General features: G+C 70.9%; 51 protein-coding genes (1 of these 51 only partly in view). 33 read left to right on the top strand and 18 right to left on the bottom strand.

From position 1 onward, the window contains the following. The first annotated feature begins 63 nt into the window (after positions 1–63). Positions 64–3,336, top strand: coding sequence for an efflux RND transporter permease subunit (locus tag ACIGEP_RS11400; protein WP_396661730.1), 3,273 nt, complete (start codon positions 64–66; stop codon positions 3,334–3,336). Positions 3,337–3,339: 3 nt separating this feature from the next. On the opposite strand, the gene ACIGEP_RS11405 is transcribed toward ACIGEP_RS11400, so the two are convergent. Beyond that, positions 3,340–4,242: an aldose 1-epimerase family protein gene (locus tag ACIGEP_RS11405; protein ID WP_396661731.1), complete on the bottom strand. Its 903-nt coding sequence runs from the start codon at positions 4,240–4,242 to the stop codon at positions 3,340–3,342. Between the two features lie 237 nt (positions 4,243–4,479). On the opposite strand from ACIGEP_RS11405, the gene ACIGEP_RS11410 reads away from it, so the two are divergent. Next, entirely contained in the window at positions 4,480–6,555 is a 2,076-nt protein-coding gene (locus ACIGEP_RS11410; RefSeq protein WP_396661732.1) for a DEAD/DEAH box helicase, read from the top strand. Between the two features lie 21 nt (positions 6,556–6,576). Continuing rightward, the gene (locus ACIGEP_RS11415) at positions 6,577–7,002 is read left to right on the top strand and encodes a GNAT family acetyltransferase (RefSeq protein WP_396661733.1); all 426 of its coding nucleotides are present in this window, start codon (positions 6,577–6,579) and stop codon (positions 7,000–7,002) included. Position 7,003: 1 nt separating this feature from the next. Here the strand turns inward: ACIGEP_RS11415 and ACIGEP_RS11420 are convergent, their stop codons facing one another. Continuing rightward, positions 7,004–8,065 carry an Rv2578c family radical SAM protein gene (locus ACIGEP_RS11420; protein WP_396661734.1) on the bottom strand — a complete coding sequence of 354 codons (1,062 nt, stop codon included), beginning with the start codon at positions 8,063–8,065 and terminating at the stop codon, positions 7,004–7,006. Positions 8,066–8,160: 95 nt separating this feature from the next. Here ACIGEP_RS11420 and ACIGEP_RS11425 point away from each other — a divergent pair, with 95 nt between their 5' ends. Next, complete coding sequence (locus tag ACIGEP_RS11425; protein WP_396661735.1) at positions 8,161–9,117, top strand: M15 family metallopeptidase; 957 nt, start codon at positions 8,161–8,163, stop codon at positions 9,115–9,117. A 192-nt stretch (positions 9,118–9,309) separates the two neighbouring features. Then, on the top strand, positions 9,310–10,473 hold the full coding sequence (locus ACIGEP_RS11430) for an acyl-CoA dehydrogenase family protein (RefSeq protein ID WP_396661736.1): 1,164 nt from the start codon (positions 9,310–9,312) through the stop codon (positions 10,471–10,473). A gap of 82 nt (positions 10,474–10,555) precedes the next feature. Here ACIGEP_RS11430 and ACIGEP_RS11435 read toward each other — a convergent pair whose 3' ends face one another. Further along, positions 10,556–11,317 carry a GntR family transcriptional regulator gene (locus ACIGEP_RS11435; RefSeq protein ID WP_396661737.1) on the bottom strand — a complete coding sequence of 254 codons (762 nt, stop codon included), beginning with the start codon at positions 11,315–11,317 and terminating at the stop codon, positions 10,556–10,558. A 151-nt stretch (positions 11,318–11,468) separates the two neighbouring features. On the opposite strand from ACIGEP_RS11435, the gene iolC reads away from it, so the two are divergent. From iolC to ACIGEP_RS11475, 8 genes are all read left to right on the top strand, one after another. Next, a complete protein-coding gene (gene iolC / locus ACIGEP_RS11440) occupies positions 11,469–12,431 on the top strand; it encodes a 5-dehydro-2-deoxygluconokinase (protein ID WP_396661738.1) in 963 nt (320 codons plus the stop codon). Then, positions 12,428–13,345 (top strand): class I fructose-bisphosphate aldolase, encoded by a 918-nt coding sequence (locus tag ACIGEP_RS11445; protein WP_396661739.1) that lies wholly within the window; start codon positions 12,428–12,430, stop codon positions 13,343–13,345. Before iolC ends, ACIGEP_RS11445 begins: the two co-directional genes overlap by 4 nt. Next, positions 13,342–14,868, top strand: coding sequence for a CoA-acylating methylmalonate-semialdehyde dehydrogenase (locus tag ACIGEP_RS11450; protein WP_396661740.1), 1,527 nt, complete (start codon positions 13,342–13,344; stop codon positions 14,866–14,868). The genes ACIGEP_RS11445 and ACIGEP_RS11450 overlap by 4 nt, the downstream gene beginning before the upstream one ends. A 39-nt stretch (positions 14,869–14,907) precedes the next feature. Next, positions 14,908–15,816 (top strand): 5-deoxy-glucuronate isomerase, encoded by a 909-nt coding sequence (iolB, locus tag ACIGEP_RS11455; RefSeq protein WP_396661741.1) that lies wholly within the window; start codon positions 14,908–14,910, stop codon positions 15,814–15,816. Then, complete coding sequence (gene iolD, locus ACIGEP_RS11460; RefSeq protein ID WP_396661742.1) at positions 15,816–17,741, top strand: 3D-(3,5/4)-trihydroxycyclohexane-1,2-dione acylhydrolase (decyclizing); 1,926 nt, start codon at positions 15,816–15,818, stop codon at positions 17,739–17,741. Before iolB ends, iolD begins: the two co-directional genes overlap by 1 nt. Further along, on the top strand, positions 17,738–18,655 hold the full coding sequence (locus ACIGEP_RS11465; RefSeq protein ID WP_396661743.1) for a sugar phosphate isomerase/epimerase family protein: 918 nt from the start codon (positions 17,738–17,740) through the stop codon (positions 18,653–18,655). The genes iolD and ACIGEP_RS11465 overlap by 4 nt, the downstream gene beginning before the upstream one ends. Positions 18,656–18,689: 34 nt before the next feature. Beyond that, on the top strand, positions 18,690–19,700 hold the full coding sequence (gene iolG, locus ACIGEP_RS11470) for an inositol 2-dehydrogenase (protein WP_396661744.1): 1,011 nt from the start codon (positions 18,690–18,692) through the stop codon (positions 19,698–19,700). A 107-nt stretch (positions 19,701–19,807) separates the two neighbouring features. Then, entirely contained in the window at positions 19,808–22,675 is a 2,868-nt protein-coding gene (locus tag ACIGEP_RS11475) for an aminotransferase (RefSeq protein ID WP_396661745.1), read from the top strand. Here ACIGEP_RS11475 and ACIGEP_RS11480 read toward each other — a convergent pair. From ACIGEP_RS11480 to ACIGEP_RS11520, 9 genes are all read right to left on the bottom strand, one after another. Continuing rightward, complete coding sequence (locus ACIGEP_RS11480; protein WP_396661746.1) at positions 22,672–23,916, bottom strand: saccharopine dehydrogenase family protein; 1,245 nt, start codon at positions 23,914–23,916, stop codon at positions 22,672–22,674. The genes ACIGEP_RS11475 and ACIGEP_RS11480 overlap by 4 nt on opposite strands. A 20-nt stretch (positions 23,917–23,936) precedes the next feature. After that, positions 23,937–25,481 carry an APC family permease gene (locus ACIGEP_RS11485; protein ID WP_396661747.1) on the bottom strand — a complete coding sequence of 515 codons (1,545 nt, stop codon included), beginning with the start codon at positions 25,479–25,481 and terminating at the stop codon, positions 23,937–23,939. 125 nt (positions 25,482–25,606) lie between these two features. Then, a complete protein-coding gene (locus ACIGEP_RS11490; protein WP_396661748.1) occupies positions 25,607–26,158 on the bottom strand; it encodes an ECF transporter S component in 552 nt (183 codons plus the stop codon). Between the two features lies 1 nt (position 26,159). Continuing rightward, a complete protein-coding gene (locus ACIGEP_RS11495; protein ID WP_396661749.1) occupies positions 26,160–26,996 on the bottom strand; it encodes a siderophore-interacting protein in 837 nt (278 codons plus the stop codon). Between the two features lie 22 nt (positions 26,997–27,018). After that, positions 27,019–27,822 carry an energy-coupling factor transporter transmembrane component T family protein gene (locus ACIGEP_RS11500; protein ID WP_396661750.1) on the bottom strand — a complete coding sequence of 268 codons (804 nt, stop codon included), beginning with the start codon at positions 27,820–27,822 and terminating at the stop codon, positions 27,019–27,021. After that, complete coding sequence (locus tag ACIGEP_RS11505; RefSeq protein WP_396661751.1) at positions 27,819–29,663, bottom strand: ABC transporter ATP-binding protein; 1,845 nt, start codon at positions 29,661–29,663, stop codon at positions 27,819–27,821. Before ACIGEP_RS11505 ends, ACIGEP_RS11500 begins: the two co-directional genes overlap by 4 nt. 35 nt (positions 29,664–29,698) lie before the next feature. Beyond that, the gene (locus tag ACIGEP_RS11510) at positions 29,699–30,250 is read right to left on the bottom strand and encodes an ECF transporter S component (RefSeq protein WP_396661752.1); all 552 of its coding nucleotides are present in this window, start codon (positions 30,248–30,250) and stop codon (positions 29,699–29,701) included. Between the two features lie 46 nt (positions 30,251–30,296). After that, the gene (locus ACIGEP_RS11515; protein ID WP_396661753.1) at positions 30,297–31,268 is read right to left on the bottom strand and encodes a pirin family protein; all 972 of its coding nucleotides are present in this window, start codon (positions 31,266–31,268) and stop codon (positions 30,297–30,299) included. A gap of 4 nt (positions 31,269–31,272) precedes the next feature. Continuing rightward, positions 31,273–31,581: a GNAT family N-acetyltransferase gene (locus ACIGEP_RS11520; protein ID WP_396661754.1), complete on the bottom strand. Its 309-nt coding sequence runs from the start codon at positions 31,579–31,581 to the stop codon at positions 31,273–31,275. 195 nt (positions 31,582–31,776) lie between these two features. On the opposite strand from ACIGEP_RS11520, the gene ACIGEP_RS11525 reads away from it, so the two are divergent. The 8 genes from ACIGEP_RS11525 to ACIGEP_RS11560 all read left to right on the top strand — a co-directional run bounded on the left by ACIGEP_RS11525 (position 31,777) and on the right by ACIGEP_RS11560 (position 42,058). Then, positions 31,777–34,038, top strand: coding sequence for a carbon starvation CstA family protein (locus ACIGEP_RS11525; RefSeq protein WP_396661755.1), 2,262 nt, complete (start codon positions 31,777–31,779; stop codon positions 34,036–34,038). Between the two features lies 1 nt (position 34,039). Then, entirely contained in the window at positions 34,040–34,276 is a 237-nt protein-coding gene (locus ACIGEP_RS11530) for a YbdD/YjiX family protein (RefSeq protein WP_311286512.1), read from the top strand. 23 nt (positions 34,277–34,299) lie between these two features. Further along, on the top strand, positions 34,300–35,487 hold the full coding sequence (locus ACIGEP_RS11535; RefSeq protein WP_396661756.1) for a sensor histidine kinase: 1,188 nt from the start codon (positions 34,300–34,302) through the stop codon (positions 35,485–35,487). Beyond that, a complete protein-coding gene (locus ACIGEP_RS11540) occupies positions 35,484–36,203 on the top strand; it encodes a LytR/AlgR family response regulator transcription factor (RefSeq protein WP_396661757.1) in 720 nt (239 codons plus the stop codon). The genes ACIGEP_RS11535 and ACIGEP_RS11540 overlap by 4 nt, the downstream gene beginning before the upstream one ends. Further along, a complete protein-coding gene (locus tag ACIGEP_RS11545; protein WP_396661758.1) occupies positions 36,200–36,565 on the top strand; it encodes a heavy metal transporter in 366 nt (121 codons plus the stop codon). Before ACIGEP_RS11540 ends, ACIGEP_RS11545 begins: the two co-directional genes overlap by 4 nt. Then, positions 36,562–38,019, top strand: a complete 1,458-nt coding sequence (locus ACIGEP_RS11550; RefSeq protein ID WP_396661759.1) for a cation acetate symporter — start codon at positions 36,562–36,564, stop codon at positions 38,017–38,019. Before ACIGEP_RS11545 ends, ACIGEP_RS11550 begins: the two co-directional genes overlap by 4 nt. Positions 38,020–38,213: 194 nt before the next feature. Further along, the gene (locus tag ACIGEP_RS11555; RefSeq protein ID WP_396661760.1) at positions 38,214–39,431 is read left to right on the top strand and encodes a glycoside hydrolase family 3 N-terminal domain-containing protein; all 1,218 of its coding nucleotides are present in this window, start codon (positions 38,214–38,216) and stop codon (positions 39,429–39,431) included. 122 nt (positions 39,432–39,553) lie between these two features. Next, on the top strand, positions 39,554–42,058 hold the full coding sequence (locus ACIGEP_RS11560) for a DEAD/DEAH box helicase (protein WP_396661761.1): 2,505 nt from the start codon (positions 39,554–39,556) through the stop codon (positions 42,056–42,058). Here ACIGEP_RS11560 and ACIGEP_RS11565 read toward each other — a convergent pair. Further along, entirely contained in the window at positions 42,055–42,597 is a 543-nt protein-coding gene (locus tag ACIGEP_RS11565; protein ID WP_396661762.1) for a pyridoxal 5'-phosphate synthase, read from the bottom strand. The two genes, ACIGEP_RS11560 and ACIGEP_RS11565, sit on opposite strands and share 4 nt — an antisense overlap. A gap of 56 nt (positions 42,598–42,653) precedes the next feature. On the opposite strand from ACIGEP_RS11565, the gene ACIGEP_RS11570 reads away from it, so the two are divergent. The 3 genes from ACIGEP_RS11570 to ACIGEP_RS11580 are packed head-to-tail and all read left to right on the top strand — an operon-like array spanning position 42,654 to position 43,935. Next, positions 42,654–43,196, top strand: a complete 543-nt coding sequence (locus tag ACIGEP_RS11570) for a DUF1697 domain-containing protein (protein ID WP_396661763.1) — start codon at positions 42,654–42,656, stop codon at positions 43,194–43,196. Then, positions 43,193–43,666 (top strand): GNAT family N-acetyltransferase, encoded by a 474-nt coding sequence (locus ACIGEP_RS11575; protein WP_396661764.1) that lies wholly within the window; start codon positions 43,193–43,195, stop codon positions 43,664–43,666. The genes ACIGEP_RS11570 and ACIGEP_RS11575 overlap by 4 nt, the downstream gene beginning before the upstream one ends. Then, positions 43,663–43,935 carry a hypothetical protein gene (locus ACIGEP_RS11580; RefSeq protein WP_396661765.1) on the top strand — a complete coding sequence of 91 codons (273 nt, stop codon included), beginning with the start codon at positions 43,663–43,665 and terminating at the stop codon, positions 43,933–43,935. Before ACIGEP_RS11575 ends, ACIGEP_RS11580 begins: the two co-directional genes overlap by 4 nt. Here the strand turns inward: ACIGEP_RS11580 and ACIGEP_RS11585 are convergent. Both ACIGEP_RS11585 and ACIGEP_RS11590 read right to left on the bottom strand, forming a co-directional pair. Continuing rightward, positions 43,932–44,360, bottom strand: coding sequence for a hypothetical protein (locus tag ACIGEP_RS11585; RefSeq protein ID WP_396661766.1), 429 nt, complete (start codon positions 44,358–44,360; stop codon positions 43,932–43,934). The genes ACIGEP_RS11580 and ACIGEP_RS11585 overlap by 4 nt on opposite strands. A gap of 168 nt (positions 44,361–44,528) precedes the next feature. Beyond that, positions 44,529–44,987 (bottom strand): GNAT family N-acetyltransferase, encoded by a 459-nt coding sequence (locus tag ACIGEP_RS11590; RefSeq protein ID WP_396661767.1) that lies wholly within the window; start codon positions 44,985–44,987, stop codon positions 44,529–44,531. Positions 44,988–45,183: 196 nt separating this feature from the next. On the opposite strand from ACIGEP_RS11590, the gene recQ reads away from it, so the two are divergent. Continuing rightward, positions 45,184–47,256, top strand: a complete 2,073-nt coding sequence (gene recQ, locus ACIGEP_RS11595) for a DNA helicase RecQ (RefSeq protein ID WP_396661768.1) — start codon at positions 45,184–45,186, stop codon at positions 47,254–47,256. A gap of 6 nt (positions 47,257–47,262) precedes the next feature. Here recQ and ACIGEP_RS11600 read toward each other — a convergent pair whose 3' ends face one another. Beyond that, entirely contained in the window at positions 47,263–47,706 is a 444-nt protein-coding gene (locus ACIGEP_RS11600) for a MarR family winged helix-turn-helix transcriptional regulator (RefSeq protein WP_396661769.1), read from the bottom strand. A 60-nt stretch (positions 47,707–47,766) separates the two neighbouring features. Here ACIGEP_RS11600 and ACIGEP_RS11605 point away from each other — a divergent pair, with 60 nt between their 5' ends. The 8 genes from ACIGEP_RS11605 (at position 47,767) to ACIGEP_RS11640 (ending at position 55,722) form a co-directional block, all read left to right on the top strand. Next, positions 47,767–48,135, top strand: a complete 369-nt coding sequence (locus ACIGEP_RS11605; protein ID WP_396661770.1) for a VOC family protein — start codon at positions 47,767–47,769, stop codon at positions 48,133–48,135. Positions 48,136–48,243: 108 nt separating this feature from the next. Next, positions 48,244–49,896, top strand: coding sequence for a TIGR04028 family ABC transporter substrate-binding protein (locus tag ACIGEP_RS11610; protein WP_396661771.1), 1,653 nt, complete (start codon positions 48,244–48,246; stop codon positions 49,894–49,896). Between the two features lie 80 nt (positions 49,897–49,976). Then, a complete protein-coding gene (locus ACIGEP_RS11615) occupies positions 49,977–50,981 on the top strand; it encodes an ABC transporter permease (RefSeq protein WP_396661772.1) in 1,005 nt (334 codons plus the stop codon). After that, complete coding sequence (locus ACIGEP_RS11620) at positions 50,978–51,820, top strand: ABC transporter permease (RefSeq protein ID WP_396661773.1); 843 nt, start codon at positions 50,978–50,980, stop codon at positions 51,818–51,820. Before ACIGEP_RS11615 ends, ACIGEP_RS11620 begins: the two co-directional genes overlap by 4 nt. Continuing rightward, positions 51,817–53,448 carry a dipeptide ABC transporter ATP-binding protein gene (locus ACIGEP_RS11625; protein ID WP_396661774.1) on the top strand — a complete coding sequence of 544 codons (1,632 nt, stop codon included), beginning with the start codon at positions 51,817–51,819 and terminating at the stop codon, positions 53,446–53,448. The genes ACIGEP_RS11620 and ACIGEP_RS11625 overlap by 4 nt, the downstream gene beginning before the upstream one ends. Then, entirely contained in the window at positions 53,445–54,506 is a 1,062-nt protein-coding gene (locus ACIGEP_RS11630) for a putative FMN-dependent luciferase-like monooxygenase (RefSeq protein ID WP_396661775.1), read from the top strand. The genes ACIGEP_RS11625 and ACIGEP_RS11630 overlap by 4 nt, the downstream gene beginning before the upstream one ends. Next, on the top strand, positions 54,503–55,120 hold the full coding sequence (locus tag ACIGEP_RS11635; RefSeq protein WP_396661776.1) for a CMD domain protein: 618 nt from the start codon (positions 54,503–54,505) through the stop codon (positions 55,118–55,120). Before ACIGEP_RS11630 ends, ACIGEP_RS11635 begins: the two co-directional genes overlap by 4 nt. Then, a complete protein-coding gene (locus tag ACIGEP_RS11640; protein WP_396661777.1) occupies positions 55,117–55,722 on the top strand; it encodes an alkylhydroperoxidase domain protein in 606 nt (201 codons plus the stop codon). Before ACIGEP_RS11635 ends, ACIGEP_RS11640 begins: the two co-directional genes overlap by 4 nt. Before the next feature lie 8 nt (positions 55,723–55,730). On the opposite strand, the gene ACIGEP_RS11645 is transcribed toward ACIGEP_RS11640, so the two are convergent. Further along, positions 55,731–56,801, bottom strand: coding sequence for a Gfo/Idh/MocA family protein (locus ACIGEP_RS11645; RefSeq protein ID WP_396661778.1), 1,071 nt, complete (start codon positions 56,799–56,801; stop codon positions 55,731–55,733). Positions 56,802–56,885: 84 nt separating this feature from the next. Further along, on the bottom strand, positions 56,886–57,296 hold the 3' end of the coding sequence (locus ACIGEP_RS11650; protein WP_396661779.1) for a SulP family inorganic anion transporter. It continues 1,098 nt past the right edge of the window; the window shows 411 of its 1,509 coding nt (coding positions 1,099–1,509); its start codon lies beyond the right edge, outside the window — the gene reads right to left on this strand; the stop codon is at positions 56,886–56,888.

The raw sequence follows: 57,296 nt of genomic DNA on the forward strand, positions 1-57,296 counted from the left end.
GCGCCGTGGGATACTTGCGCCCATCCCCGCACCCCTCACCTGCACCGTGGAAATGGGCCTTCGTTGTCGAACCTCGCTGTCCTGAGCCTCAAGAACCGTGCGCTCATCGCCCTCATCACGATCGTCGCAGCGATCTTCGGCGGCCTCGCCCTCACGAGCCTCAAGCAGGAGCTGATCCCGCCGATCCAGCTGCCGCAGCTGTCGATCCTCACGACCTATCCGGGTGCGTCCCCCGACGTCGTGAACAACGACGTGTCCACGCCGATCGAGCAGGCGATCCAGGCCGTGCCCGACCTCGAGTCCACCTCGTCGACGAGCACGACGAACGCCTCGATCATCCGGGCATCCTTCGCCTACGGCACCAACCTGGCGACGGCCGAGCAGAAGATCCTGCAGGCGATCAATCGCATCGACGACACGTTGCCGGACGGTCTCGACACGAGCGTGCTGGCCTTCTCGACCGATGACCTGCCCGTCATCTCGCTCGCCGTCACGGGGTACGACGACGCGACCGAGGTGCAGACGCGTCTCGAGAACGCCGTCGTCCCCGACATCGAGGACCTCGACGGGGTCGCCGCCGCCCAGATCGTCGGCGGTCAGACCTCGCGCGTGACGATCACCCCCGATCAGGCCGCGCTCGCCGCCGCCGGCTTCACTCAGGCCGCCATCACCGACGCCCTCGACCAGAACGGCGTGCTGTTCCCCGGCGGCACGGTCGACGAGGGCGACCAGACCCTCACCGTCCAGACCGGGACGAAGCTCGACTCGGTCGATGAGATCGCCGCGCTCCCGCTCGTCCCCACGGACGCCGACCAGTTCGCCGCGGGGGCGGCCACTGTCGGTGAGGTCGCGGACGTCGTCCTCGACACCGACCCGGTGACCTCGATCTCGCGCGTCGACGGTGAGCCCGCCCTCACGGTGTCGATCACCAAGCTCCCCGCGGCCAACACCGTCGACGTGTCGCATCTCGTCCGCGACGCGATCGACACCCTGCAGGACGACATCGGCAGCGGCGCCACCATCACGGTCGTCTTCGACCAGGCCCCTTACATCGAGCAGTCGATCGAGGCGCTCGCGCAGGAGGGTCTGCTGGGGCTCGCCTTCGCCGTCGTCGTCATCCTGATCTTCCTGCTGTCGGTGCGCTCGACGCTCGTCACCGCGATCTCGATCCCGACGAGCGTGCTGATCACCTTCATCGGCATCCAGGCCTTCGGTTACTCGCTCAACATCCTCACGCTCGGGGCGCTCACGATCGCGATCGGGCGTGTCGTCGACGACTCCATCGTCGTGATCGAGAACATCAAGCGGCACTACGTCGGCACCGCCGACAAGCTGCAGTCGATCCTGCTCGCAGTCCGCGAGGTCGCGGCGGCCATCACGGCGTCCACCCTCACCACCGTCGCCGTCTTCCTGCCGATCGCGTTCGTGGGCGACCTCACCGGCGAACTGTTCCGGCCGTTCGCGCTGACGATGACGATCGCGATGCTCGCGTCGCTCTTCGTCGCGCTGACGATCGTGCCCGTGCTCGCCTACTGGTTCCTGCGACCGGGTAAGCCGCTGACGGATGCCGCGGGTCGGACGATCGACCCCGAAGACTCCGCCGCCCCGCCGAGCCGCCTGCAGAAGTCCTACCTGCCGGTGCTGCGCTGGACGCTGCGCCACTCGGTGGTGACCCTGCTGCTCGCGGTGCTCGTCCTGGGCGGCACCGTCTTGGCCGCGCCGCTCATGAAGGTCAACTTCCTCGGCGACTCCGGGCAGAACACCTTCACGGTGACGCAGAACGTCGGCGACACCGCGAGTCTCGAGACGCAGGATGCCGCCGCGAAGCGCGTCGAGGAGGTCCTGCTGGGCGTCGACGGCATCGACACCGTGCAGACCTCGATCGGCTCGACCGGTTCCGCGCTCCGCGACGCCTTCTCAGGCGGCGGCGCGGGCATCACCTACTCGATCACGACCGACCCCGACGCCGACCAGGAGCGGATCCGCGCCGACGTGCAGCAGGCGGTCGCCGATCTCCCGGATGCCGGCGAGGTCGTCGTCTCGGCGGCGCAGGGGGGCTTCGGGTCCAGTGACATCGAGGTCGACGTGACGGCGCCGGATGCCGGTGTGCTCCGTGACGCGACGGATGCGGTCGTCGCGGCGCTGAAGGACGCGAACGGCATCGAGCAGGTCGACTCCAACCTCTCGGCATCCCTTCCCTTCGTCTCGGTCGCGGTCGACCGCGACAGGGCGGCCGAACTCGGCCTCTCGGAGGTCGCGGTCGGCGGGCTGGTGTCGAACACGATGCAGCCGCGCCAGATCGGCGCCGTCGAGATCGACGACGCCTCGCTCACGGTCTATCTGAAGGCGACCGACATCCCGCAGACCATCGACGAGCTGCGCGGGCTCGAGATCGCGAGCGCGTCGGGGCTCGTGCGGCTCGACGAGGTCGCGACGGTCGAACAGTCCGAGGGTCCGTCGTCGATCACCAGCGAGCGTGGTCAGCGCACGGCATCCGTCACCGTCACCCCGGCCACCGACGACCTGAACGCGGCGAACGCGACCGTCACCGCCGCGCTCGCCGACGTCGACCTGCCGCAGGGGGCGGACGCTGCGATCGGCGGCGTCGTCACGCAGCAGCAGGACGCCTTTGCGCAGCTCGGTCTCGCGATCCTCGCGGCCATCCTCATCGTCTACATCGTGATGGTCGCGACCTTCAAGTCGCTGCGCCAACCGGTGCTGCTGCTGGTGTCGGTGCCGTTCGCGGCGACCGGCGCGGTTTTGCTGCAGATCGTGTCGGGCGTTCCCCTCGGGGTCGCCTCGCTCATCGGTGTGCTGATGCTCGTCGGCATCGTCGTGACCAACGCGATCGTCCTCATCGACCTCGTCAATCAGTACCGCGAGAAGGGCCTGTCGACGCCCGAGGCGGTGCTCGCCGGCGGTGCGCGACGACTGCGGCCGATCCTCATGACGGCCCTCGCGACGATCTTCGCGCTGACCCCGATGGCCCTCGGCATCACGGGGCACGGTGGGTTCATCTCGCAGCCGCTCGCGATCGTCGTGATCGGCGGACTCGTGTCGTCGACCGTCTTGACGCTGCTCGTGCTGCCGGCGCTCTACAACCTCGTCGAGGGCTTCACGGAGCGCCGCGCCGCGAAGCGCGGCGAGGTGGCCCCCGCCGCAGTGGCGAGCGAAGCGCCCCTCACACGTCGCGCTCGCCGGGATGCTGCGGCCGGTGCGGTAACCGGCGCGGCGGCCGTCGACACGGTGCTCGTCATCGAGGAGGCTCCGGACATCGAGATCCCGGCCGTCGAGCCCACCGCAGCATCCGACGAGGGGGCTCGGCGCGAGGACTGAGGCTCAGCCGACGAGGTCGGCGCCCCACTCGAGAGACCAGGTTTCGCCGGGGGCGAGACGCCGCAGGCTGCGGCCGGAGTTGAAGGCGTCGGCCGGAGCGGTCATCGGCTCGATCGCGACGGCGAGGTCGTGACCGGGGAAGCGGTCGGTCGTGAAGACCTGGACGTACTCGAAACCGTCGCCGGCCCAGACGGTCAGGCGACGGCCGTCCGGCGTGATGAGGTGCGCCTCGATACGCCCGTTGCGGCGGGGGAGGCCCGCGAAGGCGACGTCGAGGGACAGGTCGCCGACGCGGCGAGGTTCGCGCAGATCGTGCTCGGCGTCGAGCGGCTCCTCGGTGACCGGGATGCTCTGCTCGTCGAGGCGGAACCAGGTGCGCGCCTCGAGCTGCAGCGACAGGTCGGCGGTGTCGACGTCGGAGATGCGGAAGTACGGGTGCGTTCCGAGGGCGACCGGGGCGTCGCCGGCGCCGACGTTCGTCACCGCGTGCGTCACGTGGACCCCGCGCTCGCTCAGCCGATACGTCACGCGGGTGTCGAGGTGGTACGGGTACCCCGTCTGCGGTATGACATCGGCCCGCAGCGTCAGCGCGGCATCCGTCTGCTCCTCGACGCGGTACGCGGTGAATCGCAGGCGCCCGTGCGACGCGTTGCCGAGCTTCGGCTCGGTGATCGCGAGCTGGCGCAGCTCGCCGTCGTCCTCCCAGCGACCGTCGCGGATGCGGTTCGGCCAGGGGACCAGGACGATGCCGGATGCCGCGGGCGTCGGCACGTCGTCGGGATAGTCCGGGACGAGATCGACCCCGCCGACGCGCAGTGCCCGGAGCGCGGCCCCGACCTCGGTGATCTCGGCCGACACGTCGGCGGCGCGGAGCGTGAAGCGGGTTCCGGTGGGGTCGGCGGCCATGCGGTCAGCGTATCGGCGCGGCGGGTTCCCAGGTGCGCCCGGTATCGTGGGGGAGTCGGCGGAGGACACCGCGCTGTGCGCGGGCATCTTGTGTAGTCCTCGGGGCCGATCCCGACACCCGATCCGTGGTGTCGGAACCAGTAACTGGAATGGCCCCCGGCCGACGGAAGTCCGGGTATCACCGTGCGTGCGCGCACGGCGCTGTTTCGTGCGAGAACCCAGAAAGCACACGCACACATGCCCAAGAACAAGAAGCCGGCCGGCGGCCGCGCGCAGAACTTCGAGCCCCGCTACGGCAAGAAGACCTCGTACCAGGACGCGAAGCGCCGTCCCGGACAGGCATCCGCCGGCACCGCCGGCAGCAAGAGCCCCAAGCATCGCGGATTCCGCGCGACGGAGGAGTCGGCACCCCAGAAGGCACGCTGGACCGAGCAGGATCGCGCCGGCCGGGCCGAGGCCCGCGGCATCCGCTCGCACGCCCGCGGCGACCGGCCGGTGGGCGACCGCCCCCGCCGCGACGCCGAGGCCGAGCGGCCGCGGTTCGACCGCGCCGAGCGGCCCCGGTTCGACCGCGAGCGCGGCAACAACAGCGGAGAGTTCGACCGCCGCGGTCCCCGTGGCGCCGATTCGCGTCGGGATGGGCAGGATGTCCGCGGTTACGGCCGGGCCGAGCGTCCGGCGCGGTCGTTCGACGACCGTCCCCGCTTCGACCGTGAGCGCGGCAACAACCGCGGAGATGTCGATCGCCGCGCCCCTCGGGACGCCGGCAACGGCCGTGACGGACGGGACTTCCGCGGTACGGGCCGCCCCGAGCGTCCGCGCTTCGACCGCGCCGACCGCCCCGCGCGGTCGTTCGACGACCGTCCGCGCCGCGACGACCGGGCCGAGCGTCCCCGTTTCGACCGTCCGCGCCGCGACGACCGGGCCGAGCGTCCGCGCTTCGACCGCGCCGACCGCCCCGCGCGGTCATTCGACGACCGCCCGCGCCGCGACGACCGCCCCCGCCGCGACGAGCGCGCCAACCGGTCGGATTGGCAGGCAGCCGAGAAGTCGAAGGCCCACCAGGACCACGTCGACGTCGTGCACGAGCGGCTCCAGGCCGAAGCGGTGGATGCCGCATCCGTCGAGCAGCTCTCGTTCGCCGACCTCGGTCTCGGCCAGAACATCGTCCGCACCCTGGCGACCCTCGGTGCGTCGAGCCCGTTCCCGATCCAGGCCGCCACGGTCGGCCCGATCCTCGTAGGTCGCGACGTCCTCGCTCGCGGCCGCACCGGCTCGGGCAAGACGATCGCCTTCGGCGCTCCGCTCGTCGAGCGCGTGCTGCGCGGTCAGGCCGGCAAGCGTCGGGCGTGGGGCCGTTCGCCGCAGGCGCTGATCCTCGCCCCGACGCGCGAGCTGGCGCTGCAGATCGACCGCACCGTGCAGGAGCTCGCGCAGAGCGTGGGCCTGTTCACGACGCAGATCTACGGCGGTGTGCCCCAGGGCCGTCAGGTGGGTGCTCTCAAGAAGGGCGTCGACATCGTCATCGGCACGCCCGGCCGCATCGAGGACCTCGAGAAGCAGGGCAAGCTCGACCTGTCCGAGGTCGGGATCGTCGTCCTCGACGAGGCCGACCACATGAGCGAGCTGGGCTTCCTCGAGCCGATGCAGCGGATCCTCCGCCTCGTACAGGACGACGCGCAGAAGCTGCTCTTCTCCGCCACCCTCGACCGCGAGGTCGCCGCGCTCGTCGACGAGTTCCTCGTGAACCCGGCGGTCTACGAGGTCGCCGGCGAGACGCAGGAGACCAGCACCATCGACCACCGCGTGCTCGTGATCGATCACCGCGACAAGGCCGAGATCCTCACCTCACTCGTCGACCGTGACGGCAAGACGCTCGTCTTCACGCGCACCCGCGCTTACTCCGAGATGCTCGTCGAGCAGTTCGAGGATGCCGGGATCGCCGCCGTCGCCCTCCACGGCGATCTGAACCAGGCCAAGCGCACCCGCAACCTGCAGCGCCTCACCGACGGCAAGGTCAACGTGCTCGTCGCGACCGACGTGGCGGCCCGCGGCATCCACGTCGACGACATCGACCTCGTCGTCCAGGCCGACGCTCCCGACGAGTACAAGACGTACACGCACCGCTCGGGCCGCACGGGTCGTGCCGGCCGTCCGGGCACCGTCGTCACGCTGATCACGCGTCAGCGTCGCCGGCGGATGACCGAGATGCTCGATCGCGCCGAGATCGACGCGCCGTTCGACGAGGCGCGCGTCGGCGACGAGGTGCTCGAGGAGATCAGCGGCCGCCAGGCCGCGAACGTCGACGCCTGAGCGGTTCACTAGGGTGGGCGGATGCCGGTCGTCATCCGCCCCCTCGGTGATCCCGACGTCGAGCCGGTCGTCGCGCTCTGGCACGAGGCCGGCCTGACCCGTCCGTGGAACGATCCGCACCGCGACATCGCGCGTGCGCGGCTGGTCTGGCCCGACCTGCTTCTGGTCGCCGTCGACGGCGACCGCGTCGTCGGCTCGGTGATGGCCGGCTACGACGGTCACCGCGGCTGGCTGTACTACCTGGCGTCGGCGCCCGACCGTCGGGGCGAGGGGATCGGGCGGATGCTGGTGGCCGAAGCGGAGCGACGGCTCGAAGGGCTCGGGTGCCCAAAGGTCATGCTGATGGTGCGCGAGGGCAACGACGCGGTCGCCGAGTTCTACGACGGCATCGGTTACGCCCGCGATGCGACCTCGGTGCTCGGCAAGCGCCTCATCCCGGACGACTGAGTCAGAACAGCATCGCGGCGGCCTGCTCGCGCGTCGCGGTCTTCATGACGGGTCCCGTGGTCCGCACCGGGCCGGGTCCGCCGCGCGGCGGGACGTCCTCCTCCTCGAGCCGACCGTGCAGTCCGTGCTTCTGCAGCAGCGGGCGCACCCGCGCGGACAGCCAGGAGCGATACCCCTTCGGTGCCGAGACCGAGACGCCCGGGTACAGACCGCGGTAGGCCGGCACGAGGTCGGGGCACTCGCGCTCCAGCCACTGCCAGAACCACTCCTTCGCACCGGGGCGCAGGTGCAGGGCTCCGAAGACGACCCGCCGCGCGCCGGATGCGGCGATCCGTGCGATCGCGTCGTCGAGCACGTCGACCCCGTCGGTCAGGTGCGGGACGATCGGCATGAGGAACACCGTCACCGAGAAGCCGGCATCCGTCGCGGCCTTCACCGTGTCGAGCCTCGCCTGGAAGCTCGGCGCCCCGGGCTCGAGCAGTTGTCGCAACGGTTCGTGGGGGATCGCGATCGACATGGCGATGTGGATCGGGACGCGGATCGCGGCATCCGTCAGCTGCGGCAGGTCGCGGCGCAGCAGGGTGCCCTTCGTAAGGATCGAGAACGGAGTGCCGCTCGAGGCGAGCGCATCGATGATGCCCGGCATGAGCCTGTATCGCCCCTCGGCGCGCTGATACGGATCGGTGTTCGTGCCCAGGGCGACGGGCTCGTGCCGCCACGACGGCTTAGCGAGCTCGCGCGCGAGCACCTCGGCCACGTTCACCTTGACGACGATCTGCGAATCGAAATCTGCACCCGCGTCGAGGTCGAGGTAGGTGTGCGTGTTGCGAGCGAAGCAATAGACGCATTGATGCGAGCAGCCCCGATACGGGTTCACCGTCCACGAGAACGGCATCGCCGACCCGCTCGGCACATGGTTGAGGGCGGACTTCGCGACCACCTCGTGGAAGGTCATCCCGGCGAACTCCGGCGTCGTCACCGAGCGGACGAGACCGCCCATCGACTCCAGTCCGGGCAGGGCCGCCTCGTCGACCGCCGAGATGTCCTGCCCTTGCCATCGCATACAGTCAGTCGAACACAGATTCGATTGTGCGTCAATGGCGCGCCAGGCTGTGTAGAACATCGAGGACATCGCCGCGCGCCTGAAACAATGGAGCCGTGTCAGAGTCGAGGAGCGCCGCCCGGCGGCGGGTGCTCCGTCGCCGACGACAGCGCCGCGCGCTGGTACTGCTGAGCCTCGCCACGGCGCTGATCATCGCCGTGGTCGTCATCCTCCCCCGCGCTTTCGCGCCCGACGACGCGGTCGCCGAGCCGGCATCCGCTCCCGTCCGGTCGTCGCCCGCACCGCAGGAGACGCCGACGCCGACGCCCACGCCGCAAGAAACCGAGGTGGCGACACCGCTGTGCGAGACGGATGCCGTCGCCGCCGCACTCGAGAACGGTTCCGACCGCGAGGTGATCGCCGCGTTCGGCGGAGCCGAGCCGTTCCGTGGGGCGGTCGCCGCAGGCGAGGCCCCGTGCGTCGACCTCCACGAGGCGGGGCGCATCTGGGTGGTCGCGAACAAGCGGCATCCGCTGAACCCGGTCGACCATTGGCCCACACCGCAGGCGCGCCCGCAGGACACCAGGATCATCGCGGGGGGATGGCTGCTCGACCAGACGGCAGTCGCGCTCGACGAACTCTCCGCCGACGTGAGGGACGCCGTAGGCCGGATCGGCGTGAGCAGCGGGTTCCGTCCCTACGACTTCCAGGTCGACACTTACAACCGCTACGTCGCCATGCGCGGTAAGGCGGCCGCCGACTTGCGCAGTGCCCGGCCCGGCCACAGCGAGCACCAGACCGGGCTCGCCGTCGACGTCGTGGCGTGCGCCTCGGGATGCGGGGACCACGACGGTTTCGGGGGCACCGCGCAGTCCGATTGGATCGCCGCGAACGCCTGGCGGTACGGCTTCATCGTCCGGTACGAGGAAGGTCAGACGGCCATCACAGGCTACTCCGCCGAGCCGTGGCACCTGCGGTTCATCGGGCGGGAGCTCGCCGCCGCGTATCACGACGGCGGCTTCCACACCCTCGAGGAGTTCTTCGGGCTCGAGGCCGCCCCCGACTACGGGTGAGGCTCGCGCTCCACCGGAAGCCACATCTTCTCGCCGCGGTGCCGCCCGACTTCTCGAGACCGGAAAAGTCGGATGCCGAGGCGGAACTCAGTCGCGCTCAGCCTGGCATCCGATCCCACGTCGCGCGTACAGTGGAGCGTGGCGACGCCGCCCACGAGCGCAGCGTCGCGCCGATACGAAGGGGGTCCGCACATGGAGCGGAACATCTACGACGAGGACCACGAGGCGTTCCGCGACGTCGTCAAGGAGTTCATCAAGCGCTACGTCACGAACGAGAAGCGCGAACAGTGGGATGCCGCCGGCGAGATCGACCGCGCCACGATGCGCGCCGCCGGTGACGCGGGTGTCATCGGGTTGAGCGTCCCCGAGGAGTTCGGCGGCGCGGGGATGCTGCAGGACTACCGCTTCCGCACCGTCGTGAACGAGGAGGTCATCCGCGCCGGTGCCGGCTCACTCGCCGGCGCCTTCGGCATCCAGGACGACCTCGCGGTGCCGTACCTCGTGCACATGGGCACCCAGGGGCAGAAGCAGAAGTGGCTGCCGCGGATGGCCACCGGTGAGATCATCGGCGCCCTCGCCATGACCGAGCCCGGCGCGGGTTCGGACCTGCGCGGCATCTCGACGACGGCGAAGAAGACCGACGGCGGCTACATCGTCAACGGCGCGAAGACCTTCATCTCGTCGGGGGCGACGGCCGACATCTTCGTCGTGTTCGTGAAGACGGGCGAGGGCAATCGCCCCGACGCCTTCTCGCTGCTGCTGCTCGAGGCCGACATGGCCGGGTTCGACCACGGCAAGAAGCTGCACAAGATGGGCTTCCACGGGCACGACACCGCCGAGCTGAGCTTCACCGACGTCTTCGTGCCCGAGGAGAACCTCATCGGTGGCGAGGAGGGCAAGGGCTTCGTCCAGTTGATGATGAACCTGCCGCTCGAGCGCCTGTCGATCGGTGTCGCCGGCGCCGCCGCGGCGCAGGCGGGCGTCGAGTGGACGATCGCCTACACGAAGGACCGCGAGGCGTTCGGTCAGCGGATCATCGACTTCCAGAACACGCGTTTCACGATGGCCGACCTCGTGACGACCGTCGATGCCCTGTGGGCGTACGTCGACCGTGCGATCGCGCTCTACGGCGTGAACAAGCTGTCCGCCGAGGATGCCGCACAGGTGAAGTTCTGGGCCACCGAGCGCGAGTGGGAGGTGCTCGACGCGTGCGTGCAGCTGCACGGAGGCTACGGCTACATCATGGAGTACCCGATCGCGCGCGCCTTCCTCGACGCCCGCGTGCACCGCATCTACGGCGGCACGAACGAGATCATGCGCGACATCGTGTCGCGCCGGATCGCCGGCAAGCGCTGATGTGAACGACCGAGGTCCCGATCGGGCCGGAAACGATGCGATGTTTCCCGGCCCGATCGGGACCTCGCGTGCGTGCAGCCTCCTATTTGGCGACGAGGGTCGTCTCGAAGCTGTAGAGGTCGGGGCGGTAGCAGTGGTGGCCGTACTCGAAGGCGCGCCCGGAGTCGTCGAAAGCCACCCGTTCCATGGTGAGGACCGGGCCGTCGGAGTCGATGTCGAGCAGTTCGCCCTCGTCGCCGCGGGCGCTGCGCGCACCGATCTTCTGCTTCGCGACGCGGATCGTGACCCCGCGGGCGCGCAGGATCTCGTACAGCCCGTGCTCTTCGAGCTGATCGCGGGTGATGTCGGCAAACTCGGGCGGCAGGTAGTTCTCCAGCACGGCGACGGGCACGCCGTCGGTGCTGCGCTGGCGGCGGACGAAGACGACGTCGTCCCCGGGGGTGAGTCCGAGGCTCTTCGCCACGATCTCGGAGGCGGGGACGACCTCGTGGCCGAGGACACGGGTCGCGGGGACGTGCGAGGTGTTCTTCAGGTCCTCGTACAGGCTCGTCAGTTCCACCGCCCGGGTCACCTGGCCCTGCACGACCTGCGTACCGATGCCGCGGCGTCGTACGAGCAGCCCTTTGTCCACGAGCTCCTGGATCGCTCGGCGGATCGTGGGGCGGGAGAGCCCGAGGCGCTGGCCGATAGCGATCTCGTTCTCGAGGCGACCGCCCGGCGGGATGGCGCCGGACTGGATCGCGGCCTCGAGCCGGCTGGAGACCTGGAAGTAGAGCGGGACGGGGCCGGTGCGATCGAGATCGGCGAAGAGTTCGGCGGGCCAGTAGGTGTCGGCATCGACCACAGCCCTCACGCTCCTTCTGATGGATGACGGGTGTCGCCGGCATTTGTACCGACAACATCACCTGTCAGGCTAACGGCTTGACGAGCCTGTTTCCGGATTTCTCTATGTGATATTGTTAGGACATGTTTGCGACCCGAGACGACGGCGCCGAATGACTCTTCGCGCCGCTGCCCCCGACGTCCTCTCGATCGGACGACTCGGCGTCGACATCTACCCGCTCCAGACGGGTGTCGGGCTCGAAGAGGTGTCGACGTTCGGCAAGTTCCTCGGCGGAAGCGCGGCCAACGTCGCCGTCGCCGCGGCGCGCTACGGGCACGATGTCGCCCTCGTCTCCCGCGTCGGTGACGACCCGTTCGGTCGTTACCTGCGCGCGGAACTCGAGCGGCTCGATGTCGACCCGGCCCTCGTCACGGTCGACGGGACGTACAAGACGCCGATCACCCTCTGCGAGATCTTCCCGCCCGACGACTTCCCGCTGTACTTCTACCGCGAGCCGAAGGCCCCCGACCTCGAGGTGACGCCGGATCAACTTCCGGATGAGGCGCTGGCGGAGGCATCCATCTTCTGGTCCACCGTGACGGGGCTCAGCCAGGAGCCCAGTCGGTCCACGCAGCTCGACGCGCTGCGCCGGCGTGGCCGCGCGCGCCACACGATCCTCGACCTCGACTACCGGCCCATGTTCTGGCCCGAACCCGGCGAGGCGAGCGCGCAGGTCGCCGCCGCCCTCGAACACGTCACCATCGCGGTCGGCAACCGCGAGGAGTGCGAGGTCGCCGTCGGTGAGACCGATCCGATGCGGGCCGCCGATGCCCTGCTCGAGCGCGGCATCGAGCTGGCCATCGTGAAGCAGGGGCCGGACGGCGTCCTCGCGAAGACCCGTGACGAGACGGTCATCGCGCCGCCCCACCCCGTGGACGTGGTCAACGGGCTCGGCGCGGGTGACGCGTTCGGCGGCGCCCTCTGCCACGGCCTGTTGAGCGGCTGGGATCTGGGGCGGATCCTGCGCTTCGCGAATGCGGCCGGCGCCATCGTGGCGTCGCGCCTGGAATGTTCGACGGCGATGCCGACGGCCCGCGAGGTCGAGGCGATCCTGAGCGCGGGGGGCGCGGCATGAACGATCGGGTCATCACAGAGGCGGCGTTCGCGCGGTTGAGAGAGCTGCGCGCGTTCGACCCCGAGGCGATCGGCCACGCCGTCGCGAGCCGCACCCGTCGTCACCTCGACGCCGGCGACGGCCGCCTGTTCATCGTCGCCGCCGATCACCCCGCCCGCGGTGCCCTCGCCGTCGGAGCGGATGCCACGGCCATGGCCGACCGCCACGAACTGCTCGAGCGTCTCGCCATCGCGCTCAGCCGACCGGGCGTCGACGGCGTCCTCGGCACGCCCGACATCATCGACGACCTCGCCGCCCTGGGGCTCCTCGACGACAAGATCGTCGTCGGGTCGATGAACCGCGGCGGACTCCGCGGCGCAGACTTCGAGATGGACGACCGCTTCGGCGCGTACGACGTCCCCTCGATGGTCGCGGCCAATCTCGACTTCGCAAAGGCACTCGTCCGCATCAACCTCGGCGACCCGGCGACCGCATCCACCCTCGAGGCGACGGCGCGGGCCGTCACCGCGGCGGCCGGCGCCGGCATCCCGATCATGCTCGAGCCGTTCATGAGCACCTGGAGCGACGGCCGCATCGTGAACGACCTCTCGACGGATGCGGTCATCCTCTCGGTGGCGATCGCGTCGGGTCTCGGCGGGTCGAGCGCGTACACGTGGATGAAGCTGCCCGTCGTCCCCGAGATGGAACGCGTCATGGCGGCCACGACGCTCCCGACGCTCCTGCTCGGCGGCGACTCCGGCGACGACCCGGATGAGACCTTCGCCTCCTGGCAGGATGCGCTCGCCCTTCCCGGCGTCCGCGGCCTCACCGTCGGTCGCACCCTCCTCTACCCGCCGGACGGCGACACCGCTGCGGCGGTCGACATCGCCGCCGGTCTCGTCCACACCTCCCTCCTCACGAAGGACCCCTCATGAGCACTCCCTCCACCCAGACCCGCGTCATCGGCCACTGGATCGGTGGTGCGCATCGTGCTTCGGAGAGCGGGCGAACCGCTCCCGTCTACAATCCGGCGACGGGTGGGGTGCAGGCGGAGGTCGCGTTGGCGGATCAGGCTGAGATCGATGAGGCGATCGCTGCGGCTGAGGAGGGTTTCCGGGTGTGGTCGGGGTTCTCGATCGCGAAGCGGCAGGGTGTGTTGTTCGCGTTCCGTGAGCTGTTGAACTCCCGCAAGGCGGAGTTGGCGGAGCTGATCACGAGTGAGCACGGCAAGGTCGTCTCGGATGCGATGGGGGAGATCCTGCGGGGGCAGGAGGTCGTGGAGCTCGCGACGGGGTTCCCGCACCTGATCAAGGGGGCGTATTCGGAGAACGCGTCGACGGGGATCGACGTGTACTCGATCAAGCAGCCCCTGGGTGTGGTGGGCGTGATCTCGCCGTTCAACTTCCCCGTGATGGTGCCGCTCTGGTTCGCGCCCATCGCGATCGCAGCCGGCAACGCGGTCGTGCTGAAGCCCAGCGAGAAGGACCCCTCCGCTGCGCTCTGGCTCGCCGAGCTGTGGGCGGAGGCGGGTCTCCCGGCCGGTGTGTTCACGGTGTTGCAGGGTGACAAGCTGGCCGTCGACGGGTTGCTGCACAGCCCGGTGGTGCAGTCGATCTCGTTCGTCGGGTCGACTCCGATCGCGCAGTACATCTATGAGACCGCGTCGCGTAACGGAAAGCGGGTGCAGGCGCTGGGTGGGGCGAAGAACCACATGCTCGTCCTCCCCGACGCGGACCTGGACCTCGTCGCCGATCAGGCCGTCAACGCCGGGTTCGGCGCGGCGGGGGAGCGGTGCATGGCCATCAGTGTCGTCCTGGCGGTGGAGCCGGTCGCGGACGAGCTGATCGCGAAGGTCACCGACCGGATCGCGAAGCTGCGGATCGGTAACGGTGCCGGTATGGATGGGGTGGAGCCCGACATGGGACCGCTGATCACCGACGTGCACCGTGACAAGGTGTCCTCCTACGTCGACATCGCCGAGGCCGACGGGGCGACGGTCGTCGTCGACGGCCGCGGCTACACCGTCGACGGGCATGAGGACGGGTTCTTCTTCGGACCGACCCTCCTCGACCACCTCCCGACGACGTCGCGCGCGTACACGGAGGAGATCTTCGGACCGGTCCTGTCCGTCGTGCGCGTGCAGAGTTATGACGAGGGTCTCGCGTTGATCAACTCGGGCGAGTTCGGCAACGGGACCGCGATCTTCACCAATGATGGCGGCGCCGCACGCCGGTTCCAGTCCGAGGTGCAGGTCGGGATGATCGGGATCAACGTGCCGATCCCCGTCCCTGTCGCGTACCACTCCTTCGGTGGGTGGAAGAAGTCGCTGTTCGGCGACGCGAAAGCGTACGGTGTCCACGGGTTCGACTTCTTCACCCGCGAGAAGGCCATCACCAGCCGCTGGCTCGACCCCGCCACGCACGGCGGCATCAACCTCGGCTTCCCCCAGAACACCTGATCGCACGCCGCCCGGCGGCGGCATCCCGAGAGCGCGAAGATGAGCATCGAGAACACCTGGTTCCACCGCCGCGGCGACCTCGCCGCCGGCGGCTGGGAGAGCGTCGTCGGTCGTCAGACCCCCGGTTGGCAGCACACCGGCATCCGCGTGGCCGACCTCGGCGAGGGCGACCGCGTGGAACTCACCGCGACCGACGTCGAGCGCATCGTCGTGCCGCTCGCGGGGTCGTTCGAGGTCGACCACGCCGACGGGAACGATCGTGAGCAGACGACGCTGCGGGGACGGCGCTCAGTCTTCGACGGACCGACCGACGTGCTCTACCTGCCGGTCGGCCGCACCGCGACCCTCACGGGGCGCGGTCGCGTCGCCGTCGCGGAGGCCCCGGCATCCGTCCGTCACCCGTGGCGGTACATCGCCGCGGACGAGACGCCCGTCGAGCTGCGCGGGGCGGGATCGTCGAGTCGTCAGGTGCACAACTTCGGGACGCCGCAAGCGTTGGATGCCGACCGCCTGATCGTGTGCGAGGTCATCACCCCCGCCGGCAACTGGTCGTCGTACCCGCCGCACAAGCACGACGAGCGCGTCCCCGGGCACGAGTCGCGCCTCGAGGAGATCTACTACTTCGAGTCGGCGCCGGTGGCCGGGTCCACGGCATCCTCCGACACCGCGTTCGGCATGTTCAGCACCTACTCGTCGCCCGCCGGCGAGATCGACATCAACGCGATGGTCCGCACGGGCGACATCGCTCTCGTGCCGTACGGTTACCACGGTCCCGCCGTCGCGGCACCCGGCTACGACCTCTACTACCTGAACGTCATGGCCGGTCCCGACCCCGACCGCGCATGGCTCATCAGCGACGACCCCGCGCACGCGTGGGTCCGCGACACGTGGGCGGAGCAGGGCACCGACCCGCGACTGCCGTACCCGACCGAGGAAGGCCGATCCTGATGGCAGAGACGAAGCGGATGACGGTCAGTCAGGCGCTCATCGAGTTCCTGGCCCACCAGTGGACCGTCGACGGCGATGTGCGCGAGCGCACGATCCCCGGGGTCTTCGGCATCTTCGGGCACGGCAACGTGGCCGGCATCGGTCAGGCGCTCACGCAGCTGAACGTCCACGACCCCGACCTCATGCCGTACCACCAGGCGCGCAACGAGCAGGCGATGGTGCACCAGGCGGTCGGTTACGCCCGGATGCACCGCCGCCGCGGCACGTATGCGGCCGCGGCATCCGTCGGTCCCGGCGCGGCCAACATGCTCACGGGAGCCGCCCTCGCGACGACCAACCGCCTGCCCGCGCTCCTGCTGCCGAGCGACACGTTCGCGACGCGTGTCGCCGACCCCGTGCTGCAGCAGCTCGAGCAGCCGTGGGACATCGGGCTCACGGTCAACGACGCCTTCCGCCCGCTCTCGAAGTTCTTCGACCGCGTACAGCGGCCCGAGCAGCTCTACTCGATCGCCCTCGCCGCGATGCGGGTGCTCACCGACCCCGCCGAGACCGGCGCCGTCACGATCGCCCTCCCCGAGGACGTGCAGGCCGAGGCGCTCGACGTGCCGACCGAGTTCCTGCAGGACCGGGAGTGGCACATCCGCCGGCCGCTTCCCGAGCGCGGTCCGCTCGAGCGCGCCGTCGCCGCCATCCGTTCGGCAAAAGCACCGTTCATCGTCGCCGGTGGCGGGGTCGTCTACTCCGAGGCCGAGGAGCAGCTCCGCGCCTTCGTGGAGGCCACCGGCATCCCCGTCGGCACGACGCAGGCCGGCGGCGGCTCCCTCGTGTGGGACCACCCGCAGTACCTCGGCGGTGTCGGGGCGACCGGCTCGCTCGCAGCCAACCGGCTCGCGGCCCAGGCCGACGTCGTCATCGGGATCGGCACGCGGTACAGCGACTTCACCACCGCGTCGCGGACCGTGTTCCAGAACCCGGACGTCGTCTTCGTCAACATCAACGTCGCCGCCTTCGACGCCTACAAGCACGGCTCGGAGCTGCCGGTCATCGCCGACGCGCGCGAGGCGCTCGTCGCGCTGACGCGGGAGCTCGAAGGCTTCCGCGTCACGGCGGAGCACGCCGAGCAGATCGCCCGGCAGAAGGCCGAGTGGGACGAGATCGTCGACCGCGCGTTCGCCCCGACGGGTGCGGACCGCCCCGGTCAGCCCGAGATCATCCACGCCGTCCACGCGGCGACCGACCCGCGCGACGTCATCGTGCAGGCCGCGGGATCGCTGCCCGGCGACCTCCACAAGCTGTGGCGCGTGCGCGATCCGCTCGGCTACCACGTCGAGTACGCGTTCTCGTGCATGGGCTACGAGATCGCCGGCGGCCTCGGTGCCAAGCGCGGACTCGAGGCCGCGGACGACGACCGCGACGTCGTCGTCATGGTCGGCGACGGGTCGTATCTGATGCTCAACAGCGAGCTCGTGACAGCTGTCGCGGAGGGCATCAAGATCATCGTCGTACTCATCCAGAACCACGGCTTCGCCTCGATCGGTCACCTCTCCGAGACGGTCGGCTCGCAGCGCTTCGGCACGCAGTACCGCACCTACGACCGGGCGGCGAAGAACTTCCAGGGCGGCGAGGTCCTCCCCGTCGACCTCGCGATGAACGCCCGCAGCTACGGTCTCGACGTCGTCGAGATCGCCGAAGGACCGGATGCCGCAGCCGACCTGACCGCCGCGGTCGCCGCCGCGAAGGCATCCGATCGGTCGACGTTCATCCACATCAACAGCGATCCGCTCGTCTACGCCCCCGATGGTGCCGGGTGGTGGGACGTGCCCGTTCCGGAGGTGTCGACCATCGAGTCCACGCAGCGGGCCCGCGAGGCCTACGTCGGCGAACGCGCCGCCCAGCGCCCGCTCCTCGGCGGGGGCGCCCGATGAAGGCGACGGTCGCCGGCGCACCGGTCAGCTTCGGCGTCTTCGAGCTGACGCCGGAGGGTGCCGAGACGATCTCGCCCGACGCGATGATGGAGGCCCTCGCGGCGGCCGACTACGCCGGCATCGATCTGGGACCCCTCGGCTACCTCGGTGAGGGCGCGGCCCTGCGCGCCCGGCTCGAGAGGTTCGGGCTCGGGCTGGCAGGCGGCTGGGTGCAGCTGCCGTTCTCGGACGACGAGGCGTTCGCGGCGGCTCTGCCCGACCTGCTGGCCGCGCTCCGGCAGTTCTCGGTCGGCGCCGAGGCGGGCACGGGCCCGCTGCCCCTGCCGACCCTCGCCGACGACGGGTCGTCGCTCCGCCGCGGTGCCCCCGGTCGCGGCACCGAGGTCGACCGGCTCGACGCGGATGCCTGGGGCCGCCTCACCGACAACGTCGCCCGCGCCGCGCGCATCGTCCGCGAGGCCGGTTTCGAGCCGACGTTCCACCACCACGCCGGGACCTTCGTCGAGTCGCCCGATGAGATCGACCGGTTCGTCGCCGACACCGATGTCGACCTCACCCTCGACACGGGCCACCTCTTCATCGCCGGCGGCGACCCGCTCGCGGCCGTCGAGCGCTGGGGCGACCGCATCAACCACCTGCACCTCAAGGACGTCGACCTCGCCGCGCTGCGGCGGGTGCTCGCCGCCGGCGGCGGGATGCCGGAGGTCTGGTCGGGCGGATCGTTCGTCGCCTTCGGTCAGGGCGACATCGACCTCGGCGCCGTGATGGCGGCCCTCGACGCCCGCGGCTACGAGGGCTGGGTCGTCGTCGAGCAGGACGTGCTCAACGGGCCCGACGTCGCCCTCGACGCCTTCGTCACCGCGCGCTCCGCCGATCAGACGACCAACCGCGACGCCCTGCGCGCGTGGGTCTGACTCCTCTTCCCCCTCCTCGACGAACAGGAACGACATGACCGCCACCCCCGTCCGCTTCGGACTCTTCGGCTCCGGACGCATCGGCCAGGTGCACGCCGCGAGCATCGCCGCATCCCCCGATGCCGACCTGGCGTGGATCGCCGACCCCTTCATCGACGGCGCCGAGAGGCTCGCCGCGCAGTACGGCGGCAAGACGACGACCGACCCCGCCGAGGTGTTCGCCTCGGGCGAGGTCGACGCCGTGCTCGTCGCATCGCCGACCCCGACGCACGTCGACCTCATCCGCAGCGCCGTGGAGGCCGGCATCCCGGTCTTGTGCGAGAAGCCGATCGACCTCGACATCGACCGCGTCGAGGCGCTGCGGCCGGTCGTCGCCGCGGCGGGCGTGCCCGTCGCGCTCGGGTTCAACCGCCGCTTCGACCCCGGCTTCCACACCGCCCGCGCGCGCGTCGCGGCGGGGGAGATCGGCCGTCTCGAGCAGCTCACGATCATCAGCCGCGACCCGTCCGCGCCGCCGGCCTCGTATGTCGCCGTCTCGGGGGGCATCTTCCGCGACATGACGATCCACGACTTCGACATGGCGCGCTACTTCCTGCCCGACATCGTCGAGGTCACCGCGTTCGGCACGACGACGTTCGACGAGGGCGCACGCGAGCACGGCGACTTCGACACGACGACGACTATCCTCAAGTCCGCCTCGGGGGCCCTCGTCACGATCATCAACTCGCGGCACAGCACGACCGGGTACGACCAGCGCATCGAGGCCTACGGCAGCGAGGGCGACCTCACCGTCGCGAACCAGGGTACGAGCCTCGTGAGCCTGTCGAACGCGAACGGTGTCGCGGCCGGTGCGCCGTTCGAGGCATCCATGGTCACCCGCTACACCCCCTCGTACCGTGCCGAACTCGCGGAATTCATCGCCCTGGTGCGGGGCGAGGAGTCGGCGAGCCCGACGTTCGACGACGGTCGCGCGGCACTGCTGCTGGCGAACGCCGCGCAGCGTTCGGCGACCGAGGGCGTGAGGGTCGCGGTCGACCTCTCCTGACCCGCGGCGAGGTCCCGATCGGGCCGGTGATCCGCCGATCTTTCCCGGCCGGATCGGGACCTCGCCGTGTTGACGGGTGCCGATAGCATCCGTTGCGGAGGACCCCCATGACCGACGACTCCCCGTTCCTGCTCGCACGCCCGAACGTCGACCACGCCCTCGCGGGCGCGTTCGTCCGTGAGCACTGGCGGGTCGAGGGAGAGGTCCACGAGCTCGGCAGCCAGCAGGACCGCAACTACGCGGTGACCGCGCCGACAGGTCACCGGGTGCTGCTGAAGGTGCACCATCCTTCGACCACCGCCGGTGAGATCGACCTGCAGCTCGTCGCGGCCGACCGGTTGACGGATGCCGGGATCCGCACCCCGTCCGCGATCCCCGCGCGGGACGGCTCGGTCACGCTGCCGCTCGTGGACGGGGACGGCGTCGTCGCGACCGCCCGCGTCCTCGAGTTCGTCGAGGGGAGCTCCCTCGCCGACGGCGGCGCGATGGACGGGGCGGTCGCGGAGCGGCTCGGCCGCACGGCGGGGCGCGCGGTCGCGGCGCTCGCGGGGATCGAGCACCCGGCGGCGGAGCGCGGCATCCAGTGGGATCTGCGTCGCGCGCTCGAGGTCGTCGAATCCCTCATCGACGACCTGCCACCCGAGCGTCGGGACGCGTGCCTGGAGGCCGCCCGCGACGCGGCCGCGCGCGTCGCGGCAGTGGCCGACGCGCTGCCGCTGCAGGTCGTGCACGGCGATCTCACCGCCGACAACGTCATGCGCACGCCGCAGGACGAGCTGTACGTCGTCGACCTGGGAGACGTGGGGCGGTCCTGGCGCGTCGCCGAGATCGCGATCCTCGCCGGCGACGTGCTCGCGCGCACCGAGAGCCTCGCCGCGACGGGTCGCGCCGTGAGCGGTTTCGCGGCCGAGGCGGAACTGAGCGACGACGAGGTCGACGCGCTCTGGCCCCTCGTCGTGCTGCGCGGCGCCGTGCTCGCCGTCAGCGGGTGGAGTCAGCTGCGCATCGACGGCGACAACGACTACGCGCGGGAGCGGGTCGAGCACGAGGCCGCCGTCCTGAACCTCTCCTCCGCGATCCCGCACGACGAGGCGACGGCCGCGCTGCGGCTCGCTCTCGGCCGTCCGCACCGCCGCGACGTCGCCTACGCCCCGCTCGTGGACGGCTGGGACGCGCCCGTCGTGCTCGACCTCGGCATCACGAGCCCGCAGCTCGACGAGGGCCGCTGGACCGAACCGGATGCCGAGACCCGCCTCGCCCGCGACGCGCGGCCCGCGTCGGGCGTCGCGGTCGCACGCTTCGGCGAGGCCCGGCTGACGCGGGTGCCGTGGGACGTATCGGCTCCCGCCGCCGCCCGGGCGCGGATCGTCGAGGTGTGGGCGGAGCCCGCCGCCGCCGTCCGAGCGCCCTTCGCCGGCACCGTCTCGGTCGTAGACGACAGCGTCGAACTCCGCGACCGCGGCGTGGTCCTGCGCGTCGACGGGCTCGAACCCTCCACCGGCGACGGCCCGGTCGCGGCGGGCGGGATCATCGGCCGCGTCGCGAGAGACGGCGCTGGCCTGCGGGTGAGCCGCCGCATCCGCTCGGCCGCACCGTCGGCCCCCTTCGGCGGCCCTGACGACGAGTACGAGACGGATGCCGCCGCCGACCCGTCCCCCCTCCTCGGCCTTGTGCCGGCACCGGACCCGACCGTCACCGTGCGCGAGGCGCGGGTCGCGCGCGAGCGCGCCATGGGCGGAGCCAGCGAGCGCTACTACGCGGAACCGCCGCAGTTCGAGCGGGCCTGGGGCACCCGCTTCGTCGATGTCCGCGGACGCGCCTACCTCGATCTCGTCAACAACGTGACGGCGATCGGGCACAGCCACCCGGTGTTCGTCGACCGCGTCACGCGTCAGCTGCGCCTGCTCAACACGAACTCCCGCTTCCTCTACGCCGCCTACGCGCGCTTCACCGAGAAGCTGCTGGCGCGAGTCGCCGGAACACGGCTCGACACCGTCATCCCGGTCAACAGCGGCTCGGAGGCCGTCGACCTCGCGTTGCGTCTCGCGCAGTTGGCGACCGGTCGCCGCGAGGTGATCGCGCTGCGCGAGGGGTATCACGGCTGGACGATGGGGGCGGATGCCGTCACCACGTCGGCGTTCGACAATCCCGCCGCCCTCGACTCGCGGCCCGACTGGGTGCACCTCGCCGATGCGCCGAACACCTACCGCGGACCGCACCGCGGGCCAGACGCCGCGGCGGCCTACGCCGCGCAGGTCGCGCAGATCGCGGACCGGCTCGCCGCCGAGGGGCGACCGGCGGCGGCCTTCATCAGTGAGCCGGTGCTCGGCAACGCGGGCGGCGTGATCCCTCCGGCCGGATATCTGCCCGCGGTGTACGACGCGATCCGCGAGCACGGCGGACTCGCGATCGCCGACGAGATCCAGGTGGGTCTCGGCCGTCTCGGCGACGCGTTCTGGGGGTGGCAGCTGCTCGGAGCCGAGCCCGACATCGTCACCGTGGCCAAGGCAGCGGGCAACGCGTATCCGCTCGGCGCCGTCATCACGCGGCGCGAGATCGTCGACGCCCTGCGCGACGAGGGGAAGTTCTTCTCATCGGCGGGCGGGGCCCCCGCCGGAGCGGTCGCCGGCGAGGCGGTGCTCGACGTGATCGAGGCCGAGTCGCTGCAGGAGAACGCCCGGGTCGTCGGTGCGCATCTGCGGCACCGGCTCGAAGAGCTCGCGGCGCGGCATCCGCTCATCGGCACCGTGCACGGCACGGGGCTCTACCTCGGGGTGGAGCTCGTCCGCGACGGGCTCGTCCCCGCGACGGCGGAGACCGCCGACGTGTGCGAACGCCTGCTCGACGAGGGGATCATCATGCAGCTGACGTCCGAGCGGTCGAACGTGCTCAAGGTGAAGCCGCCGCTGACCCTCACGCGCGAGGACGCCGACGAGTTCGTCGACGCGTTGGGCCGCGTGCTCGGCGCGCTCTAACTGCCCGACGCGACCGGATGCGGCTGCTCCCGCATGCCCCACGGCGAGCCGTAGCCTTCGGGCTTGGGCGCGGCGAGCAGCTCGAGGAACGGCTTCGCGTCGAACGCTTCGGGGCCGAGGACACCGGTGCCCGACCACGTGCCGCGGGCGAGCAGCTCGAGCGCGATGACCGGGTTGATGGCGGTCTGCCAGACGACGGCCTGCGAGTTGTCCTCGCGCATCGTCTCTTCGTTGTCGGCCACGTGGTACAGGTACGTCGACCGCGGCTGACCGTCCTTGCCGGTGCCCGTCACCCAGACCCCGGCGCACGTCTTGCCGCTCATCTTGTCGCCGAGGGTGGCCGGGTCGGGCAGAGCCGCCGCGACCACGTCGCGCGGCGAGACCTCGACACCCTTCACGCTGAGCTTGTCGGTCTTGTCGAGGCCGAGCTTGTTGAGCACCCGCAGCACCTTGATGAACTCGTCGCCGAGGCCGTATTTGAACGTGACGCGCTTCGCCTTCGTCCATCGCGGCATCAGGAGCACCTCCTCGTGCTCCACGTTGACGCACTCGACCGGTCCGATCCCCTCGGGGAAGTCGAACACCTCGGGCTCGCTGAACGGCTCGGTGACGTACCAGCCCTTGTCCTCCTCGTAGATCACGGGCGGGTTGAGACACTCCTCGATCGTCGTCCAGATCGAGAACGACGGGGCGAAGTCGTACCCGGCGACGACGAGGTTCGCACCGTCGCGCACACCGAGCTCGTCGATCTCGTCGAACAGCTCGTCCTCGGCGTAGCGGGCGAAGACGTCCGAGAGCCCCGGCTCGACGCCGATGCCGACGAGCGCGAGCCGCCCGGCATCCTTCCATTCCTGCTCCTTCGCGAACTGCTCGTCGCCGAGCTTCACACCGACCTCTTCGTAGGGTCGTTCCGGATGCCGCTGCGACAGGCTCATCGCCATGTCGAGGTAGGTCGCACCCGCCGCGAACGCACCGTCGAAGATCGGCATGACGAAGCGCGGGTCGACCGCGTTCAGCACATGGGTGGCGGAGTGCTCGCGGAGGAGGGATGCCACGGACTCGGCGCTCGAGGCATCCACCTGCGCCGCGGCGAACCGCTCGTCGCCCAGCTCCTCCACGAGCGCCTGCGGCCGGGCGGGGTCGTAGTCGGCGATGATCACCGCGTCGTAGAAGTCGCGGCGGCGGAGGATGCGCGCGGCGGCGCTGCCGACGCCGCCCGCGCCGATGATGAGGATGCGCATGCGGGTCCTTTCGGGGGCGGTCAGATGCCGCCGTCGATGGAGCGGGGGAGGGAGCTGGTGTCGTCGGGGACGAGGACGGGGGTCTCGCGGTTGAGGCTCTCGCCGCGGAAGAATCGCTTCGAGCGCGGGAACAGGAACCACACGAGCATCAGGACGACCCCGAGACCGAGGGCGCCGATGCCGACGACGAAGGTCGAACCGACGCCGAGCAGCGCGCCCGAGTAGCCGTAATCGGGGTTCAGCATGTCGATCGCCGACTGGATGAACGCGTAGGTGAGCATCAGCGCACCGACGAGGGGGAACACCCCCTTGAACCAGGTGTCGCGCGCCGAGCGGAACAGGTCCTTGCGGAAGTACCAGACGCACGCGTATCCGGTGATGGCGTAGTAGAAGGCGATTGCGAGACCGAGCGAGAGGATCGTGTCCTGCAGGATCGCGTCGCTGAGCGACGTCATCACGACGTAGTAGACGCTCGCGACGATGCCCATCACGAGCGTCGAGAACGACGGTGTCTTGTAGCGGGGGTGGACGTCCTTGAACTTCGCCGGGAGGGCGCGGTAGACACCCATCGCGAGGGTGCCGCGTGCGGTCGGGAGGATCGTCGTCTGCGTCGACGAGACGGCCGAGATGAGGACGGCGACCACGAGCAGCCAGCCCCACGGCCCGAGCAGTCCATCCTTGATGGCGAGGAAGAAGTCGTCGGCGTTGTCGACGTTGCCGAGACCCGTGCCGTCCTCGCCGACGCCGGCGTACATCATCGCGGCGATCGTGACCGAGACGTAGGTGACGAGCAGCAGCACGCAGGTCAGGAGCGCGGCGAGGCCCGGGATGCGCTTGGGGTCCTTCGTCTCCTCGTTGAGCGCGAGGCAGGTGTCCCAACCCCAGTAGATGAAGATCGCGAGCAGGATCGCCTCGATGAACCCGCCCCACTCGCCGAAGGCGAACGGGTTCAGCCACTGCCAGTCGAACGCCGTCGGGTTCGGAGCGGAGCCCGAGAAGAACTGGGTGAGGGCGGCGATGACGAAGACGATGAGGGCGAGGTACTGGATGCCGAGCAGGATGTTCTGGATGCGCTCGCCGATCTCGACGCCACGCCACGAGATGTAGGTCATCGCGGCGATGAACGCGACCGCGACGAGCACGATCCGCCAGTCGTTGGGCTCCTCGAACTCCTGACCGAGCAGGGCCCAGAAGTAGATCGATGCGACCTGGGCGAGGTTCGCGAGCACGATCATGCCGGCGATCGCGACGCCCCAGCCGCCCATCCAGCCCACCCACGGGCCGAACGCCTTCGTGCCCCAGGTGAACGTCGTGCCGCAGTCGGGCACGTCGTTGTTCAGCTCGCGATACGCGAAGGCGATGAGGAGCATCGGGACGAAGGCGATCACGAACGCGATCGGCGCCTGGCCGCCGACGGCGAGGACGACGTAGCCGAGCGTCGCGACGAGCGAGTACACCGGCGCGGTCGAGGCGAGACCGATGACGGTCGACCCCCAGAGGCCGAGCGTGCCCTGGGCGAGCCCCTTGCCGTCCGGACGGGTCAGATGCACAGGCGTCGTGGTCACGCCGACCTCCTCAGAGAAAGCGATCCGCCTTCCCGCGGCCGGGTACGCGGGCGGCGCCGTCGCCGTCCTGAGCGGGAAGTGGCCTCACCCTAGCACCGGCGTTCCGCGCCGCACGAGACCCGGTGTCAGGTCGCGGGGGCGGCCCTGCGACGTGCCAGGCGGGCGACCCCGGCCGCTGTGAGGCGGTCGGCGATGACGATGCCGCCCCACGTGGCGACGAGGCAGCTCATCGTGCACAGGACGAAGAAGGCGACGAGAGCGGGGAACGCCATGACCCAGAGGTCGAAGGACTGTGCCGCGAGGATCGGGTAGGCCACGCCCGCCACGACGGCTCCGGCGTAATGGAGCCACCTCGACCACCGGCGGTAGATCGTCGCGAGGAACGGGAGCTCCGGGAAGAACGCCCAGAAGAGCGTCGTCGCGATCGCGCCGGCCGTGTAGAACGGCGTGAGCACGAGACCCGAGATGAGCCCCACGAGGAGCCCTGCGAACGGGCGCCGGATGAGCCGCAGTGCGATGACCGCGGGCATCATCCACAGTCCCGCGATCGCGACGGAGGCGAACGGCACCGTCGCGAACAGGGCCGTCGAGAGCCACCAGGCGAACGCCAGCATGACGCCCCCGGCCACACCGATCGCGGCACACGTCATCAGGTACGCGGTCGTCACCTTGCCCATGTCAGCGCGTCACCTTCTCGTTCGTCGCCGTCCTGCGCCAGTACCCGATGAAACTGATCGCGCTCTTGTCGACGCCCTGCGCGACGAGGTGGCGCCGGGCCGCGGTGGGGAGGTTCTGTTCGCCCACGATGAAGTGGTGCGCGCCGGAGGCCGCCGGTCGCCGCATCAGCTCGGCGAGGGCGACCGCGCCGGGCGCGGCGTCCGCCTCGCGCACGAGCCACCGGACCTCGACTCCTGCCGGCCCCTCCAGCGGGAGGACGTCGTCCGCGGTCGGCGCCTCGACGATCGCGACGCCCGTCGCTGTCGACGGCAGGGATGCGAGCACGCCCGCGACGGCGGGCGCACCGGTCTCGTCGGCCACGAGCACGACGTCATCGACACCGCGATCGGGGTTGAAGCCGAGTCCTTCGTCCAGGATGACGACGCTCTCACCGGGCTGTGCGCGTTCGGCCCAGCCCGAGGCGGGGCCAGCGTCGTCGCCATGGCCGTGCAGCACGAAGTCGACGTCGATCTCGGCGCCGGCATCCGTCGTCGCCGCGCGGTACGCGCGCACCGTGTAGTTGCGCATGACGGGCCGCTCGCCCTCGGGGATGCGCAGATAACGCAGGTAGCCGAGGAGCGTGTTGGCCTTCGCCGGGATCCGCTCGAGGCCCGCCTCGCCGCCGATCGGCAGGAACAGGCGGAACCACTGATCGAAACCGCGCGGGGTGAACCGATCGACATCGCCGCCGCCGAGGGTGACGCGCATCCAATGGGCTGCGAGCCGTTCGGTGCGCAGCACGCTCAGGTGCAGCAGTTCCTGGTGCGGGGGCTTCACGAGTGCGCTGGCGCGGGCCATCGGCATCCTTCCATCGGGGGGGTCACATGCCCCAGGGGAACAGGGCGGCGAGGATCGCCGCGGAGGCGACCCAGAAGACGAGGACGAACACCGTGTCGCGCGTCCGCCAGGGCAGGAGGTGCCGCTCGGTGCGGTCGGGGTGCGCGCCGAAAGCCCGCGCGTCCATCGCGAGGGCGACGCGCTCGGCGTGCCGTATGGCTCCGGCCAGCAGCGGCACGATGTACCCCCACCACCGGGCGATCGCGGCGATAGGGCCGCGTCCGCCGAGCGCGCCGCGCACCCGGTGCGCCTGTCGGATCACCTCGAGTTCGTACCCGAACCGGGGCACGAACCGGATCGCCGCGAGCGCCGCATAGCCGATGCGGTACGGCACCCGCAGCTGCTGCACCGTCGCACGCACGAGGTCGGGGCCGGTGGTCGTGAGCCCGGCGACGAGCCCGAGCGAGAAGATCGCGGCGAGGCGCGTCCCCGTCGCGAGTCCGATCTCGACGGCGCCGGCGTAGAGGGTCCAGGATCCGACCGACAGGACCGGATCGGTGCCGTCGACGAGGGTGCGATCGACCCACAGCCCCAGCGAGAGTCCGACGACGGCGGCGCCGATCGGGAGCCCGATCACGAGCAGGGCGGCGACCCGCGCGGACACGCGTGCGCCGACGAAGATCATGACGTAGGCGACCGCCAGGAACACGAGCGGGGTGAGCAGATCGCGCGAGAAGATGAGCGCCACCATGGCGGGCAGAGGCGCCGCGAGCTTCGCCAGCGGGCCGATGCGCGCGAGCAGACCCCGGGCGACGGCGCCGGTGTAGGGATCGGCGACGGCGGTCATGCCCCACCTCCGGCGAGTACCCGCAGCGATGTCACGGCGGCGAGCTCCGGATGCCGCGTCACGCCGCGCAGCGCCTGCTGCAGAGGCGGGCGACGCAGGCCCGCCTGCCGCAGCAGCGCCTCGTCCGCGAAGACGTCGGCGGTCGCGGCATCCGCTCGGATCCGCCCGTCGTGCACCACGACCACGCGGTGCGCGTACTCGGCGACCAGTTGCATGTCGTGCGTCACGACGACGATCGTCGTACCCGCCTCGTTGAGATCGCGAAGGAGGCGCAGAAGCTCGTCGGCGCGGGCGCGATCCTGCCCGAACGTGGGTTCGTCGAGGGCGAGGATCGGGGCGCCTGCGACGAGGGCGGTCCCCACCGAGAGGCGACGCTTCTGACCGCCCGACAGGAGGAAGGGGTGCACTCCGCCCTTGTCCTCGAGACCGAACCTCTCGAGCATCGCGGTCGTTCGCTCGCGGATCTCGTCGTCCGGCAGACCCCGCCGGCGCAGGCCGTGGGCGAGCTCGTCGAAGACGGTGTGCGCGATGAACTGGTGCTCGGGGTTCTGGAAGACGAACCCGATCCGGCGGGACAGATCGCGCAGGCTCGTGCGTGCCGGGTCGGCGCCGTCGACACGCACGGCGCCGCGCGGCGGCGGGATGACGCCCGCCATCGCCTGCACGAACGTCGTCTTGCCGGCCCCGTTCGCGCCGACGACGGCGACGAACTCGCCCGCGCGCACCGTCAGGTCGATGTCGTGCAGGACGGTTCGGCGGCCGCGCCGGAGCGTGAGCCCCCGGACCTCGATCGCCGCCCACGTCTCGCCCATGCCGCCACCGCGGACCGAATTCAGTCCCGCTGCTCTGGCCCCCCGCTCGGCAGGGGCGGAAAGCCGCGGATCGGGACTTTTCGCAGGTCCGCCCGGCGCCGCAGAGACTGAATTCTCAACGGGGGCCGTGGCGGAGTCGAGCGCCTCGGTGAGCTCCGCGGGGGTCAGGGGCGTGCGCGGCAGGTTCCACCCGGCCCGGCGCAGGGCGAGCGCGGCCATCGTCGAGACCGGCAGCCAGACACCGATCGTCTCGAGCTCCTCGGCCCGCTCGCGCAGTACCTCGTCGACGGTGCCGTCGGCGACCGTGCGCCCCTGGCCGTCGAGGACGACGACCCGGTCGGTCAGGCCGACGGCGGCGTCGAGGTTGTGCTCGACCAGCAGGATCGACCGCCCCTCGGCGGCGACGCCCCGCAGGGCGTCGTAGACGTCCTCGATGCCGGCGGGGTCGAGATTCGCGGTGGGCTCGTCGAGGACGAGGAGTTCCGACCCCATCGCCAGCGCGCACGCGATCGCGAGGCGCTGCTTGCCGCCGCCGGACAGTCGGTCGGGGTTCTCACCGCGGCGCTCCCACAGCCCCACCTGGCGCAGCGCGTGCTCGGTGCGGGCGAGCACGTCGGCCACCGGCATCCGCAGGTTCTCGGGGCCGAAGGCGACGTCGTCGAACACCGTTCCAGTGATCAGCTGCGCATCGGGGTCCTGGAACACCATGCCGACGTGACCGGCCAGGCGGGCGACGGGGGTGTCGGAGGTGGTCATCCCGTGCACGGTGACCGCGCCGATCAGCGTCGCCGGCACCGCCTGTGGGATAAGCCCGTTGGTAGCGAGGGCGAGCGTCGACTTGCCCGAGCCGCTCGGCCCGAGCAGCAGGACGACCTCGCCCGGGGCGATGTCGAACGTGACGGATGACGGGACCGCCGCATCCGCTCCTTCGTGAGTGATCGCGACCTCACGCACGCGCAGCAGCGGCGTGGGCGTCCGGTCGTCACGGGGCGCCCCGGCCGCGGTGATGCCGGAGGTGGCAGAGCTCACGGGGATCCAAACCGAGGGGACGGGTCGCGCTTAGCTTAGCCTGACCTAACTCCGCGTGCCACGCCTGCGCGACGGAGGCTCTCACCCACGCCGAGACCGGCAGCCGTCCACGCGACCGGGCCGGCCAGCGCGAGGAGCAGGTAGGCGATCTGCGCCCACGGCGGCAGCTTGCCGAGGTTCGCGGCGAAGAAGACGACGCCGGCCACGATCACTCCGATCACGAGGGCTGCGGCGAAGAAGCGCCAGGCGCCCCACGAGCGGTACCGGGTGAGGGCGGCGACGCCCTCCTGGATCGCACCGAACAGCAGGGCCGTCCCCAGGAACCGGCCGATCCACGCCGGGTTGACGGCGCTCGCGACGAGCGCCGCGAGGATGTGCGTCGTGAGGGCGACGAGGGGCAGCCGGAACACCTGCTGCGCGATGATCCCGGGCAGCACGTGCGATCCGAGCACGAGTCCGTACGCCCACGGCGCGGCTGCGATCACGAACGGGGTGATCACCCCCGCGACGCCCCCGAGCAACCCGGTCGCGACTCCGAGCGCGGCGCAGACGAGCAGCACGCGCGTCGAGAGGAGTGTGCGGGTCACGGATCCAAGGCTATCCGCGGCCCATGGCCCGTCGGGCCGTGCAAAATCAGGCGCGGCGACGTCGCTTCGTGAGTCGAACGGTGGGCAGCGGCGGCGCCGGGATGCGCTCGTCGCCGTGCGTGACGACGTGCCCGAACCGGGCGGCATCCGCCTCCCATTCCTCGCGCGCCGCGACGATCTCGTCATGGCTGCGGCCGACGAAGTTCCACCACATGACGATGTCGCTCTCGAACGGCTCGCCGCCGAGGAGGAACACCGTGACATCGGTGGGTGCAGCGATGTCGATGCCGTCGCGCCCCAGCCCGAGGTAAAGCAGATCGTTGTCGCCGAGCGCGGCGGGGTCGTCCGCGGCGTGCACGAGCGGCGCCCCGTCCACGCCGACGATCGCGTGCTCCCATGCCGGGTTCAGCGGGATGCGGATGCGCGCGCCCGCCGGGATGTAGACCTCGGCACCGACGATGGGTGTGTACATGGTGGCGGGGGAGCGGATGCCGGCGAGCTCGCCGACCACGACGACGGCGGCCGCCCCCTCGCCCAGTTCGACGATCGGGAGCTCGGTGTGCCGTTCGAAGTCCGGCGCACCGTGTCGGCGCGACTCGGGCAGAGCGACCCAGAGCTGGAGCGCATCAGTGACGGTGGGCTCGTCGCCGACGGAGTACTCGGAGTGCGCGATGCCGGCGCCGCTGGTCATGATGTTCAGTTGGCCGCGCTTGATGACGACGTCGGAGCCGATCGTGTCGCGGTGCCGCGTCTCGCCGGCGAAGGGCCAGGTCACCGTCTGCAACCCGATGTGCGGATGCGGCTCGACCCGCATCGTCGTGACCTGCGGCCCGAACCGGTCGAGGAAGCACCAGGCGCCCACCATCGGGAGCTCGCGCTGCGGCAGGGCGCGGTGGACCTGCATACCGCGCACCCCGCCGAGGGGGACCTCGCGCGAGGACAGCAGGAGGGCGCGCGGTCCGTCGCAGGATGCCGGGGCGTCGACGGTCTCGGTGGGGTCGGCGTCGAGGCGGGTCATCCGGTCACTCCGCGTCGGGTGTGGCGACGGTGAGGCCGGGCACGTCGTTGTCCGCGAGGTAGCCGGCCACGAACGGGCACGTGGGGACGACCTCCGCCTCGCGTCGGGCGAGATCGGCGAGCGCCTCGGAGACCAGGATCTTGCCGAGCCCCTGGCCCTTGTAGGCGGGGTCGATCTTGGTGTGGGGCATCACGGTGCGACCGGCATCGTCGGTCGTGATGAGCGTGTACCCGGCCACCGCGCCGTCGACGTGGATCTCATAGCGGTTCTTCTCATCGTTGCGCGTGACCGTCGGTGCGGCGTCGTGTGCCACGGGGACCCCCTCTGTCGTGTGGGTCAACCGTATGCGGCCCGTCCGCCTTCCCGCCAGGACTCGGCCGGGCCGCCCACGCCGTTCGTCGCGCCGGTCGTGCCGCTCGTCGCAGCGACCCGGGCAGGCGGCCGCGGCGGCGGCATCCGTCTTCCTACCCTGGCTCGTACGCAAAGACGCGCCCTGAAGGAGTCGCCCATGTCTGCACCGTCGCGCCGTGGCAAGGCCGCCACGCTCGAACCCGATCCCTCGCTTCCCCCCGTCGCCCTCACCGAGGAGCAGAAGGCCAAGGACGGCCGCTGGACGCCGCTGAAGATCGTCATCTGGGCCGCCATCGCCCTCGCGGGTGGTCTCGGGTGGACGATGCTCGCCATCGTCCGCGGCGAGACCGTCAACGCGATCTGGTTCGTGTTCGCGGCCGTCGCCACCTATCTCATCGGCTACCGCTTCTACTCGAAGGTCATCGAGAAGCACCTGCTGCGCCCCGACGACCGTCGTGCCACCCCGGCAGAGGTCAAGCAGGACGGCAAGGACTACGTCCCGACCGACCGTCGTGTGCTCTACGGCCACCACTTCGCCGCGATCGCGGGCGCTGGTCCGCTCGTCGGTCCCGTCCTCGCCGCGCAGATGGGCTTCCTCCCCGGCACCATCTGGATCATCGTCGGCGTCGTGCTCGCCGGCGCCGTGCAGGACTACACGGTCCTGTTCTTCTCGATGCGCCGCGGCGGTCGCACGATCGGCCAGATGGCCCGTCAGGAGCTCGGCCGCATCGGCGGCACCGCCGCGATCATCGCGTCGCTGCTGATCATGCTGATCATCGTGGCGATCCTCGCCCTCGTCGTCGTCAACGCCCTCGGTGAGAGCCCGTGGGGCGTCTTCTCGGTGTCGATGACGATCCCGATCGCCCTGTTCATGGGCCTGTACCTGCGCTACCTGCGGCCCGGCAAGGTGACCGAGGTCTCGATCATCGGCTTCGTCCTGCTGATCGCGGCGATCGTCGCCGGCGGCTGGGTGGCCGAGACCGCGTGGGGGCAGGAGTTCCTGCACCTCGACCGCACCGTGATCGCCTGGGGAATCATCATCTACGGCTTCATCGCCGCGGTCCTCCCCGTCTGGCTGCTGCTCGCCCCGCGCGACTACCTGTCGACGTTCATGAAGATCGGCGTCATCGTGATGCTCGCCGGTGCGATCGTCCTGGTCCGCCCCGAGATCACCGTGCCGGCGGTCACCGACTTCGCCCTCGAGGGCACCGGGCCGGTGTTCGCCGGTCCCCTCTTCCCGTTCCTGTTCGTGACGATCGCCTGCGGCGCCCTGTCGGGCTTCCATGCGCTCATCTCGTCGGGGACGACCCCCAAGCTCGTCGAGAAGGAGCGCCAGACGCGCTTCATCGGCTACGGCGGCATGATCATGGAGTCCTTCGTCGCGATCATGGCCCTCGTCGCCGCGATCTCGATCGACCAGGGCATCTACTACGCGATGAACGCGTCGGCCGCGGCCACGCAGGGCACCGTCGAGGGTGCGGTCGCGTTCGTGAACTCGCTCGGCATCACCGGGGTGAACCTCACTCCGGAGATGCTCACGAGCACGGCCGCCGCGGTCGGCGAGGAGTCGATCGTCTCGCGCACCGGTGGCGCACCGACCCTCGCGCTGGGTCTCGCGCACATCATGCAGCAGGCGCTCGGCGGCCCCGCGATGATGGCGTTCTGGTACCACTTCGCGATCATGTTCGAGGCGCTGTTCATCCTCACGGCGGTGGATGCCGGTACCCGCGTCGCCCGCTTCATGCTGCAGGACTCGATCGGCCACTGGGTCCCCAAGTTCCGCGACGTCTCGTGGCGCCCGGGCGTGTGGATCACGACGGCGATCATGGTCGCCGGCTGGGGAGCGATCCTCATCCTCGGTGTGACCGACCCGCTCGGCGGCATCAACACGTTCTTCCCGCTGTTCGGCATCGCCAACCAGCTGCTGGCCGCGATCGCGCTCGCCGTGGTGCTCGCGATCATCGCCAAGCGCGGGCCGTCGTTCGTGCGGTGGCTGTGGATCGTGGCTCTGCCGCTCGCGTTCGCCGCGGTCGTGACGATCACCGCCTCGGCGTACAAGATCTTCTCGCCGAACCCGGCGATCGGATACTGGTCCAACCACTTCCGCTACCGCGACGCGCTGGCCGCCGGCGACACGACCCTCGGGACCCCCGAGGTCATGGGCGCCGTCATCCGCAACACCTTCGTGCAGGGCACCCTGTCGATCGTGTTCGTGACGCTCGCGATCATCGTCATCGTGGCCGCCGTCATCGTCACGATCACGGCGATCCGCCGCGGCGGCGGCGAGAACCACGAGGACGAGCCGGTGCCCTCGCGCCGATTCGCGCCCGCCGGGTTCCTCGCCACTCCCTCCGAGCGTGAGCTCGAGAAGCAGTGGGACCCGATCCTCGCCGACGAGCGCGCGGCGAACCGGCACTGACATGAGTACTCGGACGGATGCCGCGGTCTCGCCGATGCGGGCGATGCTCGACCTGGTCGTGCGGGCGGGCCGCGGCATCCGCTGGTACATGACGACCCTCATGGGTGACACGGCCTACGCGACGTACGTCGCGCACCACCGCCGCGTTCACCCGGGGGAGGAGCCGATGACCGAGCGGCAGTTCTGGCGTCAGAAGATGGACGACCAGGACCGCAACCCGGGCGCCCGCTGCTGCTGACGCCCGCGATCTAGGCTCGTCGCATGACCGATGCCGTCGTCCTCGCCGCCCTGCTCGGCGTGGTCGGCGGCATCGTGCTGTCGGCGCTCCTGCTGCTCGCCCGTCGCTACGCGCGAGGGCCGGGAGGGTTGGGGAGCGAGGCGGAGGAGGCGACCTACCGCGCACTCCACCAGGCGAGCCTCGCGGCCCCCTATCTGCGCGGCGGTCTCGATACCCCCGACGTCGCCCGCGCCGCGAAGCACCTGCGGGCCGTGCTCGGCAGCCGGGGCGTCGTCCTCGTCGTCGGCGACGTGATCGTCGCCCGCGACGGGCAGACCGAAGGCCTGGATGCCGCGGCCCGCCGCATCGCCGCGCAGGTGACCGAGACGGGCAAGCGGCGCGTCTTCCCCCGCGCGGACGGGGGTGACGGGCTCGAGGCCGTCGGTGCCCCGATCCGGGTCGACGGCGCGGTCGCCGGCGTGCTCGTCGCCTTCGCCGCACCCGTGCGGGCGGCGCTCGTGCGCGCCGCGGGCGAAGTGGCCGACTGGTGCGCCGCGCAGGCGACCCTCGGCGAGCTCGACGCGTCGCGCGCGGCCCTGGCCGAGGCCGAGCTGCGCTCGCTGCGCGCGCAGATCTCGCCGCACTTCATCTACAACGCACTGACCGCGATCGCCTCGTTCATCACGACCGACCCGCCGCGGGCGCGCGAGCTGGTGCTGGAGTTCGCCGACTTCACGCGCTACTCGTTCCGCCGCCAGGGCGAGTTCACGACGCTCGCGGAGGAACTGCGCAGCATCCACTCCTATCTCGAACTCGAGCACGCGCGTTTCGGCGGACGGCTGTCGGTGACGCTGCGGATCTCGCCCGAGACTCTCGCGACCGTCATCCCGTTCCTGTCGGTGCAGCCGCTCGTCGAGAACGCCGTCCGGCACGGACTCGAGCCGGGGGAGGGCGGCGGCACGATCCTCATCGCCTCGGTGGATGCCGCGACCCACACCGAGATCACGGTCGAGGACGACGGGGCGGGGATGGAGCCCGAGGAGCTGCACGCCCTCCTGACGAGCGTCGCCGACGGCCGCAACGTGGGACTGCGGAACGTCGACACCCGGCTCCGTCAGCTCTACGGCGCCGACGGCGGGCTCGTCGTCGAGACGGCCCCCGGCGCCGGTACCCTCGTGCGCATGCGGATCCCGAAGTCGCAGCCGCACCACCTGACCCGGGGAGAGGGGTGACCCCGGTGATCGACGTCCTCGCCGCCGACGACGAGAAGCCCGCGCTCGACGAGCTGGCGTTCCTGCTGCGCGCGGACGACCGGATCGGCGAGGTGCTCACCGCGTCCTCGGGCGCCGAGGCGTTGCGTCTGCTCACCGAGCGTCCGGTCGCAGCGGCGTTCCTCGACATCCACATGCCCGGACTGTCGGGACTCGAACTGGCGTCCGCGCTCCGCGGGCTCGCGTCGCCGCCCGCCGTCGTCTTCGTCACCGCCGACGACGCACACGCGGTCGACGCCTTCGAACTGCAGGCGCTCGACTACCTCCTGAAGCCGGTGCGGACCGAACGGCTCCGCCGCGCCGTCGACCGCATCACCGAGAGCGACCGTCCTTCCGAGAGCGACGAGGTCCTGCCCGTGACGGTCGGCTCGGCGGTGCGCTTCGTCCGCCGCCGCGACGTGCGCTGGGTGCGGGCCGAGGGCGACTACACGCGCCTCCACACCGACGGCGCCGCGGGCCACCTCGTCCGCATCCCGATCTCGGAACTCGAGACACGGTGGTCGGATGCCGGTTTCGTCCGCATCCATCGCTCGTTCCTCGTGCAGGCGGCATCCGTCACCGAGGTCCGGCTCTCGGGAGCGGAACCGACCGTCTGGGTCGACGCGACCGCGCTGCCGGTGAGCAGGCGGCTGCTGCCCGCCGTCCGCGAGGCGCTCGTGGGACGGGCGGGGTCGTGACACGCGAACGGGTGCGGGTGACCGCGGGGTCGGGGCGACCCGGCGCGGCGACCCGGGGCATCGCCCTGCCCGGGGCGCCGGTCGACGACGCCGAGGCGGCCTACGCCCGCGCCCTGCGGCGGTCGCAGCTGCGGCTCGCGCTCGGGACGCTGTTCGGGTTCGTGACCGTCACGGTCGCGCTGCTGCTGGCCATCACCCTCATCCCCGAGCTCGACGAGATCGTCGTGCTCGGGGTGCCGCTGTCGTGGCTGCTGCACGCCTTCGGGTTCTACCCCGTCATCGCGGGGTTCGCGGTGCTCTACGTCCGCGGCGCGAACCGCAACGAGCGGCGCTGGCGGGCCCTGCGCGACGAGGGCTCGTGAACGCGCTCCTCGACCTCATCGCGGTCGCGGCGGTCGTGGGCGCGACCGTCCTCATCGGCGCCTACGGTCTGAGGGTCTCGCGCACCACGAGCGACTTCTTCGTGGCATCCCGCACCGTTCGCCCCGTGTGGAACGCGTCGGCGATCAGCGGCGAGTACCTGTCGGCGGGGACGTTCCTCGGGCTGTCGGGACTCGTCCTGCTGAGCGGGGCGGAGGGTTTCTGGTTCCCGATCGGGTACGCGGCCGGATACCTGCTCGTGCTGCTGTTCGTCGCCGCGCCGCTGCGGCGGAGCGGCGCGTACACGATCCCCGACTTCATCGAGGCGCGGCTGGACTCGCGGCTCGCGCGACGGGTGACGAGCGCCGTCTGCCTGCTCATCGGATGGCTGTACATCGTGCCGCAGCTGCACGGCGCCGGGATCACGCTGCAGGTCGTCGCCGACATCCCGCCCTGGGTGGGCGCCGTCCTCGTCGCTGTGCTCGTCGCCGCCGCGGCCGCCGCCGGCGGCATGCGGGCGATCACCTACGTGCAGGCCTTCCAGTACTGGCTCAAGTTGACCGCGCTGCTCGTCCCGGCGGTGCTGATCGTCTTCGCCGTCAACGGCGGAGCGCGCGAGATCGACCCGCTCGTCGTGTTCCCCGCCGAGGCGGGCCCCGCGGGCATAGACGCCTACGCCGCCGGATCGCTGCTGCTCGCCCTGCTGCTCGGCACGATGGGGCTGCCGCACGTACTCGTGCGGTTCTACACCAGTCCCACCGGCGGGTCGGCGCGACGGACCACCGTGCTCGTCATCGTCATGGTGAGCGTCTTCTACGCCGTCTCGAGCGTCATAGGGCTGCTCGCCCGCGTGGTGGCCCCGGAACTCGCGCAGCCGGGGGTGGCCGACACGGTCGCGCTGGTCCTGCCGGCGCGGGTGTTCCCGGGCCTGGCGGGGGAGCTCCTGACCGCTCTCGTCGTCGCCGGCGCGTTCGCCGCATTCCTCGCGACGTCGGCCGGGCTCACCGTGTCGCTCGCCGGGGTGATCAGCCAGGACGTGTTCTCGGGCTCGGTGCGTTCGTTCCGGCTGTCCGCGGTCGTCGTCGCCGTCGTCCCGCTCGCGATCGCTCTGCTCACGGCACCGGCGGGGCTGGTGGCCTCGGTCGGCGTCGTGTTCGTGTTCGCGGCATCCGCTCTGTCTCCCGTGCTGCTGCTGTCGATCTGGTGGTCGCGCCTGACGGCGCGGGGCGCCGTCGCGGGCATGGTGACCGGGGGTGTCGCGTGCGGACTCGCCTTCGCGGTGCACGAGGCGGTCGGCGGGGTGGGGCTCGCGGCGCCGCTGCTCGCTCAGCCCGCGGCCTGGACCATCCCGCTCGCGACGGCGGTCACCGTCGTCGTCTCGCTCACCGACCGCGCGGGCGCGCCGGTCCGCGCGGGCGCCTACCTGGCCCGGATCCACACGCCCGGGCGGGGGTGACCGCCCGCCCGGGCGTGTGGAGCCTCTCCGGAGGGCGGGCCATTCCGTATTCAGTCTGCGCCGGTTCCGGAGGTCGGAATCGTGCCGATACCGGCCTCCGCCGCCCGCGCCGCCCCCCTGCAGACTGAATACGGAACAGCTGAGTCATCGTCGAGCCGGGCCGGGACTCGGTGCCGGGAGAGCAGACTGTGCGCATGCGTCGGAATCTGAGGTGGTCCGTCCTCGGTGCGGCCCTGGCCGTATCGCTGCTCAGCGGGTGCGCCGCCTCGCCGACCGCTTCGCCGTCGCTGCCGCCCTCGCCGTCGCAGTCGCCCTCCGCGTCGTCCGCATCCGCGACCCCGACGCCGACCCCGTCCGCGACCCTCGCGCCGACCCCCTCCGCGACTCCGTCACCCGACCCCGTCGATGCCCTCACCCTCGAGCAACGTGTGGGTCAGCTCTTCATGGTCGGCACGTCGGCGACGGCCGCATCGCCGGCGACGCTTGCCGCCGTCGGGGATCGCCACGCGGGTGGCATCTTCCTGAGCGGCAGGTCGCGGGCCGGTGTCTCGGCGACCGCCGACGTCGTCTCGAGGTTCACCGCCCTCGACCATCCCGCCGGCGCACCGCTGTGGGTCGCCACGGATCAGGAGGGCGGCGAGGTGCAGGTGCTGCAGGGTCCCGGCTTCGATGCGATGCCGTACGGCATCCGGCAGGCCGACCTGTCGGACGATCAGCTCCGCGCGTCCGCCGAGCGATGGGGTCGCCAACTCGCCGAGGCGGGCGTCACCCTCGACCTCGCACCCGTCGCCGACATCGTCACGAGCAAAGCGACCCGCTTCGACAACCCGCCCATCGGCGGGTACGGCCGGCAGTACGGGTACGACGCGCCGACGGTGGCGGCGAAGGCGGGGGCCTTCGCCGAAGGGATGCGGGATGCCGGCATCCTGCCCACCTTCAAGCACTTCCCAGGCCTCGGGCACGTCGCGGCGAACACCGACACCGCCGCGGACGTCGTCGACACGACCGTGGCCCCGGACGGTCCCGACGTCGACGTGTACCGGCCGTTGACCGACGCGGGTCCGAGCGCGGTGATGGTCTCGTCGGCGATTTACGACCGCATCGACGGGTCGGGTCCGGCCGTGTTCTCGTCGACGGTGCTGAAGCTGCTGCGCGACGAGGTCGGGTTCGACGGTGTGGTGTTCTCAGACGACCTCTCCGCGGCCGTGGCCGTGTCGGCGTGGTCGCCGGCCGAGCGCGCCGTGGACGCGATCTCGGCGGGTGTCGACGTCGTGCTCGTCTCGGCGAAGCCCTCGGTGTTCCCGGCGATGTACGACGCGGTGCTCGCGAAGGCGAAGAGCGACCCGCGGTTCGCTGCGCAGGTCGACGAGGCCGCTGCCCGGGTGCTCGCCGCGAAGGCCGACATGCCTTGAGGCACTCGGTCGGTGGCCGAGCGCAGGGTGAAACGCGTCTTCGGCCCCGGTTCGGCGCCTCGGGAGCCGATCCGACCTGCACCGGGCACACCGTCCCGCCGCCCGTGAGGCAGACTCGAGAGATGACCTCGACGCTCCGGGACCGCATCCCGGTCGGGTCGACCCCGGACGCCGTCTACGAGGGCTTCCTCGAGTGGACGATCGAGCGCGGCATCGATCTGTACCCCGCGCAGGACGAGGCGGTCCTCGAGCTCGCGTCGGGATCGCACGTGATCCTCGCGACGCCGACCGGCACGGGCAAGTCGCTCGTCGCGGTCGCAGCACACGCGGCATCGCTCGCCCGGGGCGGACGCACGTACTACACGGCGCCAATCAAAGCCCTCGTCAGCGAGAAGTTCTTCGCCCTCGTCGAGATCTTCGGACCGGATGCCGTGGGCATGGTCACGGGCGATTCGTCGGTGAATCCCGACGCGCCGATCATCTGCTGCACCGCCGAGATCCTCGCGAACGTCGCTCTCCGCTTGGGGCCCGATGCGGAGATCGACCAGGTCGTGATGGACGAGTTCCACTACTACGGCGATCCCGACCGCGGGTGGGCGTGGCAGGTGCCGCTGCTCCTGCTCCCAAAGGCGCAGTTCCTGCTGATGTCGGCGACGCTCGGCGACGTCTCGGCGATCGCGGCGGACCTCGAGCGCCGCACCGGACGCCCGGTCGCGCACATCGCCGGCGTCGAGCGACCCGTGCCGCTCGACTTCTCGTACGCCCGCCGCCCCGTGCACGAGGTGCTCGAAGGACTGCTCGAGAACGGCGAGGCGCCGGTCTACATCGTCCACTTCTCGCAGGCGGCGGCGCTCGAGCGGGCGCAGGCGCTGTCGAGCGTGAAGATCACGACGCGTGAGCAACGGGATGAGATCGCCGCGGCGATCGGCGGGTTCCGCTTCACGACGGGGTTCGGCAAGACGCTGTCGCGGCTGGTGCGCGCGGGCATCGGCGTCCACCATGCCGGGATGCTGCCGCGCTACCGGCGCCTCGTCGAGACGCTCGCGCAGCGCGGGCTGCTCCGCGTTATCTGCGGCACCGACACCCTGGGCGTCGGCATCAACGTTCCGATCCGCACGGTGCTGATCACGGCGCTGTCGAAGTACGACGGCACGAAGATGCGTCAGCTGTCGGCGCGTGAGTTCCACCAGATCGCCGGTCGCGCCGGTCGCGCGGGGTTCGACACGCACGGCAGCGTCGTCGTGATGGCGCCGGAGTGGGAGATCGAGAACGCCGTCGCGCTCGCGAAGGCGGGCGACGATGCCGCCAAGCGCAAGAAGATCGTGCGCAAGAAGGCGCCGACGGGGGTCGTGAACTGGGGTGAGGGCTCCTTCGAGCGCCTCGTCGCAGCCGAACCCGAACCGCTGTCGCCGCAGCTGAAGCTGACGTCCGCGATGCTCATCAATGTGATCGGCCGTGGTGGCGACGTGTTCGCCAATGTCCGCTCCCTCGTGTTCGACAACCACGAGCCGCGGGCGCGCCGGTACGAGCTGGCCCGCCGGGCGCTCGCACTGTTCCGGACCCTCGTGGCGGCTGACATCGTCGTGGCCGATGCCGACGGCATCCGTCTCACCGTCGACCTGCAGCCGAACTTCGCGCTCAACCAGCCGCTGTCGCCGTTCGCGCTCGCCGCGATCGACCTGCTCGATCCGGATGCCGGTGAGACCGGCGTCGGCAGCGGTCACTACGCGCTCGACGTGGTGAGCGTGATCGAGTCGACGCTGGATGACCCGCGCGCGATCCTGTCGCAGCAGGAGTTCAAGGCGCGCGGCGAGGCGGTCGCGGCGATGAAGCGCGACGGCATCGAGTACGACGAGCGCATGGAGCTGCTCGAGGCGGTGACGTGGCCGAAGCCGCTGGCCGAACTGCTGGCGCAGGCGTACGAGACGTTCGCGTCGAGTCAGCCGTGGGTGCGTGACTTCGAGCTGTCGCCGAAGTCGGTCGTGCGCGACATGTTCGAGCGGGCGATGTCGTTCGGTGAGTTCGTGTCGTTCTACCAGCTCGGGCGGAGCGAGGGTCTGGTGCTGCGGTACCTGTCCGACGCGTACCGCGCGATCCGGCAGACGGTGCCGGCAGAGGCGCGCACCGACGAGCTGCTCGACCTGATCGAGTGGCTCGGCGAGCTGGTCAGACAGGTCGACTCGAGTCTCGTGGACGAGTGGAACGCGCTGGTGAATCCGGCGGATGACCCCGAGGCTCCCGTCGTGCCGCCCGCCCCGCCGTCGATCCTGACGAACCGGCGCGCGTTCGTCGTACTGGTGCGCAACGAGATGTTCCGTCGGGTGCAGCTCGCCGCACTGCAGGACGACGATGCGCTGGTGGAGCTCGATGCGGATGCCGGTTGGCCCGATGTTCTCGACCGGTACTTCGACGATCACGACGAGATCCTCACCGGTGGCGCGGCACGCAATCCTGCACTGTGCGTCATCGACGAGTCCGATGCCGCGAACGGAATATGGCGCGTCGAGCAGATCATCGACGACCCGGCGGGCGACCACGATTGGCGGATCCGCGCAGAGGTCGACCTCGAGGCATCCGTCGAAGAGGGCGCTGCGGTCGTGCGGGTGACGGAGGTCGTGAGGCTCTAGACCCCGCGGGTCCAGCCGTCGCCGTCGCGGGTGTAGACGATGCGGATGTGCCGACGGTCCGGGGAGCCCTGCCAGAACTCGACACGTTCGGGGACGACTCGCCACAGGGTCCAGTCTCCGCGCTGGTGGAGTGCGGCGGCTGGACTGCCGTCGATGTCGGCAGCGCTCTCCTCGGCGCCGGCTTCGCGTACTGGGCCGCGGACGCGGACGGCGCGCAGCTGGGGCTGCCACCAGAAGTTCAGGGCGGCGGCGGGGTTCTCGGCGAGCTCGTGCCCCTTCCCGGATGAGCGGGGGCCGGCGAAGGCCCAGCCGTCGGCGTCGACCCCTTTGAGGATGAGGGTGCGCGCATCGGGGCGGCCGGCGGCATCCGCCGTCGCGAGGGTCATCGCACGCGGCTCGGCGACGCCGGCGTCGCAGGCGTGGCGGATCCACGTATCGAACAGGGCGACGGGGTCTGCCGGCAGAGTCGAGAGGTCGAGCGGTGGGGGCGACCCGACGAGGGACGGCTGCGCGCGGAGCCACCGGGTGAGCTCGTTCATCCGTCCATCTTGCTCCGACCTGTCGCGATGTCGGAGCGGAAGGGCAGACTGACCCCGTGACGACCTACCTGGCATTCCTGCGCGCGATCAATCTGGGGGCGAAACGGGTGTTCCCCAAGGACGACATCCGGCGCGTCGTCGGGAGTGTCGGTTTCGAGGAGGTCGTGACCCACATCAATACGGGGAACGTCCGGTTCGAGTCCCGGATGCGGTCACGCGAGCGGATCGAGCGGACGCTCGAGAAGGCCTTCGTCGAGGATCGCGGGTTCGAGGTGCCGACCATCGTGTACTCCGCGAAGGAGTTCGCGGCGCTCGCCGACGAGACGCGTGGGTTGGACGTGGAGAATCCCGGGCTCGCGCGCCATTACGTCTACCTGTTGAAGGACGAGCTCACGCCGGCGCAGATCCGCGAGGTCGAGGCGAGGGGATCCGACAAAGGCCGGATGGTGGTGCGCGGGAGGGCGGCACACGCGCTGCTCGAGCCGGGATATCAAGAGGGGACGGTCGACCCGCTGGGGGCCGCGACGCTGCTGGGCGTCGCGACGAACCGGAATGCGAATGTGGTCCTGAGTCTGGCCGAGAAGTGGTGCGGTGGATGAGTGCGGTGATCCGAGAGCCGCGGTCGACGGATGCCGAGACGCTCGCCGCGCTCCACGTCGCCACGTGGCGTGAGACGTACGGGCATCTGCTGCCGGATGACTTCTTCACGGACGACGTCCTGGACCGGCGCCGGCAGATGTGGACGCAGATCCTCGCCACGCCGCGCCCGGAGCAGACGGTGCGGGTGGCCGAGTCGGACGGCACGCTGATCGGATTCGGGATGTCGGGGGTCTCCGGTGACGGGATGCCGCAGCTCTACGTGCTGTATGTCGTCGCGGAGCATCACGGGACGGGGATCGGGCAGCGCTTGTTCGAGGCGGTGGTCCCGCCCGGCCCCGCGGTGCTGTGGGTCGCGAAGGAGAACCCGCGGGCGATCTCGTTCTACCGCCGCAACGGATTCGCCTTCGACGGCGCGGCGCAGACCGACCCCGGCACTCCGGGGATCGTCGAGGCACGGATGATGCGGTGACGCATCCGCTTTCCGCTGCCGTGATGGCGGTTCTGAGCGACGTGGACCCCTATGCTCTGGAGCCGGGCGGGAACGACGGCTGCCCGGTCGACGAGTACGAGCCGGAGACCTCGGCCTTCGCGGGTGTCCTGATCAGGCGCGGCAGGGTGACGGTGGAGGATGTCGATCGGATCTGGCAGCGCTGGTTCAGCGAGACTCTGACCGGGCTGATCGGTCCCGTGGCCGTCGGCGACCTCCTCGCGCGACTGAATGGCCTTCCGCGAACCTAGAACGGTGGGGCTCCGGGCGGGTCGACGGTGAACTGCGGGATGCGGCGTTCAGGGTGGACGAGGTAGACCCGTCCGGCGGGTGAGGTCCATTCGAGCGCACCGCCCGGTTTCGCTTTCACCCGCCAGTCGGTGGTGTTTGAGGGTGTGATGCCCGCGGCAGAGCGCCCGACCCCCATCAGCCGGCCGGCGGCGTGCTCGGTGATCCGTAACGCGGATGCGACCTCGAGCCGCACCGACCGTTCCACGAACGCGACGGGCTCCTCCCGACGGCGGGCGTCGGCGATCGCGTCATCCCACAACTCGACGATGCACGCGTACCGTTGCGCGGCGTGCACGGTCGCCATGTCGGCGCACATGACCACCCAGTCCAGCGCGGTCGGGATCCCCTCCGGGACCTCGTCACGAGCGCTGGGTGACCTGGACATAGTCCCAGACTAGGAGGGGTTTCCGACATCCCGTTCGGCACCGCCTCCTCGCCGCGTCGGCATGGCACGCCGCCTGCCCCCGGCATCCGCCGAGAGGTCGCAGATGGTCACATTCGACGCTGCCGACCGACCATCTGCGACGTCTCGGCGCACCACCCGGGCTGCCCGTCACGCCCCGCCGAGTTCCCGCACCCACGCCACCTCGCGCGCGATCTGCCCGGTCGCGACGAACGTCCGCACCTGATACGTGTCCGCTAGAACCCGCGCAAGCTCCGACAGGTCCGCACCGACGAACCCAAGCGACTGCCAGAAACCGCCCGAGCGCCGACTGAACAGCCACCCCGTCGTCGCTCCCTCTTCCGCGGCGCGGTCGAGCGCGAACCTTGCCAACACGGTCCCGCGACCGCGCGTGCGCGCCGATCCCGCCACCGCCACGCTTCGGATCAGCGCATGCCGTCCGTCACCGCTCAACTCGTAGCCCGTGCTCCCGACGATCCGCCCCGTCTCGTCGCGCTCGACCCAGAGTCGCAACGACGGCGCGTCGAGCCCCGTCACGGTCAGGTCGACCTCGCGCAAGAACGCCTCGACCTCACCGGCATCCGCCGCCGTGCACCTGATCAGTTCCACGTCCGCCCCCTCCTCCCCACCCCCGCGCCCCTGGCGTCGAGACTGCACGCGCGCATCGAGACTGCGCCCCCGCGCCGCATCCTCGTCGCGCCGATGCAGTCTCGCGAACCTGAACTCCTCCTCCCCATCCTGCCCATCGCACGCGGCCCGTCCACATCCGCAGACCGTGTCGGATGCCGCGGCTAGGGTGGACCGGGTGAGTGACGGCGGATGGCAGAACGACCCCTACGCCGATCTCGTGTGGGATCCCGACGACGTCGCGCCCCCCGAGGACTTCGACTCGCCGCCTCCGCCCGACCCGCGCTACGACGACTACGCCGCGTCCGTCGCCCGCGCGACCCGAGCCGAGCCGAGCCGACCCGAGCCGACCCGCGCCGCACCCGCCCGCCCGTCGGCGCAGCGCGTCGCGGCACCCCCGGCATCCGTCCTGCGTCTGGAACGCCGTGACCACGTCGGCGACGATCCGGTCACCGTGCTCGCCGACGTCTTCGGCTACCCCGCGTTCCGCGGCGACCAGGCCGACATCGTGTCGCACGTCATCGAGGGCGGCGACGCCGTCGTCCTCATGCCGACCGGTGGCGGCAAGTCGATCACCTACCAGATCCCCGCCCTCGTCCGCCCGGGCACGGGGCTCGTCGTCAGTCCTCTGATCGCTCTCATGCACGACCAGGTCGACGCGCTCATCGCCAACGGCATCCGCGCGGCGGTCCTCAATTCGACGCAGACGGCGGTCGAGCGCGCCGGGGTCGAGCAGGCGCTCCTCGACGGCGAACTCGACCTCATCTACGTCGCGCCCGAGCGACTCTCGGTGCCGGCGACGACCGCGCTCCTGCAGCGAGCGCAGCTGAGCGTCATCGCGATCGATGAAGCCCACTGCGTCTCGCAGTGGGGCCACGACTTCCGGCCCGACTACCTCGCCCTCGGCGACCTGGCCGAGCGGTTCCCCGGTGTCCCGCGCATGGCGCTCACCGCCACCGCGACCCGCGCCACGCACACCGAGCTCACCGAACGCCTCCACCTTCCCGATGCCCGCCACTTCGTCGCGAGCTTCGACCGACCCAACATCCAGTACCGCATCGAGCCCAAGGTCGACATGCGCCGCCAACTCGTGCAATTCGTGCGCTCGCAGCCCGAAGGGTCCGCCGGCATCGTCTACGCCCTCAGCCGCAAGTCGGTCGAGCAGACCGCCGAGTACCTGCGCACGCAGGGCGTCGACGCGCTGCCGTACCACGCGGGATTGGATGCCTCGATCCGCGCTCGGCACCAGTCGCGGTTCCTGCGCGAAGACGGCGTCGTCATGGTCGCGACGATCGCGTTCGGCATGGGCATCGACAAGCCCGACGTCCGCTTCGTCGCCCACATCGACCTGCCGAAGTCCGTCGAGGGCTACTACCAGGAGACCGGCCGCGCCGGTCGCGACGGCGAGCCCGCGGTGGCATGGATGGCGTACGGCCTCGGCGACGTCGTCCAGCAGCGGCGCCTCATCGATCAGTCGCCCGGCGACCGCACCTACAAGATGCGCATGGGTCACCACCTCGATGCGATGCTCGCCCTCTGCGAGACCGTCTCGTGCCGGCGGCAGAACCTGCTGAACTACTTCGGACAGTCGTCGGATGCCTGTGGCAACTGCGACACCTGCCTCACCCGGCCCGACACGTGGGACGGACTCATCGCGTCGCAGAAGCTCCTGTCGACGATCGTCCGCCTGCAGCGGGAGCGCAATCAGGCGTTCGGCGCCGGCCACCTCATCGACATCCTGCGCGGAGCCTCGACCGAGCGCATCCGGCAGCAGGGGCACGACAAGCTCTCGACCTACGGCATCGGCAACGACCTGTCCGAGCAGGACTGGCGCTCCGTCGTCCGTCAGCTCCTCGCCCGCGGCATCCTCGTCGCCCAGGGCGAGTACGGCGTGCTGACCGTCGGTGAGACCGGGGCCGCGGTCCTCCGCGGCGAAGAAGCGGTGCCGCTGCGCCGCGATGTGCTCGGGCGCAGCGGCGGGGGAGCGGGTCGCGCGAAGAAGGCCTCGACGGCGGACTCCCTTCCCGAGGGTGACCGCGACCTCTTCGAGGCGCTGCGCGCGTGGCGCGCCGAGCAGGCGCGCGAGCAGGGCGTCCCGGCCTACATCGTCTTCGGCGACGCGACGCTGCGCGCCCTCGCCGAGCACCGCCCGCGTTCGGTCGCGGACCTCGACGGCATCACCGGCATCGGCGCCAAGAAGCGCGAGGCCTACGGCGAGGCCGTCGTCGCGGTGATCGCCGCGAACGCCTGACCCCGCTCAGCCGTCCCGCAGCGCCCGGGTCATCCGTGTCAGCAGATCGAACGCCTGACGGCGCTCGGGCGCGCTGAGCTCGCCGAGCATCCGATCTTCGACCGTCTTGACCGCCGCGCTCGCCCGGGCGCGCTGTCGCCGACCGGCATCCGTCAATGTCACCGGTAGCACCCGACCCTCCGACGCCGTCGTCGCGCGGGTCACCCACCCTTCCCGCTCGAGCGACTGCAGGAGCACATTCATGCTCTGCCGGGTGACGAAGGCGCCGCGCGCGAGGTCGGAGTTCGAGAGTCCCGGGCGTTGGGCGAGCAGCTCCAGGCACGAGTACGACGTGACCGTCATCCCCAATGGCCGGAGCACATCCTCCATCGCGGTCCGCAGCGCGCTCGAGGCCTCTTTGAGCAGATAGCCGAGCGAGGTGGGGAGATCGATCTGATCGGACTTGACCATGTCAGAAGTCTGACATACATTCGTATATGTCAGAAAACTGACACAACGGAAGGACCTCTCATGCCCACCATCGGACCCGACTTCATCTCGCTGCAGGTCACAAACCTCGGCGCCTCGCAGCGCTTCTACGAGCACTACCTCGGCCTCGTGCGCTCGCCGGCCGGTCCCCCGCACGCCGTGGTGTTCGACACGGCCCCCATCGCCTTCGCCCTCCGCGATCTCGCCCCCGGCACCGACCTGACCGCCGCCGATCATCCTGGACTCGGCACGGCCGTCTGGATGCGGGCGACCGACGTCCAGGCGATCCACGACACCCTCGCGGCCGACGGGCACACCATCGTCGCGGCACCCGTCGACGGACCGTTCGGCCGGACGTTCACCTTCGCCGATCCGGACGGCTACCGGATCACGCTCCACGACAAGGCGTGACCTCGTGTGACGTAACAGTCTTACCTCCCGTGACCACGCGGCGTGCGGACGCGGAGTGGGCGTGCTCGGATGAGGCCTGCACCCGTCCTCATCCGTCCTGGAGTCCTCATGACCCGTCCCCTCCGCGCCGCCCTCGCCGTCACACTCGGCGCCGTCGTCGTCGCTGCGATCGCCGGCTGCGCCGCCGCCACCACGCCCACCTCGAACGCCGCCGCGGGAGAACCGCAGACCGGTGGCACCCTCACCTACCTCGAGCCGCAGACCTGGAACACCCTGTACCCGGGCTCGGGTGGCTTCTACCCGAATGGCGGTGTCATCAACAACATCACCGACCGTCTGCTCTACCAGAACCCCGAGACCCTCGAGCTCGAGCCGTGGATCGCCACCGAACTGCCCGAGGTGAACGCGGATGCCACCGAGTACACCTTCACGCTCCGCGACGACGTCACCTACTCCGACGGCACCCCGCTCGACGCCGAGAACGTCGCGAAGAACTTCGACCTCCTCGGCCTCGGCGACCCGGACCGTAAGTTCACGGTCTCGGAGCAGGTGACCAACTACGAGAGCAGCGAGGTCCTCGACGAGCACACGGTGCGCTTCCACTTCAGCGCCCCCGCGCCGGGCTTCGCGCAGGCGACCTCGGCGATCAATGCGGGCCTGCTCTCCGATGAGACCCTCGACCGCACGAGCGAGGAGTTCGGCCCCGGCAACGCGAGCGAGATCATCGGCAGCGGCCCCTTCGTCGTCGCGTCCGAGGAGATCGGCACGAAGATCAGCCTGACGGCGCGCGAGGACTACGACTGGGCGCCTCCCTCCCTCGAGCACCAGGGCCGTGCCTACCTCGACGGCATCGACTACGTCGTCGCGTCCGAGGACAGCGTCCGCGTCGGCACGGTCGTCTCGCGCCAGGCGCACATCGCGCGCGGCATCGAAGCGCCCGACGAGGCCCAGTTCTCCGCCGACGGCCTGCACCTGCTCGCCTCGGCGACGAACGGCGTCAACAACGGGCTGAGCTTCCGCCTGCGCGACCCGATCACCTCCGAGCTCGCGGTGCGCCAGGCGCTCATCGCCGGCATCGACCGCCAAGCGATCGTCGACACGCTTTTCAGCGACAGCTACCCCCTCGCCACCGGCGCCCTGGCGACCACCGCCCGCGGCTACACCGACACGTCGGAGTTCTACGTCTACGACCCCGATCAGGCGAAGAAGCTCCTCGACGACGCGGGCTGGGTCCCCGGTGCCGACGGCATCCGCGAGAAGGACGGCACGCGCCTCGCCCTCACGGTCAACGAGGCACTGCCGCAGCCGCGCTCGCGCGAGGTCATCACCCTCATCCAGGACCAGCTGCAGGACATCGGCGTCGAGATCACCCTGCTCCCCGGTGACCAGGCCGCGCAGGATGCCGCCCGCGCCGTTCCCGGCGAGCTGCAGGTGTACCACTCCATGGTCGGCCGCGCCGACTACGACGTCCTGAAGTCGCAGTACTACTCCGGCAACCGCAACGCGCTGCTGAACGGGTACCCCGACGGGACCGTCGCCGACACGGAGCTCGACGAGCTGCTGCTCGCGATCGCCTCCAGCCCCACCGAGGAAGGCCGCCAGGAGGCATCCGCCGCCGCACAGCAGCGCCTCGCTGAGCAGGCGTACATTCTGCCGTTCTTCGAGGAACCGCAGGTGTACGGATACGTCGACGCCGTCCACGGCTTCGCGACCGAGTCGATCGGCCGACCGTCGTTCTACAGCACGTGGCTGGCCGGATGACGCACAGCCGGTGACCCGGATGCGGGGAGGCGACCCCTCCCCGCATCCATCCCCCCTCCGACCCGACCCGAGAGGTGACCATGCTCTTCGTCCTGCGGCGCGCCGGTGGTGCACTCCTGGTCCTGCTGCTCGCCTTCACCGCCGCCTACCTGCTGCTCGCGGCGCTGCCCGGCGACGGCGTGCTCGCCCGGTACGGCAGCCCCGAGCTCGGGCTGACGCCGGCGCAACTCGACGAGATCCGCGCCGCCTACGGAGTCGACCGGCCGCTGTTCGAGCGGTACGCCGACACCGTCGCGTCGTTCGTGCGCGGCGATCTCGGGTACTCGGTGCAGAGCGGCGCGGCGGTCGCCGACCTCATCGCCGTCGCTCTGCCCTCCACCCTCACCCTCGCCGTCCTCGGACTCGCCCTTGCGATCTTCCTCGCGGTCGTCATCGCCTTCACCGCCACCTACGGTGCGTTCCGGCCGTTGCGCGCGCTCTTCCGACAGCTGCCGCCGCTGTTCGTCTCGATGCCCGTCTTCTGGATCGGCATCATCCTCATCCAGGTCTTCTCCTTCCAGCTGGGCTGGGTGCCGCTCATCGGGGCCGACCCGGTCGAAGCGCTGGTCCTCCCGGTCCTGACGCTCGCCGTCCCCATCGCCGCACCGCTCGCGCAGGTGCTGGCCCGGAGCATCGACGAGGTCTCGGAGCAGCCGTTCGTGGCAGTGCTCCGCTCGCGCGGCGCGAGCACCTCGTGGCTGCTGTGGCGCGGTGTCGCCCGCAACGCCCTGCTGCCGACCCTGACGATGGCGGGGGTCCTGTTCGGAGAGCTCGTCGGCGGTGCCGTCGTCACCGAGGCGGTCTTCGGGCGTCCCGGCATCGGTCAGCTCACGGCGCAGGCGGTCGCGAACCGCGACACCCCCGTCCTGCTGGCGATCGTCGTCATCTCGTCCGTGGCCTTCGTCGTCATCAACCTCGTCGTCGACCTGCTGTACCCGCTCCTCGACCCGCGCCTGCGCCGAGGCTCCCGCACGGTCGCGGCCTCCCGCGGTCGCCTTCCCGGCGTCGCGGCGGCGGCGTCGCTCACCGAAGGGATCGCGCGATGACCCTCACCCTCTCGCGGCCGACGACGGCCACCGCCTCATCGCGGCGCCTCCTGCGGGCGGGCACCGTCATCCCCGCACTCGTCCTGCTCGTCGCGGTGGCGTGGGCGGTGGCGCCGGGACTGTTCACCGCGACGAGCCCGACCGAGTCGATCGCGCCGGCCCTCCATGGGCCGAGCCCCGCGCACTGGTTCGGGACGGATGCCACGGGCCGTGACGTCTTCGCGCGTGTCATCCACGGGGCGTCCCACTCCGTCACCGGCGCGCTCGTGGCCGTCCTCGTCGGACTCGTCGCCGGCACGGCGATCGGTGTCACCGCCGGGGCGGCCGGCGGTGTGGTCGACGAGATCCTCATGCGCGTCGTCGACGTGCTGCTGGCCATCCCCGCCCTGTTGCTCTCGTTGAGCGTGGTCATCCTGCTCGGCTTCGGGACGACCAACGCGGCGCTCGCCGTCGGCGTCACCTCGGTCGCGGTCTTCGCCCGGCTCGCCCGTGCGCAGGTCGTGAGCGTGCGGGTGGCGGACTACGTCGAGGCCGCGTACGGGTCGGGCGGGACGGCGGCCTCCGTCCTCTGGCGCCACATCCTGCCGAACTCGCTCACCCCGGTCCTCGCGCTCGCCGCGCTGCAGCTGGGGTCGGCGATCCTGCAGATCTCGACGCTCGGATTCCTCGGATACGGCGCCCCGCCGCCCACCCCGGAATGGGGGCTGCTCATCTCCGAAGGCCGCAACTACGTCGCCACGGCGTGGTGGCTCACCGTTCTGCCCGGCCTCGTCGTCGTCGCCGTCGTCCTCGCCACCAACCGCCTCAGCCAGGCCCTACGGGGAGGGGAGCGCCGATGACCGGTCCGCTGCTCAGCATCCGCGACCTCGTCGTCCGGTACCGGACCGAACGCGGCGACGTCGACGCCGTCCGCGGCGTCTCGCTCGACGTCGCACGCGGACAGGTCACCGCGCTCGTGGGGGAGTCCGGGTCGGGCAAGTCGACGGTCGCCCAGGCGACCATCGGGCTGCTCGCCGGCAACGGTCGCATCGACGGCGGCGGGATCACGCTCCACGGCGCCGAGGGTGACACGAGCCTGGTCGGACTCTCCGACCGTCGCTGGCGCGCGCTGCGCGGCGCCCGCGTCGCGCTCGTCCCGCAAGACCCGGGCAACTCCCTCAACCCCGTGGCCACGATCGGCGCGAGCATCGGCGAGGTCCTGCGCATCCACGGATGGCGGGATGCCGCGAAGATCCGCGCTCGTGTGATCGATCTGCTCGAGCGGGTCGAGATCGACGATCCCGCCACGCGGTACCGCCAGTTCCCGCATGAGCTCTCGGGCGGAATGCGTCAGCGCGTGCTCATCGCCGCAGCGCTGGCTCTCGACCCCGAGCTGATCATCGCCGACGAACCGACGAGCGCACTCGACGTCACGGTGCAGCGCACCGTGCTGGACCTGCTCGACCGGCTGCGGGCCGACACCGGCACCGGGGTCCTGTTCATCACGCATGACCTCGCCGTCGCCGCCGACCGTGCCGACACGATCGTCGTCATGAAGGACGGCGCCGTCCAGGAATCCGGACCCGCCCGCTCCGTGCTCGCGGCGCCCGAGTCCGACTACACGCGCCGCCTCCTCGCCGACGCCCCCTCTCTCGGGCAGGTCGTCGAGCGGCGCGCCCCGGCATCGGTCGCCGCCGAGCCCCTGGTCGAGGTCTCGGGGCTGCGGCAGGAGTTCGCCCGCGCCGGCGGGCGGTCGCCGCTCGTCGCGGTCGACGACGTCTCGTTCACCGTCGCCGCCGGATCGACGCACGCGATCGTGGGGGAGTCGGGTTCGGGCAAGACGACGATCGGTCGTGCGCTCGCCGGCTTCGGCGCTCCGCAACGCGGCACGATCACCGTCGACGGCATCGACGTCACCGCCCTCCGGCCGGGTCGTCACCGCCGCGGCTATCGCCGTACGGCGCAGCTCGTCTACCAGAACCCGTACGCCTCCCTCGATCCGCGCCAGCGCATCGGCGCGATCCTCGAGGAGCCCCTCCGGAACGTCGGTCTCGGCTCGGCCGCTGAGCGGGCCGAACGTGCCGCACACGCCCTCGAACAGGTCGCCCTCGCACCCGCGATCGCCGCGCGTCGACCCCGCGAGCTGTCGGGCGGCCAGCGTCAGCGTGTCGCGATCGCGCGAGCACTGATCCTCGAGCCGCGCCTGGTCGTCCTCGACGAGGCGGTCTCGGCGCTCGATGTCACCGTCCAGGCGCAGATCCTGCGGCTGCTCGCGAGTCTGCAGGAGGAGCTGGGGCTCACCTATGTCTTCATCTCCCACGACCTCGCCGTCGTCCGACAGATCTCCGACACGGTGTCGGTCCTCCGTCGCGGCGTCCAGGTCGAGCACGGCACCGTAGACGAGGTCTTCGGTGCACCCCGGCACGACTACACCCGGGGGCTGCTCGACGCCGTCCCCGGATCCGCCGTCAGGAAGGACACCGCATGACGACGCCCCGATTGGGCTTCTTCAGCCGACTGCTCGAGGACGCGCCCGCCGCCGACCGGTACCGGTTCGGGCTGGAGCAGATCCAGCGCGCCGAGCAGTCCGACTTCGCCTCGGCCTGGGTGGCCCAGCACCACTTCGGCGAGCACGAGGGCGGGCTGCCGTCGCCACTCGTCTTCCTCGCCGCGGCCGCCGAGCGTACGAGCCGCATCGGCCTGGGCACCGCGGTCCTGACCCTCCCGATCGAGGACCCCGTCCGGGCGGCGGAGGATGCCGCGGTGCTCGACGCGCTGAGCGGTGGACGGCTGCAGCTCGGTGTCGCCTCGGGCGGCACGCCCGGATCGTTCGCCGCCTTCGGGAAGGATGCCGCCGATCGAGCCGCGCTCCACGCGGAGCATCTCGAGCTGTTCCGGTCCACTCTGCGCGGCGACGGCGTGCGGGGTACGGACTCCGTCGCCTACCCGCCCGCCGGCGATCTCGCGGGCCGCATCTGGCAGGCGACCTTCTCGGCCGGCGGGGGCGCCCGCGCCGGCGCGGCGGGAGACGGTCTCCTCCTCTCCCGCACCCAGCCGCGTACGCCTGAGGCGCCCGACGCGACCATCGGCGACATCCAGCAGCCCATCGTCGACGCGTACCTCGACGCACTGCCGGACGGCACCGCTCCCCGCATCCTGGCGTCCCGCACCGCGTTCGTCGTCGACCCGGACCAGCGCGAGCACGCCTTCGTGCTCGCCGAGCGCGGCTTGCGGGTCGTCGCCGCGCAGTTGATCGGCGCCCACGCCGCGACGCTGCCGCTCGCGGACCTCATCCGGCTCTCCGACACCCACATCGGCACGGTCGACGAGGTCGTGGCCTCGCTCGCCGTCGACCCGATCATCGCGCAGGCGACCGACGTCACCTTCCAGGTCCACTCCGTCGCCGCGACCCACGACCTCACCCTCCGATCCATCGAACTGCTGGGCACGGAGGTGGCCCCGCGGCTCGGGTGGGCGATCGGCCGCGGCGCCGCCGACGACCTCAGAGACCACCATCGGGCCGAGGCCCGGAAGGAGTACGCATGACCGCCGACATCATCGACCTGCTCGCCGGCATCACGCCCGGCAGCCCGCTCGCCGGGGTCCGCGCCCTGCGCCCGCAGGCGCGCGCGAACGCGCAGCGCAGCTTCGAGGCCCTCCTGGAGCCCTCCGACGCCGGGGATTTCCCCCTCGTCGAGCGGTACGCGGTTGCCGCGTTCACGGCACGCCTGCACGGGTTCGACGACGCCACCGCGTTCTACGACGACCTGCTCCGCGAGGAGGACGCTGCTCTCGCCGACGCGGTCGCGGACCTCGCCGCCGAGGCCGCGCAGCGCGGGCCGGTCGGTGTCTACCGCGAACCCGGACTCGCGGGCGAGAGCGCTCCTGCCGTGGCCTGGCGCCCGGCATCCGCTGCCGTCGATGACCGGCTATCCGCGGCCTTCACCCACACGCACCTGCTGGTGTTCCGTCCGCGTGAGGCGTCGCCGCAAGCCCTGCGCGCATTGACGGATGCCGGGTGGTCCGCCGACGCGATCGTGAGCCTCTCGCAGCTCGTCGCCTTCCTCGCGTTCCAGTTGCGTCTCGCCTGGGGTCTTCGCGTTCTCAGCGAGTCCACCTCTCCCCTCACTTCTCAGACCCTCGAAGGAGCCGTGCGATGACCGTCACCGACTACCCCGACTTGGCTCGCCCCGACCGCTTCACGCAGCAGGGACTCGGGTGGGTGCCGTGGCTCGCCCCCGTTCCCGAGGCGGACCTGACCGAGCGCCAGCGAGAGGCCCTCATCGAACCGGCACGCGCCAGGATGCCCTACTTCCGACTGCTCGCCCGCGACCCCGACGCCCTCGAGGCGCGCACTCTCACGGACCTCGACATATTCTTCAACATCGAGGGCGGCGTGGGCCGGGCGGAACGCGAGCTGGCCGCCACGGCGGCCAGCCGTGCCAACGGGTGCGTCTTCTGCGCCTCCGTGCACTCCGCAGCGGCGACGCGGGAGTCCGGCCGCCGCGAGGACGTGCAGCGGCTCCTCGACGAGGGGACGGGCGCCGACCTGGGTGACAAGAGCTGGAACGCGATCGTGGCGGCATCCGTCTCGCTCACGACGACACCGCTGCAGTTCGACGCCACCGACGTCGACCGGCTGCGGGACGCCGGCCTCGACGACGCATCGATCGTCGACGTCATCGGGGGAGCGGCCTTCTTCAACTGGGCCAACCGCCTCATGCTGTCGCTCGGCGAGCCCGAGGTGCCGGCCGCGCGCTGACGGCGCGGTCAGCTCCAGGGTTCGAGCGCGACGCGGACATCGGCTCCCGTGCGCGCCGACTCGCCGATCGCCAGGCCCAGCAGATGGTCCTGGCACGCCTCGGCGAGCGGGTAGGGCTCGGGGCCGTCACCCCGAGCCCATCGCCCGGTGAGTTCGAGCAGCGACGCGACGGCGATGTCGTCCTCCGACAGTCGCGTCCCGACCCACGGGTTGCGGTAGACGATGCGCCCCTCGAACGCGGCCGACACGACGTCGTTGCCCTCGAGATTCAGGTCGACGCCGGTGCGCCGGTAGGTGATCGGCGAGGTGATCACCTCGGCGCCCTCGAAGCGGCGCACGATGTCGTCGACGAGCTCGCCGTGCGAGCCGCGCAGCACGACGCGCCGCGACAGGATCGGGTTCCACCACTGGTTGTCGACGAAGTCGTACAGCCCCATCCGTCCGTCGTCGAAGTCGAGCGTCGCGATGGTGGTGGTGCGTTCCTTCGGGGTGAGATCGTCCGACCAGCCCGCCGGTGTCAGCGGGTCGACCAGCGGCGCGGTGAACGTCCGCGCCGACACGGTCGCCTCGGCCATACCGGCATCCAGGAACGCCCGGATCATCGAGGTCGCGTGGTAGAGGTGCGTCGACGACACCTGTGCGGCACCGATCGTGCCGAGTGCGCCGGAGCGGACCACCTCGAGCCGCGCGGCGTGGCCCGGCATGAGCAGGTACTGCTCCGCCACCTGCACGAGCCCGCTCGCGCCCACGTCGTGCCAGAGCGTGCGGAGTCCGTCGGCGTCGGGCGCGGGCGGTGTCTCGGCGAGCACCCGCACACCGCGACCGACGAGCTCCGTGATGACACCCGGCATGGCGTCCCACGACACCGACGCGATCACGAAGTCAGGACCTGCCCCGAGCAGATCGTCGAGCGAGCGGTGCACCGGCGCGCCCCAGGGGGCGATCCGCGCCGCCGAGGCGTCGGACCGGGCCAGCACACCTGTCACCTCGAGGCGGTCGGGTGCGGCGGCGGCCAGGCGCAGGAAGAACTCGGAGCGCCACCCCGTGCCGATGATCGCGAATCGTGCCGGCTCCGTCATGAGACCCCCTCGTCGCGGCGCCCGTCCGACCGGGCCGCCCCCGGCATCCTTCAGGGCTGTCGCAGCGCAATCAACCCCGTGCGCTCACTCGCCGGAGCCGAGCCGTCCGGTGAGTCTGCCGTGGAACACGGATGCCGAGTCGTTCAGCCCCGTGATCGTCACCGTCGCGCCGTGGCGCCCGTATTTGCTGACGACGGCATCCAGTGCGGCGACCGTCGACGCATCCCACACGTGCGACCGTGACATGTCGATGACGATGTTCGCGGGGTCCTCGGCGTACGAGAACTGCGTCGTGAGGTCGTTGCTCGAGGCGAAGAACAGCTCGCCGTCGACCGCGTAGTGGGCGGTGGATGCCGCCTCGTCGACGGTCCGCGTGAAGGTCACGAAGTGGGCGACACGACGCGCGAACATCACCATCGCGGCGAGCACGCCGAGGATCACGCCGATCGCGAGGTTGTGGGTCCAGACGGTGGCCACCACGGTGATGAGCATCAC

It is taken from the genome of Microbacterium sp. NPDC077663 (assembly GCF_044542795.1).
Taxonomy (GTDB): Bacteria; Actinomycetota; Actinomycetes; order Actinomycetales; family Microbacteriaceae; genus Microbacterium.

Bases quoted from the DNA above. Each gene is read 5' to 3' on its own strand.
- ACIGEP_RS11405 (WP_396661731.1), bottom strand. From the start codon at position 4,242: ATGGCCGCCGACCCCACCGGAACCCGCTTCACGCTCCGCGCCGCCGAC.
- ACIGEP_RS11410 (WP_396661732.1), top strand. From the start codon at position 4,480: ATGCCCAAGAACAAGAAGCCGGCCGGCGGCCGCGCGCAGAACTTCGAG.
- ACIGEP_RS11415 (WP_396661733.1), top strand. From the start codon at position 6,577: ATGCCGGTCGTCATCCGCCCCCTCGGTGATCCCGACGTCGAGCCGGTC.
- ACIGEP_RS11420 (WP_396661734.1), bottom strand. From the start codon at position 8,065: ATGCGATGGCAAGGGCAGGACATCTCGGCGGTCGACGAGGCGGCCCTG.
- ACIGEP_RS11430 (WP_396661736.1), top strand. From the start codon at position 9,310: ATGGAGCGGAACATCTACGACGAGGACCACGAGGCGTTCCGCGACGTC.
- iolC (WP_396661738.1), top strand. From the start codon at position 11,469: ATGACTCTTCGCGCCGCTGCCCCCGACGTCCTCTCGATCGGACGACTC.
- ACIGEP_RS11445 (WP_396661739.1), top strand. From the start codon at position 12,428: ATGAACGATCGGGTCATCACAGAGGCGGCGTTCGCGCGGTTGAGAGAG.
- ACIGEP_RS11450 (WP_396661740.1), top strand. From the start codon at position 13,342: ATGAGCACTCCCTCCACCCAGACCCGCGTCATCGGCCACTGGATCGGT.
- iolB (WP_396661741.1), top strand. From the start codon at position 14,908: ATGAGCATCGAGAACACCTGGTTCCACCGCCGCGGCGACCTCGCCGCC.
- iolD (WP_396661742.1), top strand. From the start codon at position 15,816: ATGGCAGAGACGAAGCGGATGACGGTCAGTCAGGCGCTCATCGAGTTC.
- ACIGEP_RS11465 (WP_396661743.1), top strand. From the start codon at position 17,738: ATGAAGGCGACGGTCGCCGGCGCACCGGTCAGCTTCGGCGTCTTCGAG.
- iolG (WP_396661744.1), top strand. From the start codon at position 18,690: ATGACCGCCACCCCCGTCCGCTTCGGACTCTTCGGCTCCGGACGCATC.
- ACIGEP_RS11475 (WP_396661745.1), top strand. From the start codon at position 19,808: ATGACCGACGACTCCCCGTTCCTGCTCGCACGCCCGAACGTCGACCAC.
- ACIGEP_RS11480 (WP_396661746.1), bottom strand. From the start codon at position 23,916: ATGCGCATCCTCATCATCGGCGCGGGCGGCGTCGGCAGCGCCGCCGCG.
- ACIGEP_RS11490 (WP_396661748.1), bottom strand. From the start codon at position 26,158: ATGGGCAAGGTGACGACCGCGTACCTGATGACGTGTGCCGCGATCGGT.
- ACIGEP_RS11495 (WP_396661749.1), bottom strand. From the start codon at position 26,996: ATGGCCCGCGCCAGCGCACTCGTGAAGCCCCCGCACCAGGAACTGCTG.
- ACIGEP_RS11500 (WP_396661750.1), bottom strand. From the start codon at position 27,822: ATGACCGCCGTCGCCGATCCCTACACCGGCGCCGTCGCCCGGGGTCTG.
- ACIGEP_RS11515 (WP_396661753.1), bottom strand. From the start codon at position 31,268: ATGACCCGCCTCGACGCCGACCCCACCGAGACCGTCGACGCCCCGGCA.
- ACIGEP_RS11525 (WP_396661755.1), top strand. From the start codon at position 31,777: ATGTCTGCACCGTCGCGCCGTGGCAAGGCCGCCACGCTCGAACCCGAT.
- ACIGEP_RS11530 (WP_311286512.1), top strand. From the start codon at position 34,040: ATGAGTACTCGGACGGATGCCGCGGTCTCGCCGATGCGGGCGATGCTC.
- ACIGEP_RS11535 (WP_396661756.1), top strand. From the start codon at position 34,300: ATGACCGATGCCGTCGTCCTCGCCGCCCTGCTCGGCGTGGTCGGCGGC.
- ACIGEP_RS11555 (WP_396661760.1), top strand. From the start codon at position 38,214: ATGCGTCGGAATCTGAGGTGGTCCGTCCTCGGTGCGGCCCTGGCCGTA.
- ACIGEP_RS11560 (WP_396661761.1), top strand. From the start codon at position 39,554: ATGACCTCGACGCTCCGGGACCGCATCCCGGTCGGGTCGACCCCGGAC.
- ACIGEP_RS11565 (WP_396661762.1), bottom strand. From the start codon at position 42,597: ATGAACGAGCTCACCCGGTGGCTCCGCGCGCAGCCGTCCCTCGTCGGG.
- ACIGEP_RS11575 (WP_396661764.1), top strand. From the start codon at position 43,193: ATGAGTGCGGTGATCCGAGAGCCGCGGTCGACGGATGCCGAGACGCTC.
- ACIGEP_RS11585 (WP_396661766.1), bottom strand. From the start codon at position 44,360: ATGTCCAGGTCACCCAGCGCTCGTGACGAGGTCCCGGAGGGGATCCCG.
- ACIGEP_RS11600 (WP_396661769.1), bottom strand. From the start codon at position 47,706: ATGGTCAAGTCCGATCAGATCGATCTCCCCACCTCGCTCGGCTATCTG.
- ACIGEP_RS11605 (WP_396661770.1), top strand. From the start codon at position 47,767: ATGCCCACCATCGGACCCGACTTCATCTCGCTGCAGGTCACAAACCTC.
- ACIGEP_RS11610 (WP_396661771.1), top strand. From the start codon at position 48,244: ATGACCCGTCCCCTCCGCGCCGCCCTCGCCGTCACACTCGGCGCCGTC.
- ACIGEP_RS11615 (WP_396661772.1), top strand. From the start codon at position 49,977: ATGCTCTTCGTCCTGCGGCGCGCCGGTGGTGCACTCCTGGTCCTGCTG.
- ACIGEP_RS11620 (WP_396661773.1), top strand. From the start codon at position 50,978: ATGACCCTCACCCTCTCGCGGCCGACGACGGCCACCGCCTCATCGCGG.
- ACIGEP_RS11625 (WP_396661774.1), top strand. From the start codon at position 51,817: ATGACCGGTCCGCTGCTCAGCATCCGCGACCTCGTCGTCCGGTACCGG.
- ACIGEP_RS11630 (WP_396661775.1), top strand. From the start codon at position 53,445: ATGACGACGCCCCGATTGGGCTTCTTCAGCCGACTGCTCGAGGACGCG.
- ACIGEP_RS11635 (WP_396661776.1), top strand. From the start codon at position 54,503: ATGACCGCCGACATCATCGACCTGCTCGCCGGCATCACGCCCGGCAGC.
- ACIGEP_RS11640 (WP_396661777.1), top strand. From the start codon at position 55,117: ATGACCGTCACCGACTACCCCGACTTGGCTCGCCCCGACCGCTTCACG.
- ACIGEP_RS11645 (WP_396661778.1), bottom strand. From the start codon at position 56,801: ATGACGGAGCCGGCACGATTCGCGATCATCGGCACGGGGTGGCGCTCC.